Annotated in this window: 45 protein-coding genes and 4 pseudogenes (2 of these 49 running past the window's edge); 27 read left to right on the forward strand and 22 right to left on the reverse strand. The window is 71.0% G+C overall.

Annotation, left to right across the window (positions count from 1 at the left end; genetic code table 11):
- The 3 genes from ABT063_RS02275 to ABT063_RS02285 form a co-directional block, all read left to right on the forward strand.
- Positions 1 to 1,452: the 3' portion of a xylulokinase gene (locus tag ABT063_RS02275; RefSeq protein ID WP_351055149.1), read on the forward strand. Its footprint begins 3 nt before the window's first position; the window shows 1,452 of its 1,455 coding nt (coding positions 4-1,455); the start codon falls outside the window, past its left edge; the stop codon is at positions 1,450 to 1,452.
- A 185-nt stretch (positions 1,453 to 1,637) separates the two neighbouring features.
- Positions 1,638 to 3,371, forward strand: coding sequence for an ABC transporter ATP-binding protein (locus ABT063_RS02280; RefSeq protein WP_351055150.1), 1,734 nt, complete (start codon positions 1,638 to 1,640; stop codon positions 3,369 to 3,371).
- Positions 3,371 to 5,299, forward strand: coding sequence for an ABC transporter ATP-binding protein (locus ABT063_RS02285; RefSeq protein WP_351055151.1), 1,929 nt, complete (start codon positions 3,371 to 3,373; stop codon positions 5,297 to 5,299). The genes ABT063_RS02280 and ABT063_RS02285 overlap by 1 nt, the downstream gene beginning before the upstream one ends.
- Positions 5,300 to 5,519: 220 nt before the next feature.
- Here ABT063_RS02285 and ABT063_RS02290 read toward each other — a convergent pair whose 3' ends face one another.
- The 5 genes from ABT063_RS02290 to ABT063_RS02310 all read right to left on the reverse strand — a co-directional run bounded on the left by ABT063_RS02290 (position 5,520) and on the right by ABT063_RS02310 (position 12,652).
- Positions 5,520 to 6,818 carry an RNA polymerase sigma factor gene (locus ABT063_RS02290; protein ID WP_351055152.1) on the reverse strand — a complete coding sequence of 433 codons (1,299 nt, stop codon included), beginning with the start codon at positions 6,816 to 6,818 and terminating at the stop codon, positions 5,520 to 5,522.
- A 104-nt stretch (positions 6,819 to 6,922) separates the two neighbouring features.
- Positions 6,923 to 8,824 carry a DNA primase gene (gene dnaG / locus ABT063_RS02295; RefSeq protein WP_351055153.1) on the reverse strand — a complete coding sequence of 634 codons (1,902 nt, stop codon included), beginning with the start codon at positions 8,822 to 8,824 and terminating at the stop codon, positions 6,923 to 6,925.
- Between the two features lie 46 nt (positions 8,825 to 8,870).
- Positions 8,871 to 10,136, reverse strand: a complete 1,266-nt coding sequence (locus ABT063_RS02300) for an NAD(P)/FAD-dependent oxidoreductase (protein WP_351055154.1) — start codon at positions 10,134 to 10,136, stop codon at positions 8,871 to 8,873.
- A gap of 135 nt (positions 10,137 to 10,271) precedes the next feature.
- Positions 10,272 to 11,543 carry a deoxyguanosinetriphosphate triphosphohydrolase gene (locus tag ABT063_RS02305; RefSeq protein WP_351055155.1) on the reverse strand — a complete coding sequence of 424 codons (1,272 nt, stop codon included), beginning with the start codon at positions 11,541 to 11,543 and terminating at the stop codon, positions 10,272 to 10,274.
- 143 nt (positions 11,544 to 11,686) lie between these two features.
- A complete protein-coding gene (locus tag ABT063_RS02310; RefSeq protein WP_351055156.1) occupies positions 11,687 to 12,652 on the reverse strand; it encodes a sirohydrochlorin chelatase in 966 nt (321 codons plus the stop codon).
- 212 nt (positions 12,653 to 12,864) lie between these two features.
- On the opposite strand from ABT063_RS02310, the gene ABT063_RS02315 reads away from it, so the two are divergent.
- Together ABT063_RS02315 and ABT063_RS02320 are read left to right on the forward strand one after the other, a co-directional pair.
- Positions 12,865 to 13,566: a SanA/YdcF family protein gene (locus tag ABT063_RS02315; RefSeq protein ID WP_351055158.1), complete on the forward strand. Its 702-nt coding sequence runs from the start codon at positions 12,865 to 12,867 to the stop codon at positions 13,564 to 13,566.
- Positions 13,567 to 13,616: 50 nt separating this feature from the next.
- Positions 13,617 to 13,847: a hypothetical protein gene (locus ABT063_RS02320; RefSeq protein ID WP_351055160.1), complete on the forward strand. Its 231-nt coding sequence runs from the start codon at positions 13,617 to 13,619 to the stop codon at positions 13,845 to 13,847.
- 86 nt (positions 13,848 to 13,933) lie between these two features.
- On the opposite strand, the gene ABT063_RS02325 is transcribed toward ABT063_RS02320, so the two are convergent.
- From ABT063_RS02325 to ABT063_RS02335, 3 genes are read right to left on the reverse strand one after another with little or no spacing between them, the layout of a single operon-like run.
- Positions 13,934 to 14,701 (reverse strand): enoyl-CoA hydratase-related protein, encoded by a 768-nt coding sequence (locus tag ABT063_RS02325; protein ID WP_351055161.1) that lies wholly within the window; start codon positions 14,699 to 14,701, stop codon positions 13,934 to 13,936.
- A gap of 39 nt (positions 14,702 to 14,740) precedes the next feature.
- Entirely contained in the window at positions 14,741 to 16,000 is a 1,260-nt protein-coding gene (locus tag ABT063_RS02330; protein WP_351055162.1) for an FNR domain-containing protein, read from the reverse strand.
- On the reverse strand, positions 15,997 to 17,526 hold the full coding sequence (locus ABT063_RS02335) for an amino acid adenylation domain-containing protein (RefSeq protein ID WP_351055163.1): 1,530 nt from the start codon (positions 17,524 to 17,526) through the stop codon (positions 15,997 to 15,999). The genes ABT063_RS02330 and ABT063_RS02335 overlap by 4 nt, the downstream gene beginning before the upstream one ends.
- A 372-nt stretch (positions 17,527 to 17,898) precedes the next feature.
- On the opposite strand from ABT063_RS02335, the gene ABT063_RS02340 reads away from it, so the two are divergent.
- Positions 17,899 to 20,070, forward strand: a complete 2,172-nt coding sequence (locus ABT063_RS02340) for a molybdopterin oxidoreductase family protein (RefSeq protein WP_351055164.1) — start codon at positions 17,899 to 17,901, stop codon at positions 20,068 to 20,070.
- Positions 20,071 to 20,147: 77 nt separating this feature from the next.
- On the opposite strand, the gene ABT063_RS02345 is transcribed toward ABT063_RS02340, so the two are convergent.
- Positions 20,148 to 20,567, reverse strand: coding sequence for a gamma-glutamylcyclotransferase family protein (locus ABT063_RS02345; protein ID WP_351055165.1), 420 nt, complete (start codon positions 20,565 to 20,567; stop codon positions 20,148 to 20,150).
- 106 nt (positions 20,568 to 20,673) lie between these two features.
- Here ABT063_RS02345 and ABT063_RS02350 point away from each other — a divergent pair, with 106 nt between their 5' ends.
- On the forward strand, positions 20,674 to 22,323 hold the full coding sequence (locus tag ABT063_RS02350; protein ID WP_351055166.1) for a M4 family metallopeptidase: 1,650 nt from the start codon (positions 20,674 to 20,676) through the stop codon (positions 22,321 to 22,323).
- 39 nt (positions 22,324 to 22,362) lie between these two features.
- Here the strand turns inward: ABT063_RS02350 and ABT063_RS02355 are convergent, their stop codons facing one another.
- Positions 22,363 to 23,133 (reverse strand): DeoR/GlpR family DNA-binding transcription regulator, encoded by a 771-nt coding sequence (locus ABT063_RS02355; protein WP_351055167.1) that lies wholly within the window; start codon positions 23,131 to 23,133, stop codon positions 22,363 to 22,365.
- Here ABT063_RS02355 and ABT063_RS02360 point away from each other — a divergent pair.
- From ABT063_RS02360 to ABT063_RS02370, 3 genes are all read left to right on the forward strand, one after another.
- Positions 23,113 to 23,277, forward strand: a complete 165-nt coding sequence (locus ABT063_RS02360; protein ID WP_351055168.1) for a hypothetical protein — start codon at positions 23,113 to 23,115, stop codon at positions 23,275 to 23,277. The genes ABT063_RS02355 and ABT063_RS02360 overlap by 21 nt on opposite strands.
- A gap of 359 nt (positions 23,278 to 23,636) precedes the next feature.
- A complete protein-coding gene (locus ABT063_RS02365; RefSeq protein WP_351055170.1) occupies positions 23,637 to 24,158 on the forward strand; it encodes a hypothetical protein in 522 nt (173 codons plus the stop codon).
- Positions 24,159 to 24,270: 112 nt separating this feature from the next.
- Positions 24,271 to 24,906: a class F sortase gene (locus tag ABT063_RS02370; RefSeq protein WP_351055171.1), complete on the forward strand. Its 636-nt coding sequence runs from the start codon at positions 24,271 to 24,273 to the stop codon at positions 24,904 to 24,906.
- Here the strand turns inward: ABT063_RS02370 and ABT063_RS02375 are convergent.
- Positions 24,841 to 25,251: a winged helix-turn-helix transcriptional regulator gene (locus ABT063_RS02375; RefSeq protein ID WP_351055173.1), complete on the reverse strand. Its 411-nt coding sequence runs from the start codon at positions 25,249 to 25,251 to the stop codon at positions 24,841 to 24,843. The genes ABT063_RS02370 and ABT063_RS02375 overlap by 66 nt on opposite strands.
- 98 nt (positions 25,252 to 25,349) lie before the next feature.
- On the opposite strand from ABT063_RS02375, the gene ABT063_RS02380 reads away from it, so the two are divergent.
- A complete protein-coding gene (locus ABT063_RS02380) occupies positions 25,350 to 26,240 on the forward strand; it encodes an NAD(P)-dependent oxidoreductase (RefSeq protein ID WP_351055174.1) in 891 nt (296 codons plus the stop codon).
- A gap of 61 nt (positions 26,241 to 26,301) precedes the next feature.
- On the opposite strand, the gene cpt is transcribed toward ABT063_RS02380, so the two are convergent.
- Together cpt and ABT063_RS02390 are read right to left on the reverse strand one after the other, a co-directional pair.
- Positions 26,302 to 26,823 (reverse strand): chloramphenicol phosphotransferase CPT, encoded by a 522-nt coding sequence (gene cpt, locus ABT063_RS02385; RefSeq protein WP_351055175.1) that lies wholly within the window; start codon positions 26,821 to 26,823, stop codon positions 26,302 to 26,304.
- Positions 26,824 to 26,866: 43 nt separating this feature from the next.
- Positions 26,867 to 27,649: a sulfite exporter TauE/SafE family protein gene (locus tag ABT063_RS02390; protein ID WP_351055176.1), complete on the reverse strand. Its 783-nt coding sequence runs from the start codon at positions 27,647 to 27,649 to the stop codon at positions 26,867 to 26,869.
- 305 nt (positions 27,650 to 27,954) lie between these two features.
- Between ABT063_RS02390 and ABT063_RS02395 the strand changes: the two genes are divergently transcribed.
- From ABT063_RS02395 to ABT063_RS02410, 4 genes are all read left to right on the forward strand, one after another.
- Positions 27,955 to 29,166, forward strand: a complete 1,212-nt coding sequence (locus ABT063_RS02395) for an NAD(P)/FAD-dependent oxidoreductase (RefSeq protein WP_351055177.1) — start codon at positions 27,955 to 27,957, stop codon at positions 29,164 to 29,166.
- A complete protein-coding gene (gene nirB / locus ABT063_RS02400) occupies positions 29,166 to 31,784 on the forward strand; it encodes a nitrite reductase large subunit NirB (RefSeq protein ID WP_351055178.1) in 2,619 nt (872 codons plus the stop codon). Before ABT063_RS02395 ends, nirB begins: the two co-directional genes overlap by 1 nt.
- Positions 31,781 to 32,131 (forward strand): nitrite reductase small subunit NirD, encoded by a 351-nt coding sequence (nirD, locus tag ABT063_RS02405; protein WP_351055179.1) that lies wholly within the window; start codon positions 31,781 to 31,783, stop codon positions 32,129 to 32,131. Before nirB ends, nirD begins: the two co-directional genes overlap by 4 nt.
- Positions 32,132 to 32,272: 141 nt before the next feature.
- Positions 32,273 to 32,914, forward strand: coding sequence for a LysE family translocator (locus ABT063_RS02410; protein WP_351055180.1), 642 nt, complete (start codon positions 32,273 to 32,275; stop codon positions 32,912 to 32,914).
- A 7-nt stretch (positions 32,915 to 32,921) separates the two neighbouring features.
- Here the strand turns inward: ABT063_RS02410 and ABT063_RS02415 are convergent, their stop codons facing one another.
- Together ABT063_RS02415 and tnpA are read right to left on the reverse strand one after the other, a co-directional pair.
- Positions 32,922 to 33,848, reverse strand: coding sequence for an oxidoreductase (locus tag ABT063_RS02415; protein ID WP_351055181.1), 927 nt, complete (start codon positions 33,846 to 33,848; stop codon positions 32,922 to 32,924).
- Between the two features lie 137 nt (positions 33,849 to 33,985).
- Positions 33,986 to 34,414 (reverse strand): IS200/IS605 family transposase, encoded by a 429-nt coding sequence (tnpA, locus tag ABT063_RS02420; protein ID WP_351055182.1) that lies wholly within the window; start codon positions 34,412 to 34,414, stop codon positions 33,986 to 33,988.
- 29 nt (positions 34,415 to 34,443) lie between these two features.
- Between tnpA and ABT063_RS02425 the strand changes: the two are divergent.
- From ABT063_RS02425 to ABT063_RS02440, 4 genes and pseudogenes are all read left to right on the forward strand, one after another.
- Positions 34,444 to 34,889 (forward strand): annotated as a pseudogene (locus ABT063_RS02425) (RNA-guided endonuclease TnpB family protein); the annotation flags it as partial.
- Positions 34,888 to 35,361, forward strand: a pseudogene (locus ABT063_RS02430) (sensor histidine kinase); the annotation flags it as partial. The pseudogenes ABT063_RS02425 and ABT063_RS02430, both read left to right, overlap by 2 nt.
- A gap of 208 nt (positions 35,362 to 35,569) precedes the next feature.
- Positions 35,570 to 36,730, forward strand: coding sequence for an alkaline phosphatase PhoX (locus ABT063_RS02435; protein WP_351055183.1), 1,161 nt, complete (start codon positions 35,570 to 35,572; stop codon positions 36,728 to 36,730).
- Between the two features lie 96 nt (positions 36,731 to 36,826).
- Positions 36,827 to 37,813 (forward strand): ArsR/SmtB family transcription factor, encoded by a 987-nt coding sequence (locus tag ABT063_RS02440; protein WP_351055184.1) that lies wholly within the window; start codon positions 36,827 to 36,829, stop codon positions 37,811 to 37,813.
- A 92-nt stretch (positions 37,814 to 37,905) separates the two neighbouring features.
- On the opposite strand, the gene ABT063_RS02445 is transcribed toward ABT063_RS02440, so the two are convergent.
- Positions 37,906 to 39,084, reverse strand: a complete 1,179-nt coding sequence (locus tag ABT063_RS02445; RefSeq protein ID WP_351055185.1) for an L-dopachrome tautomerase-related protein — start codon at positions 39,082 to 39,084, stop codon at positions 37,906 to 37,908.
- 239 nt (positions 39,085 to 39,323) lie between these two features.
- On the opposite strand from ABT063_RS02445, the gene ABT063_RS02450 reads away from it, so the two are divergent.
- From ABT063_RS02450 to ABT063_RS02465, 4 genes are all read left to right on the forward strand, one after another.
- Positions 39,324 to 39,656: a MazG-like family protein gene (locus tag ABT063_RS02450; RefSeq protein ID WP_351055186.1), complete on the forward strand. Its 333-nt coding sequence runs from the start codon at positions 39,324 to 39,326 to the stop codon at positions 39,654 to 39,656.
- 1 nt (position 39,657) lies between these two features.
- Positions 39,658 to 40,149 (forward strand): NUDIX hydrolase, encoded by a 492-nt coding sequence (locus ABT063_RS02455; protein ID WP_351055187.1) that lies wholly within the window; start codon positions 39,658 to 39,660, stop codon positions 40,147 to 40,149.
- Between the two features lie 201 nt (positions 40,150 to 40,350).
- The gene (locus tag ABT063_RS02460; RefSeq protein ID WP_351055188.1) at positions 40,351 to 40,782 is read left to right on the forward strand and encodes an excalibur calcium-binding domain-containing protein; all 432 of its coding nucleotides are present in this window, start codon (positions 40,351 to 40,353) and stop codon (positions 40,780 to 40,782) included.
- A gap of 68 nt (positions 40,783 to 40,850) precedes the next feature.
- Positions 40,851 to 41,267 carry a TIGR03668 family PPOX class F420-dependent oxidoreductase gene (locus ABT063_RS02465; RefSeq protein WP_351055189.1) on the forward strand — a complete coding sequence of 139 codons (417 nt, stop codon included), beginning with the start codon at positions 40,851 to 40,853 and terminating at the stop codon, positions 41,265 to 41,267.
- 446 nt (positions 41,268 to 41,713) lie between these two features.
- Here the strand turns inward: ABT063_RS02465 and ppdK are convergent, their stop codons facing one another.
- Both ppdK and ABT063_RS02475 read right to left on the reverse strand, forming a co-directional pair.
- Entirely contained in the window at positions 41,714 to 44,461 is a 2,748-nt protein-coding gene (gene ppdK / locus ABT063_RS02470) for a pyruvate, phosphate dikinase (protein WP_351055190.1), read from the reverse strand.
- A 419-nt stretch (positions 44,462 to 44,880) separates the two neighbouring features.
- Positions 44,881 to 46,083 (reverse strand): ROK family protein, encoded by a 1,203-nt coding sequence (locus ABT063_RS02475; RefSeq protein ID WP_351055191.1) that lies wholly within the window; start codon positions 46,081 to 46,083, stop codon positions 44,881 to 44,883.
- A 119-nt stretch (positions 46,084 to 46,202) separates the two neighbouring features.
- Between ABT063_RS02475 and ABT063_RS02480 the strand changes: the two genes are divergently transcribed.
- The 3 genes from ABT063_RS02480 to ABT063_RS02490 all read left to right on the forward strand — a co-directional run bounded on the left by ABT063_RS02480 (position 46,203) and on the right by ABT063_RS02490 (position 52,420).
- Positions 46,203 to 47,831 carry an MGH1-like glycoside hydrolase domain-containing protein gene (locus ABT063_RS02480; RefSeq protein ID WP_502990733.1) on the forward strand — a complete coding sequence of 543 codons (1,629 nt, stop codon included), beginning with the start codon at positions 46,203 to 46,205 and terminating at the stop codon, positions 47,829 to 47,831.
- The gene (locus tag ABT063_RS02485) at positions 47,828 to 49,765 is read left to right on the forward strand and encodes an amylo-alpha-1,6-glucosidase (protein ID WP_351055192.1); all 1,938 of its coding nucleotides are present in this window, start codon (positions 47,828 to 47,830) and stop codon (positions 49,763 to 49,765) included. Before ABT063_RS02480 ends, ABT063_RS02485 begins: the two co-directional genes overlap by 4 nt.
- A gap of 609 nt (positions 49,766 to 50,374) precedes the next feature.
- Complete coding sequence (locus ABT063_RS02490) at positions 50,375 to 52,420, forward strand: CDP-alcohol phosphatidyltransferase (RefSeq protein WP_351055244.1); 2,046 nt, start codon at positions 50,375 to 50,377, stop codon at positions 52,418 to 52,420.
- Here the strand turns inward: ABT063_RS02490 and dusB are convergent, their stop codons facing one another.
- The gene (dusB, locus tag ABT063_RS02495) at positions 52,421 to 53,554 is read right to left on the reverse strand and encodes a tRNA dihydrouridine synthase DusB (protein WP_351055193.1); all 1,134 of its coding nucleotides are present in this window, start codon (positions 53,552 to 53,554) and stop codon (positions 52,421 to 52,423) included. It lies immediately after the preceding gene.
- A gap of 130 nt (positions 53,555 to 53,684) precedes the next feature.
- On the opposite strand from dusB, the pseudogene ABT063_RS02500 reads away from it, so the two are divergent.
- Positions 53,685 to 53,862: pseudogene (locus tag ABT063_RS02500) on the forward strand (MFS transporter); the annotation flags it as partial.
- 5 nt (positions 53,863 to 53,867) lie between these two features.
- On the opposite strand, the pseudogene ABT063_RS02505 reads toward ABT063_RS02500, so the two are convergent.
- From ABT063_RS02505 to ABT063_RS02515, 3 genes and pseudogenes are all read right to left on the reverse strand, one after another.
- Positions 53,868 to 54,782: pseudogene (locus ABT063_RS02505) on the reverse strand (RNA polymerase sigma-70 factor); the annotation flags it as partial.
- Entirely contained in the window at positions 54,779 to 55,702 is a 924-nt protein-coding gene (locus tag ABT063_RS02510) for an NAD-dependent epimerase/dehydratase family protein (RefSeq protein ID WP_351055245.1), read from the reverse strand. The pseudogene ABT063_RS02505 and the gene ABT063_RS02510, both read right to left, overlap by 4 nt.
- A gap of 91 nt (positions 55,703 to 55,793) precedes the next feature.
- Positions 55,794 to 57,671, reverse strand: the 3' end of a protein-coding gene (locus ABT063_RS02515; RefSeq protein WP_351055195.1) for a cation-translocating P-type ATPase. It continues 2,496 nt past the right edge of the window; the window shows 1,878 of its 4,374 coding nt (coding positions 2,497-4,374); its start codon lies off the right edge, out of view; it ends in the stop codon at positions 55,794 to 55,796.

The following is a 57,671-nucleotide window of genomic DNA, read 5'->3' on the forward strand; positions in this document are numbered from 1 at the left end:
GGGATAGTCGCCGGGCTGGACAGTTCGCCCGATTTCACTCGTATCGTCGTCTGCGATGCGGACACGGGTTCCGTGCTCAGGCAGGGATACGCGCCGCACCCGGTGGAGAACACCGAGGGCGGCGGTCGGCCTGCCGATGTCGATCCACAGGCGTGGCTGCTGTCCCTGGGCGAGGCGGCCGGGGGCGGGCTGCTCGAAGGTGTGCAGGCCATCGGCGTGTCCGCGCAGCAGAACGCCGTGGTGCCGCTGGACGCACAGGGGGGCACCGTACGGCCGGCGATGGTCGGTGGGGACAAGCGGGCGCAGGTCGCGGCGGCCGATCTCGTCGACGCGCTCGGCGGGCGCGAGGCGTGGGCGCAGGCGGTGGGCTGTGTGCCGCAGGCCGCGCAGCCGGTGACCAAGCTGCGCTGGCTCGCCAAGAGCGAGCCAGATGCCGCCCTGCGCACCTCCGTCCTGATGCAGGCGCACGACTGGCTGGTGTGGCAGTTGCTCGGGCGGCCGGTCAGGAGAACCACCGACCGGGGCGGGGCCTCCGGGACCGGGTACTGGTCGGCGGCCACCGGTGCCTACCGGGCCGATCTCGTCGAGCTGGCGCTCGGGCACCAGGCGATGCTGCCCGAGGTGATCGGGCCCTCCGACGCCGCCGGTACGACCCCGGAGGGGCTGCTGATCTCCGCCGGGACGGGCGAGACCATGGCCGCCGCCTTCGGGCTCGGCCTCGGTCTCGGGGACGCGGTGGTCTCCCTGGGAGCTTCCGGATCCGTGATGGCCATTCACCCCGAGGCGCTCGTCGACCAGTCCGGGATGATCACCGCCCTGGCGGACGCGACCGGCATGCATCTGCCGGTCGTCACCACGCTGAACGCCGTACGGACCCTGCGCGGGGCCGCCGAGATGCTCGGGCTGTCCGATCTGGAGAGCCTGTCCGATCTGGCGATGAAGTCGACGCCGGGGTCGCACGGGCTGGTGCTGCTGCCCTATCTGGAGGGTGAGCGGACGCCGAACCTGCCGCACACCGCCGGGACCCTGTCGGGCCTCAGGCGCGAGTCGATGAAGCCGGAGCATCTGGCGCGGGCCGCCTTCGAGGGCATGCTGTGCGGGCTCGCGGACGCGCTCGACGTGCTGCGCGGCCGGGGCGTGGACGTGCGGCGGGTCTTTCTGCTGGGGGCGGCGGCCGAGCTGCCGGCCGTGCAGGCCGCGGCGCCCGCGTTGTTCGGGACCCAGGTCGTCGTACCGCAGCCCGCGGACTACGCGGCGATCGGTGCCGCCCGGCAGGCGGCCTGGGCGCTCGGCGTGTCGCAGGGCACGCTCGACCCGCGCACCCCGCCGGCCTGGCAGGGTGCGGCCGCGCAGGTGCTGGAGCCGGGTGAGGAGCTGGCGGTCGGGCAGGCGGTGCGGCAGCAGTTCGTGTCGGTGCGGGAGCAGACGCATCCGGGGGCGTTCCGGTCATAGCGCCGGGGGCGTTCCGGACGTACCGGAACGTAAGAGTCCGGTAGGAGTCGCATCCATGTCGTCCCCATAAGGCCGTACGAAGCCATGCTGTCGGCTTAATCGGTTGAGGTAACGCGGGTGGAGTGTTCGACGATAGGGGCCAGGGGCAACCATCCGGCCCCGCCATCGACACCGAGAGACACAGCGTGCTCATACGACTCCTGCGAACCTATCTCAGGCCCTACAAGAGACCCATCACCCTGCTCGTGCTGCTGCAGTTCCTGCAGACCTGCGCCACCCTCTACCTGCCCACGCTGAACGCGGACATCATCGACGACGGTGTGGTGAAGGGGGACACCGGCTACATCCTCACCTACGGCGCCCTGATGATCGGTATCTCGCTGGTCCAGGTCGTGTGCAACATCGGTGCGGTGTACTACGGCGCGCAGACCGCCTCGGCGCTCGGCCGGGACGTCCGGGCCGCCGTCTTCGACCGGGTGCAGTCCTTCTCGGCGCGTGAGGTGGGCCAGTTCGGCGCGCCCTCGCTGATCACCCGGACGACGAACGACGTCCAGCAGGTCCAGATGCTGGCCCTGATGACGTTCACGCTGATGGTGTCGGCGCCGATCATGTGCGTGGGCGGCATCGTGCTGGCGCTCGGTCTGGACGTGCCGCTGTCCGGTGTGCTGGTCGCTGTGGTGCCGGTGATGGGCGTCTGCGTGACGCTGATCGTGCGTCGGCTGCGCCCGCTGTTCCGGTCCATGCAGGAGCGCCTGGACACGGTGAACCGGGTGCTGCGCGAGCAGATCACCGGCAACCGGGTGATCCGCGCGTTCGTGCGGGACGAGTACGAGCAGCACCGCTTCCGGAAGGCGAACGCCGATCTGACCGACATGGCGCTGGGCACCGGCCGGCTGCTCGCGCTGATGTTCCCGATGGTCATGACGGTGGTGAACCTGTCGTCGATCGCCGTGGTGTGGTTCGGCGCGCACCGCATCGACAGCGGCGGGATGGAGATCGGCGGCCTGACCGCGTTCCTCGCCTATCTGATGCAGATCGTCATGTCCGTGATGATGGCCACCTTCATGTTCATGATGGTGCCGCGCGCGGAGGTGTGTGCCGAGCGCATCCAGGAGGTTCTGGACACCTCGTCGAGCGTGGTGCCGCCGGCGGCTCCCGTGCGCGAGCTGCGCCGTCGCGGCCGTCTCGAGCTCCGCGGAGCGGGCTTCCGCTATCCGGGGGCCGAGGAGCCGGTGCTGAGGTCGGTCGACCTGGTGGCCCGGCCGGGCGAGACGACCGCCGTGATCGGCTCGACCGGCAGCGGCAAGTCCACGCTGCTCGGGCTGGTGCCGCGGCTGTTCGACGCGACCGACGGCGAGGTGCTCGTCGACGGCGTGGACGTGGCGACCATCGACCCGATCCTGCTGGCGAAGACGGTCGGGATGGTGCCGCAGCGGCCGTACCTGTTCGCGGGCACGGTGGCGACCAACCTGCGCTACGGCAATCCGGACGCCACCGACGAGGAGCTGTGGCACGCGCTGGAAGTGGCGCAGGCCAAGGACTTCGTGGAGCGGCTGGAGGGCGGGCTCGACGCGCCGATCGCGCAGGGCGGCACGAACGTGTCGGGCGGTCAGCGCCAGCGCCTCGCCATCGCCCGCACCCTCGTCCAGCGCCCGGAGATCTACCTCTTCGACGACTCCTTCTCCGCGCTCGACTACGCCACCGACGCGGCCCTGCGTGCGGCGCTCGCCGACGAGACCGCCGAGGCGACCGTCGTCATCGTCGCCCAGCGGGTCGCGACCATCCGGGACGCCGACCGGATCGTCGTCCTCGACGAGGGGCGGGTCGTCGGCACCGGACGGCACCACGAACTGATGGCGGACAACGAGACCTACCGGGAGATCGTGCTCTCCCAGCTGACGGAAGCGGAGGCTGCCTGATGGCGGGGCCTGCAGGGCGGATGATGGCCGGGACCGGCCCCGACCATCACTCGCTGGACTTCAAGGGGTCGGGCAAACGGCTCGTCGCCCAGTTCAGACCCGAGCGGCTGACCATCTACGCGCTGCTGCTGTGCGTGCTCGTGAGCGTCGGCCTGTCGGTCGTAGGGCCGAAGATCCTCGGCAAGGCGACCGACCTGGTCTTCGCGGGGATCATCGGGCGGCAGATGCCGGCCGGGGACACCAAGGAAGAGGTCCTCGCGTCGATGCGCGAGCGCGGCGACGGCTCGATCGCCGACATGCTCCGGAGCACGGACTTCACGCCGGGCAAGGGCATCGACTTCGCCGCCGTGGGGAATGTGCTGCTGCTCGCGCTCGTCGTGTTCATGGTCGCCGGTCTGCTGATGCTGGTGGCCACACGGCTGGTGAACACCGCCGTGAACCGGACCATGTACCGGATGCGCGAGGACGTGCAGACGAAGCTGTCGCGGCTGCCGCTGTCGTACTTCGACAAGCGGCAGCGCGGTGAGGTGCTCAGCCGGGCCACCAACGACATCGACAACATCGGGCAGACGCTCCAGCAGTCGATGGGCCAGCTCATCAACTCGGTGCTCACCATCATCGGCGTGCTCGTGATGATGTTCTGGGTGTCGTGGCTGCTGGCGCTGGTCGCCCTCGTCACCGTGCCGCTGTCGTACGTCGTCGCCACGCGCGTCGGCAAGCGGTCGCAGCCGCACTTCGTGCAGCAGTGGCGCACCACCGGCAAGCTCAACGCCCACGTCGAGGAGATGTACACCGGGCACGCCCTGGTGAAGGTGTTCGGGCGTCAGGAGGAGTCGGCTCAGCAGTTCGCCGAGCAGAACGAGGCGCTGTACGAGGCGGGGTTCAAGGCGCAGTTCAACAGCGGGATCATGCAGCCGCTGATGATGTTCGTGTCCAACCTGACGTACGTGCTGGTCGCGGTCATCGGCGGGCTGCGGGTGGCGGCCGGTGCGCTGTCCATCGGTGATGTGCAGGCCTTCATCCAGTACTCGCGGCAGTTCTCGATGCCGCTGACGCAGGTCGCGTCGATGGCGAACCTCGTGCAGTCGGGTGTCGCCTCGGCCGAGCGGGTCTTCGAACTCCTGGACGCGGAGGAGCAGGAGGCGGATCCGGTGCCGGGCGTGAAGCCCGAGGAGCTGCGCGGGCGGGTGGCGCTGGAGCACGTGTCGTTCCGGTACGACCCCGAGAAGCCGCTGATCGAGGACCTCTCGCTGAAGGTCGAGCCCGGGCAGACGGTGGCCATCGTCGGCCCGACCGGCGCCGGCAAGACCACGCTGGTCAACCTGCTCATGCGGTTCTACGACGTCTCCGGCGGACGCATCACCCTCGACGGCGTCGACATCGCGAAGATGTCCCGGGACGAACTGCGGGCCGGGGTCGGCATGGTGCTCCAGGACACCTGGCTGTTCGGCGGGACGATCGCCGAGAACATCGCGTACGGGGCGTCCAGGGACGTCACCCGGGGCGAGATCGAGGAGGCGGCGCGGGCGGCCCACGCGGACCGGTTCATCCGGACGCTGCCCGACGGCTACGACACCGTGCTCGACGGTGAGGGCAGCGGGGTCAGCGCCGGTGAGAAGCAGCTCATCACCATCGCGCGGGCGTTCCTGTCCGACCCGGTGATCCTGGTGCTGGACGAGGCGACGAGTTCGGTGGACACCCGGACCGAGGTGCTGATCCAGAAGGCGATGGCGAAACTGGCGCATGGGCGTACGTCGTTCGTGATCGCGCATCGGTTGTCCACGATTCGGGACGCGGACACGATTCTGGTGATGGAGAACGGGGCGATCGTCGAGCAGGGGTCGCATGCCGAGCTGCTTGCCGCGGATGGTGCGTATGCGCGGCTGTACAAGGCGCAGTTCGCGCAAGCGGTGGCTGAGGTCGACTGAGTTCGCTGCCCGGCGTGGGGGCTGAGGCCGGGTGGGCGCACTCGCCCGCCCGCGGGGTGGCGCTCTCTTGGGGACGGGCACCACCCCAGCGGCACGACTGCCCGCAGCTACGGCGGCATGCGACCGACGGCAGCTGGACCGACCTGAGGGGCGCGGGGCTGTATCGATTTGTGGCTCCGCCGCGTGGGCGCGACCAGCCCCCACCGGCCCGCAGGCGGCATCAGTCCAGATAGCCCCTTAGCTGATCCGCGAATGCGTGGTCCCTCAGCTTGTTCAGCGTCTTCGACTCGATCTGCCGTATCCGTTCCCGCGTCACGCCGAAGATGCGGCCTATCTCCTCCAGGGTGCGCGGGCGGCCGTCCGCCAGGCCGTAGCGGAGCTGGACGACCTTCCGTTCCCGCTCCCCCAGCGTCGACAGCACCGCCTCCAGGTGCTCCCTGAGCAGCAGGAACGCCGCCGACTCGACCGGGCTGGCCGCGTCGCCGTCCTCGATGAGGTCGCCGAGGGCGACGTCGTCCTCCTCGCCGACCGGGGCGTGCAGGGAGACGGGTTCCTGGGCGAGGCGCAGGACCTCGCTGACGCGCTCGGGCGGCAGGTCGAGGTGGGCGGCTACCTCTTGCGGCGTCGGCTCGTAGCCCCGTTCCTGGAGCATGCGGCGCTGTACCCGCACGACCCGGTTGATGAGTTCGACGACATGGACCGGGACGCGGATGGTGCGGGCCTGGTCGGCGAGGGCGCGGGACATGGCCTGGCGGATCCACCAGGTGGCGTATGTGGAGAACTTGTAGCCGCGGGCGTAGTCGAACTTCTCGACCGCCCTGATCAGGCCCAGGTTCCCCTCCTGGACGAGGTCGAGCATGGTCAGCCCGCGGCCGACGTACCGCTTCGCCACGGACACCACCAGCCGCAGGTTCGCCTCGATCAGGCGGCGCTTGGCCATACGGCCCATGACGACCAGTTTGTCCAGGTCGAGGGCGAGCTGGCTGTCCAGGTCGGGGGCGAGGCGCAGCCGCTCCTCGGCGAACAGGCCGGCCTCGACGCGGCGGGCGAGTTCCACCTCCTCGGCCGCGGTGAGCAGCGGGATGCGGCCGATCTCCCGCAGATACTGGCGGAACAGGTCCGAGGAGGGTCCGCTGGTGTCGGCCTTGGCGCGGGGCGGCTCGGGGACCTCGGCGACCTCCACGGGCTCGGGGGCCTCGGCGCTCTCCAGCGCTTCGGCGGGCGGGCCCTCCGGCTCCGCCTCGGGGTGGTGCACGACACGGCTCTGCGGCGGGACCGCGACGAGAACGTCGGTCTCCGTATCAGGTTCCGCGCCGTCCGTACTGACGTCGGTCTGGGTGAGGGTCTGGGTCTGCACGGGGGCGACCTCCAGGATGATCGCTGCTGAGGTGTGCGGCAGCGGTACTTCGGGGGCGGAGTCGGCGGCCTCGCCGCTGTCCGTCCCGTACGCGATGAGCGGAACCGCGGGGGTGTGGGACCCGCCGGGGACGGATCGGCCGCGCTCCGAGGACTCAGGCACCGGAACCCAGTGTGGAGTACGACACATCGCCGCCACGAGGGGCGTGCGGTGACTTTTTGAGTCCGGTCCGTGACACCGTGGTTACCCTGCCGGACGCGACACGCTCAGAGAGCTGCGGCTCCGTGGTCCCTAAGGGCCCGGTCGTACTGCTGAAGGACCCACAGTTCGTTCTTCGCCGCGGCCAGCTGGGCCGGATCACCGCCCGCTTCCAGGCGCCTCACGGTGCCCTGGATCTCCCGGATGCGGCGCTCGACCGCGCGCCGGCGGACCGTGACGAGCTGGTCGCCCGCGTAGTGCTCGTCGACCGTCTTGCGCATGATCGCCTCGACCGCGAGCTCCGTGACCGTCGCGCGGACGACGTCGTCGGGGGCCGCGTCGCGGACCCGGACCAGGTACTCCTGCGGGTCCTGCGTGCCGTACTCCGCGCCGCCGGCGTCCATGACGGCCTGGCGTACGGCCGCGTAGGGCGGGGCGGTGAACTCGTCGACGCCGTACGCGTCGAAGGCCGGGGACACCAGCTCGGGGCGCTGGAGGGCGAGTTTGAGGAGTTCGCGTTCGGTGGCGTAGACCGGGTTGCGGAGGTTGAGGGCCGGGCCGGACATCGCGGGGCGCGGCGGGGCGTCGTACTGCTGCTGGGAGCCCCGCGCCGGGGCCGGGCCCTTGCCGCCGCGGTCGCGGGCCCAACGGGCCAGCTGGGCGACGCGCTTGACGACGAACTGCGTGTCGAGGATGCCGAGCATGCCCGCGAGCTGGACGGCGACCTCGTGCTGGGCACCGGTGTTCTTGATGCGGGCGACGATGGGGGCGGCCTCGTCCAGCGCCGCCGCCCGTCCCGCCGGGGTGTCCAGGTCGTAGCGACCGACGATCTGGCGGAGCGCGAACTCGAAGAGCGGGGTGCGGGGTTCGACCAGGTCGGCGACCGCTTCGTCGCCCTTCGCCAGGCGCAGCTCGCAGGGGTCCATGTTGTCCGGCGCGATCGCGATGTACGTCTCGGCGGCGAACTTCTGGTCGTCCTCGAAGGCGCGCAGGGCCGCCTTCTGGCCGGCCGCGTCGCCGTCGAAGGTGAAGATGACGCGGGCCGAGCCGTTGTCCATCAGCAGACGGCGGAGGATCTTGATGTGGTCGCCGCCGAAGGCCGTACCGCAGGTGGCGATGGCGGTGGTCACGCCGGCGAGGTGGCAGGCCATCACGTCCGTGTAGCCCTCGACCACGACCGCGCGGCTGGACTTGGCGATGTCCTTCTTCGCGAGGTCGATGCCGTAGAGGACCTGGGACTTGCGGTAGATCGCCGTGTCGGGCGTGTTGAGGTACTTGGGGCCGTTGTCCGCCTCGTACAGCTTGCGGGCGCCGAAGCCGACGACCTCGCCGCCGATGTCGCGGATGGGCCACATCAGGCGGCCGCGGAAGCGGTCGATGGGGCCGCGGCGGCCCTCCTGGGAGAGGCCGGAGAGGACCAGCTCCTTGTCGGTGAAGCCCTTGCCGCGGAGGTAGCGGGTGAGGTGGTCCCAGCCCTGGGGGCTGTAGCCGACCGAGAAGTGCTCCGCGGCGGCCTGGTCGAAGCCGCGCTCGGCGAGGAACTTGCGGCCGGTGTCGGCCTCCGGGCTGCCGGCCAGCTGCTCCATGTACCACTCGGCGGCGATCTTGTGGGCCTCGACCAGGCGGATCCGCTCGCCGCGCTGGTGGGCGGGGTTGTACCCGCCCTCCTCGTAGCGCAGGGTGATGCCGGCCTGGCCGGCGAGGCGCTCGACCGCCTCGGAGAAGGAGAGGTGGTCGACCTTCATCACGAACGTGATGGTGTCGCCGCCCTCCTGGCAGCCGAAGCAGTGGAAGAGCCCCTTGCTCGGGCTGACCTGGAAGGACGGCGACTTCTCGTCGTGGAACGGGCACAGGCCCTTGAGGTTGCCACCGCCCGCGTTGCGCAGCTGGAGGTACTCGGACACCACGGCGTCGATCGGGACCGCGTCCCGTACCGCCTTCACGTCCTCGTCGTTGATCCGTCCTGCCACGCGTGAATTCTACGGTGGTGCTGTGACAGTCGATCGCCTCGTCGGGTCACGAGATCAGACTGTCCAGCGGAACGTGCGGGTTCGCGAGCGCCTCCGTGTTCACCTGAGCCTTGGAGCGAATCAGCTGCTGGATGGGCTCTGTGACGTCCCACACGTTCACGTTCATCCCGGCCAGCACCCGGTGCTCCTTCACCCAGAAGGCGATGAACTCACGCTTCCCCGCGTCCCCCCGGATCACCACTTCGTCGTACGTCCCCGGGGGCGCCCACCCGCTGTACTCCATCCCCATGTCGTACTGGTCGGAGAAGAAATAGGGCACGCGGTCGTAGGTGATGTCCTGCCCGAGCATCGCGCGGGCCGCCGCCGGACCGCCGTTGAGGGCGTTGGCCCAGTGTTCGACGCGCATCCGGGTGTCGAAGAGGGGGTGCGGGAAGGCGGCGACGTCGCCGGCCGCGTAGACGTCCGGGTCGGAGGTGCGCAGGCGCTCGTCGACCACGACCCCGCCGCCGTGTGCGCGGTCGGCGATCTCCAGGCCCGCCGCCTCCGCGAGGGAGACGCGTGGGGCGGCGCCGACCGCCGCCAGGACGTCGTGCGCGGGGTGCTCCTCGCCGTCGTCGGTGCGGGCGGCCAGCACCATGCCGTCCTGGCCGACGATCTCCGTGAGCTTCGCGCCGAAGTGGAAGCGGACGCCGTGCTCGTGGTGCAGCTGGGCGAAGAGGTTGCCGAGCTCGGGGCCGAGGACCCCGTACAGCGGGGTCGGATTGTGCTCGACGACGGTGACCTCGGCGCCGTACTCGCGGGCCGCCGCCGCGACCTCCAGGCCGATCCAGCCGGCGCCCGCGATCACGATGTGGCCGTTGTCCCGGCCGAGGGCGGCCAGGACGCCCTTGAGGCGTTCGGCGTGGGCGAGGCGGCGCAGGTGGTGGACGCCCGCGAGGTCCGTGCCCGGGATGTCCAGGCGGCGGGGCTCGGCGCCGGTCGCGAGCAGCAGTTTGTCGTAGCGGACGACCGTGCCGTCCTCACCGAAGCGGACCGTCTTCGCGGCCCGGTCGATGGCGTCGACGGTCTGGCCGAGGTGCAGCTCGATGTCGTTGCGCGCGTACCAGGCGGGCTCGTGCACGAAGACGCTGTCGCGCTCCTCCTTGCCGAGCAGGTACCCCTTGGAGAGGGGAGGGCGCTCGTACGGGTGGTCGCGTTCGTCGCAGATCAGTATCACGCGGCCGGTGAAGCCCTCCGCTCGGAGCGTCTCGGCCGCCTTCGCGCCGGCGAGACCGCCTCCGACGATGACGAATGTCTGATCCGCGTCGACCACTTGATGCCTCCTCGTAAGGGTGCCGCCACATGCGAGCGTCCCGCACGCAGGGTGATGCGGGAAGAGGGAGTGGCCCGTTCAGGCCACGGAGGGTCACATTCGGGCGTGTCTCGGTTCACTCATGTCTCATCAGCATCACTGGTGCCCCGTCAGACGAGCGTGAAGCGAGCGGGCCGACACGTCGGTGAGGGAGGCGATCTGGTCGACGATCACCCGCTTGCGCGCGCGGTCGTCCGGCGCCCGGTCGAACAGGGCGCGGAACTGCGGGTCGAGGCCGTCGGGAGCCCGGACGGTGAGCGCCTGGGCCAGCTCGGCGACCACGATCCGCTGGTCGGCCCGCAGCCGCTCCTGCTCGGCGCGCTGCATGACGTAACGGTCGGCGACCGCCTTGAGGACCGCGCACTCCAGGCGCGTTTCGTACGGTACGACGAGTTCGGCGCCGTACCTCGTCAGCCGCCCGGTGCCGTACGCCGCGCGCGTGGCGCCCTCGGCGGCGAGGCAGAAGCGGCCGATGAGCTGGCTGGTGGCGTCCTTGAGGCGGGCCTGGGCGACGGCCGTACCGTCGTAGCCGTGCGGCCACCACTCCTGGGCGAGGAGCCGGTCGAGGGCCTCGGCCAGTTCGGCGGGGTCGGTGTCGGCGGCGACGTACCGCCCGATGGCGACCGCGAAGATCGCCCGTCTCTCGGGCTCGGCCTGCAAGCAGTTGGGGTCGATATGGCCGGCGTGCAGGCCGTCCTCGACGTCGTGCACGGAGTACGCCACGTCGTCGGCCCAGTCCATGACCTGGGCCTCGAAGGTGGTGCGGGTGCCGGGGGCGCCCTTGCGGACCCAGTCGAAGACCGGGCGGTCGTCGTCGTAGACGCCGAACTTCGGGGACTTGGGGTCGGTGGGGTGGGCGCCTCGGGGCCAGGGGTACTTGGTGGCGGCGTCCAGGGCGGCGCGGGTGAGGTTGAGGCCGACGGAGCCTTCGGCGGTGAACCGTTTGGGTTCGATGCGTGTGAGGAGCCTCAGCGACTGGGCGTTGCCCTCGAAGCCGCCGCAGTCCTCGGCGAATTCGTTGAGTGCCTGTTCGCCGTTGTGGCCGAAGGGCGGGTGGCCCAGGTCGTGGGAGAGGCAGGCCGCCTCGACCAGGTCGGGGTCGCAGCCGAGGGCTTCACCCAGTTCTCGGCCCACCTGGGCGCACTCCAGGGAGTGGGTGAGGCGGGTGCGGGGGCTGGCGTCCCAGGCCTGGCCCATCGTGCCGGGCGTTACCACTTGGGTTTTGCCGGCGAGTCTTCTGAGGGCGGCGGAGTGCAGGACGCGGGCGCGGTCGCGTTGGAAGGCGGTGCGGCCGGGGCGTTTGTCTGGTTCGCCGGCCCAGCGGGCGACTGACGTCGGGTCGTAGCCGGGGGGTGCGGTGCCTGCCATGTCTTGACAGTAATGCGCCTACGGATCTGCCGGGTTCTGTTGTGGGGCGTGTGCGGGTTGTCCTGGGCTGGTCGCGCCCACGCGGCGGAGCCGCACATCGATACAGCCCCGCGCCCCTGGGCAGCTCTACCTACCCAGCGTTTTTACGCCGAGGCCAGGGCCGGTTCCGTAGTCGTCGCCGTTGCCAAGGACTGGTCGTAGCGGTGGAGGATCAAGCGGACCATCGCGGGGTGGGTGCCGAGCGGGGCCGAGGCTGTCCAGGGAGCCGCCTCTGCGGACTGCGTGGCGAACAAGCCCGGGGCTGTGAAGTAAGAAGCCACGGCTACTCGGTGGCGGCCTCGGGCCGCCAAGGCCCGTACCGCCGTCTCGACCGTGGGTGTCGCGGCTGACGCGTACGCGGGGACTACCGGGACGCCGAGGCGTTCCGACAGCAGGTGGGCGGTGCGGCGGGTGTCTACGGCTGCCTCCGGGTCACGGGAGCCGGCCGCGGCGAGGACGACCGCGGTGGAGCGGCGAGTGGGCTCGTTCATCCGGGTGGGCCAGCCGGCCTCGACCAGACGGGCGTAGAGGGTCTCCACGAGCAGCGGGTGCGGGCCGAGCGGGGCGGCCACGCGGGTGCGGGCCGGAGAGGCGGCCGCCATCTCGGGGATGTCGCGCTTGACGTGGTAGCCGCGGCTGAGCAGCAGCGGTACGAGGACGGCCTCGCCGGTGCCGAGGGAGGCGAGCGTGTCGGGGAGCAGGGGCTCGTTCAGCTCGATGTGGCCGAGGTGCACGGGCAGGCCGGGGCGCAGTTCGCGGACGTGGTCCAGCAGCGTACGGACGGTGCTCAGCGTGCGCGGGTCGCGGCTGCCGTGGGCTACGACGACCAGGGCCTGTGGGGGCACCTCCCGCGCCCTTGAGGCAGCGGGGGAGCGTGCCAGGCGTCGGCCGGCAGGCGCCACCTCCGGCACAGGCCCTGGCGCGGGCGGTTCGGGGCGCCGCCGGCCGTCGATCGAGACGAGGCTGAGCTGGCTGGCGAGCTGGCTGGTGATCCGGTTCATGATGTGCGCCGTACTGTCGAGGGTTGTGGACTCGTCGCGAAGAGCTTCCGACTTGCGCGTCGCCGTCATGGACTGATGGTGGCGGGGGTAGGTTGCCGCCCCATTGCACAGGAATGACGGGTGTTTTCCGGGGGTTCACGGTGAGGTGCAGGGGGTGTGTGAGGTGTCATGACCTGCGGTTTCGTTGCCCGAAGTGAAGCTGGTCACGTGGTCGGCGGCGAACCGGGGGTCCTTACAGGACGTCTCTGACTGTCGAAAGACGACCGGGGAGGGACCGTCCGATGCGACTGCCGATGCCGCGCAGACCTCGTCTGCGCAGACCCCGTCTGCCGCGCACCCGCACCGGGCAGCGACGGCTGGTGCAGGCCGTGATGGCCGGGTGCGTGCTGGCGCTGCTGCCGGCGACCTGGATGTACGTCGTGGCGGGGGACCGGCTGCGGACGACGGCGGACGTGCCGCGCACCGAGGTCGCCGTCGTCTTCGGCGCGGGCCTGTGGGAGGGCGAGCCGTCGCCGTACCTCGCCCACCGCCTGGACGCGGCGGCGAAGCTGTACCGCGAGGACCGGATCGAGGTCGTCCTGGTCACCGGCGACAACAGCCGCGAGGACTATGACGAGCCCGACGCGATGCGCGCGTATCTCACGCGGCACGGCGTGCCCGACGGGCGGATCGTCAGCGACTACGCGGGCTTCGACACCTGGGACTCCTGCGTGCGCGCGAAGAAGATCTTCGGCGTCGACCGGGCGGTCCTGATCAGCCAGGGCTTCCACATCCGGCGCGCGGTCGCGCTGTGTCGGGCGGCGGGTGTCACGTCGTACGGCGTCGGGGTCGATGCCCGGCACGACGCGACCTGGTACTACGGCGGCGTCCGCGAGATCGTCGCGGCGGGGAAGGCCGCCCTGGACGCCGCCTTCCGGCCCGATCCGCGGTTCCTGGGGCCTCAAGAGCCAGGTGTGGAACGGGCGTTGAAGGCGGCCGGGTAGATCATCTTCGATCCGCGTTCGCCACGGCCGCCGCGGCGGTGCTGTTCACGGTGGGAACCGCCACGGCGGCCGAGGCCGCCGTGGCGAAGGAGCCGGGCTGCGCCAAGCTCGTCGGCTCCGGCGCCTGGTGGGCGGACGTCCACAATGCCTGCGGTCACACGATCTCCGCCACCGTCGAAGTCGACGGCTGGGACCCGGACTGTATCCAGATCGGTCCGGGCGCGACCGGGCGCATCGGTCTGGAACCGGGCGACGAGCCGTACTACGCCTACGAGTGCTGACCGGGGAGGTCCCCTGGCCAGGGACCGTCCCTGACCGGGGCGGGAGCGGGGCCCGTGCCCGCTCCCGCCCTCGGCCTGCGTGAGCCTCAGCGTCCGGTGAAGCGCGGCCGGCGCTTCTCCAGGAACGCGGCCATCCCCTCCTTCTGGTCCTGAGTGGCGAACAGGGCGTGGAACACCCGGCGTTCGAAGCGGATGCCGTCGCGCAGGCCGCTCTCCAGGGCGCGGTCGACGCATTCACGGGCGGCCCTGACCGCCGTGCGTCCGTACGAGGCGATGGTCGCGGCCGCTTCCAGGGCCTCCGGCAGGACCCGCTCGTCGGGCACGACCCGCGAGACCAGGCCGGCGGCCTCCGCCTCCCGGGCGTCCATCGTGCGGCCGGTGAGGACCAGGTCCATCGCCTTGGCCCGGCCGACCAGGCGGGTCAGCCGCTGGGTGCCGCCGATCCCCGGAATCACGCCCAGCTTGATCTCCGGTTGCCCGAAGACCGCCGACTCCCCCGCGACGACGAGGTCGCACATCATCGCGAGTTCGCAACCGCCGCCCAGAGCCGGGCCGTTGGCGGCGGCGATCTTCGGGGTGCGCAGGTCGGCGAAGTCCTCCCAGGCGGCGAAGTAGTCCTCCGCGGCCATCTCCACGGCCGTCTTCGCGGACATCTCCTTGATGTCGGCGCCGGCCGCGAAGACCTTCTCCGAGCCGGTGACGACGAAGCAGCCGACCTCGGGGTCCGCGTCCAACGGGCGCAGCGCGTCGAGGAGTTCGGCGAGCAGCTCGCCGCCGAGTGCGTTCAGCACATGCGGGCGGTGCAGACGTACGGTCACCACGCGGTCGTGGCGTTCGAGCTTGAGGTTGTTCATCGGTCGTCTCCCTCATGAGGCTTACGGGGCTTGCGGGGCTTACGAATCCCAGATCGCGCCGTACGCCGGAATCCCGCGCCGCTCCAGCCCGTGCACCACCTGCCAGGTCAGCTTCTTGTTGGAGATGCAGATCACCGCCTCGGCCCCGAAGTCGCGGTACGCCTGATAAGCCAGCCGGACCATGTCGGGCTTGCCGTGCCGGGAGGTGTCCCAGACGAGGGCGTGCGGCTGGACGTCGAGAATCTCGTCGACGAGGGCGTCGCCGTAGGTCGCGCGGGGGTCCCGGGTCGCCCAGACCAGGCGGGAGGGGACCTCGGCGGCCAGCAGGTGCGGCAGGCAGGGGCCGATGCCGCTGCCGGTGGCCACGTAGACGACCTTCTTGAACAGCGTCTCGATGTTGGCGACGCCGGCCGTGGTGATGCCCTTCACCCACACCCGGGACGGCATGTCGTCGATGAAGGAGCCGGTCCAGTCACCGGCCCGGGAGATGGTGAGCCGGAAGCCGGACTCGCCGGGGGACGGGACGTTGGCGAAGGAGTGCCACTCCTTCAGCGGGCTGCGGCTGATCGCCGTGGAGGAACCGGCGAACGGGGTCTCGCCGTAGTTGAAGCGGGCCAGCACCACGTGCCGGGAGGGCCGTTCGACCCGTACGTCGACCTTGCGCAGCCGCAGCCAGGGCAGGGCGACGCTGAAGGTGACGACCGCGAGGACCGACACGGGTACCGGCCCCTGCCCGGACAGCAGGGTGTGTGTCCAGAAGAGGGCCAGGGCACTCCAGCCGCCGAAGCGGTGGATCTTCTCGAAGTGGTCGTGGTGGCGGGAGCGGAAGGGAGGGAGGGCCGTGGCGATGACGACGGCCAGGAGGGCGATCAGGGTCCAACTGACCGCCACCAGAGGCCAGTTGCCGCCCTCTACCGTCACCGCGACCGCCAGCGCCAGGAACCAGCTCGCCCCCGCCAGCGCCCCGCCCACGTGCAGCCCACCGAAGTGGTACACCTTGCCCAGCGTCCAGCGGACCCGCAGCGGCCAACTGGGCGACGGCCAAGTGGCCAGCCGGAAGAGGAAGTTGATGACGTACTGCTGGCGGACGACGACCGCGAGGGCGAGGTTGGCGATCGCGGCGTGCCCCAGTGTCGGCGTCGACAGCGGCCAACCGGCGTACAGGAACGCCAGATTGGCCAGGACCACCAGCCCGGCCAGCCGGTTGTAGTGCATCAGGCGCGGGTGCTTGAGCAGGCGGCGGGGCGCGCTGGTGAGCGGGGGCAGCTCGACTGTCTCCCGGTCGAGTGACGTGGTCATCGGCCCGCCCCCTGAAGAGTCGTCCGCTCCTCGGCCAGCCGCAGCAGCGCCTGTTTGTCGATCTTTCCGCGGTCGGTCTCGGGGAGGAACGCGAGCGGCAGGACCTCGGACGGTACGCAGTAGTACGGCAGGGCCTCCGCCACCGCGCGGCGGGCGGTGTCCGGGTCGACGTCCGCCGGGCAGACGAACGACACGAGATGGCGGGCGTCCCGTTTCAGGGTCACCGCGCGCCGGCAGCCGTCGACCGACTCCAGTACCGAGGAGACGGAGTCGAGTTCGACGCGGAAGCCGCGCACCTTGACCTGGTCGTCGGTGCGGCCGAGGTGTTCGAGCTCGCCGTCGGGGGTCCAGCGGCCCAGGTCGCGGGTGCGGAACATGCGGTGGCCGGGGCCGAGGAAGGGGTCGGGGGCGTAGCGCTCGGCGTTCAGCTCCTCGTTGCCGAGGTAGCCGGCCGAGACGCAGTGGCCGCCCGCCCACATCTCGCCGACCTCGCCGATGGGCAACGGCCGGCGGTCGGCGCCGAGGACGTAGACCGTGTTGTTGGGGGTGGGGCGGCCGATGGTGAGCAGCGGGTCGGCCGGGTCGTGGCGGCGCATCGTGTTGACGATGGTCGTCTCGGTCGGTCCGCAGCAGTTGAAGAAGGCCGCCTGCCGGGCCCAGCGGTCCGCCAGCGGGCGTGGGCAGGGCTCCCCCGCGACGGCGACCGCGCGCACCCGCGGGCAGGCCGCGGGGTCGATGCCGGTCAGCACGGTCGGGGTGGCGATCAGCACGGTGGCCGTACGGGCCGCCGCCGCGATGTCCTTGCCGCGGATGACGAGGGTGCCGCCGTGGGCGAGGCAGCCGAGGATCTCCCAGGCGGCCATGTCGAACGCGATGTTGAGGAGCTGGGCCACGCGGTCGCCGGGGCCGATGCCGAGGTCGCCGGGGGCGGTGAGGAGGATGTTGGCGACGTTGCGGTGGGTGACCTTCACGCCGTTGGGGTGGCCGGTGGTGCCGGAGGTGAACAGGACGTAGCAGCCGTCGTCCGCGCCGATCGCCGGGCGCGGACCGGGTTCGTACGGCAGCGGCTCGTCGAGCGTGATCAGGCGGTGGCCGTCCGGCAGCGGCACGCGGTGGGCGTGTTCGGCGACGGTGAGGACCAGGCGAGTGCGGGCCGTGCGGACCACGTGGGTGAGCTGGGCCGGGGGCGCGAGGCCGATGTCCTGGGGGACGTAGGCGGCGCCCGCCTTCAGGACGCCGAGCAGTCCGACGAGCATCGGGATCGAGCGGCGGACGAAGAGGCCGACGTGATCGCCGGGCCGTACGCCCTCCCTCGCCAGGCGGGCGGCGAGGGCGTCGGCGTGGCGGTCGAGCTCACCGTAGGTGATCGTCGCGCCGAGGTGTTCGGCGGCGATGGTGTGCGGCGCGGTCGCGGCCTGCCGTTCGACGGCGTGGTGGACGAGGGGGTCCGGGACGGGGACGGTCGGGCCGTGGCCGTACAGCCGGAAAAGGTGCTGGTCACGCGGGGTTAAGTGGCGCAGGGGCATGTTGGGGGGACCTCCTGGCTGGCTGTTTCGAGTGACGGTTTGCCGTGTCCGGAATGACCGGAATGAGCGATGGGCATGCCCGGTGTGTCGAATGCCGTGCGGAGTCGTGCAGCGCCTTCGGATCCTTGGGTGAGGCCCGACTGTAGTGCCGGTTCTTCAACCCTCAACGAGGTGAGATCGGACAAGTATGGAACGAAATAAGCCACATGAGCTGCGATTCGCCGCATGGGCAACTTTTGCCCCTCCAGCGGCGACTCAGGGGTGGGCCTTCACGGCCCTCACGGCGGACGGGCGGTGGCGGGGAGGTCGCCGTCCCGTCCGCGTAACAGGGAACCGCCCGGCGCGTAACACGGCCGAAGCACGCTGAGAAGCATGCAGAACTCCGCGACGCCCACGCACTGCCCGTACTGCGCCCTGCAGTGCGGGATGAATCTGACGCCCGTGCCGGACGGGACCGTCGAAGTGAGCGAGCGTGCGGACTTCCCGGTGAACCGGGGGGCGCTGTGCGGCAAGGGCCGTACGGCGCCCGCGGTGCTCTCGTCCCGGGTGCGGCTGACCTCCCCGTTGGTGCGCTCCGAGGGCACGCTCGTGCCCGCCTCCTGGGACGAGGCACTGGACCGGATCGCCGAGGGGCTGTCCCGCACGCGCACGGAACATGGCCCGGACGCGTGCGGGGTCTTCGGCGGGGGCGGCCTGACCAACGAGAAGGCGTACACGCTCGGCAAGTTCGCGCGGGTCGTGCTCGGCACCTCGCAGATCGACTACAACGGGCGTTTTTGCATGTCGTCCGCGGCCGCCGCCGGCATCAAGGCGTTCGGGCTCGACCGCGGTCTGCCCTTCCCGCTGGAGGACATCCCGAAGACGGGCTGCGTGATCCTGGTCGGCTCCAACCTCGCGGAGACCATGCCGCCGTCTTTGAGGTTCTTCAACGAACTGCGGGAGAACGGCGGCACCCTGATCGTCATCGACCCGCGCCGCACCAAGACCGCCGAGCAGGCGGACCTGCACCTGGCACCCCGGCCGGGGACGGATCTCGCGCTCGCACTCGGTCTGCTGCACCTGGTCGTCGCCGAGGGCCGGGTGGACGAGGAGTACGTCCGTGAACGCACGGTCGGCTGGGAGGACGCGCGCGCCGCGGCGATGGCCCACTGGCCCGAGTACGTGGAGCGGATCACGGGCGTCTCCGTCCCACAACTCCGCGAGACGGTACGGCTGTTCTGCGAGCCGGAGGCCGCGATGGTGCTCACCGCCCGCGGACCCGAGCAGCAGTCCAAGGGCACCGACACGGTGGGCGCGTGGATCAACCTGTGCCTGGCGACCGGCCGGGCGGGGCGCCCGCTGTCCGGGTACGGCTGTCTGACCGGGCAGGGCAACGGGCAGGGCGGGCGCGAACACGGCCAGAAGGCCGACCAGTTGCCCGGCTACCGCAAGCTGGACGATCCGGCGGCGCGGCGGCATGTGGCCGAGGTGTGGGGCGTGGACCCCGACTCGCTGCCGGGGCCGGGGCGCAGTGCGTACGAACTGCTGGACGCGTTGGGCGGGGACATCAAGTCGCTGCTGCTGATGGCGTCGAACCCGGTGGTGTCGGCGCCGCGCGCCGCGCACATCGAGGAACGGCTGCGGTCACTGGACTTCCTGGCCGTGTGCGATGTCGTGCTGTCGGAGACCGCGGCCCTCGCGGACGTCGTCCTGCCGGTCACGCAGTGGGCGGAGGAGACGGGCACCACGACCAACCTGGAGGGCCGGGTGTTGCTGCGGCGGCAGGCGATCAGCCCTCCGGAGGGCGTGCGCAGCGACCTGGAGGTCATGCACGAGCTGGCCGCCCGGCTGGGCGTGGAGAAGGGCTTCCCGACCGACGCCGAGGAGGTCTTCGAGGAGCTGCGCCGGGCGAGCGCGGGCGGGCCGGCCGACTACTCCGGCATCACCTATCGCAGGCTGGTGGAGGAGAACGGGGTCTTCTGGCCGTGCCCGGCGGACACGGCGGACACGGCGGACACGGCGGACACGGCGGACGGTGAAGACGCGGCCCTCGATCTCCAGCCGGACGACCCGGCGCGGGACGACACCGCCGACGGCGTCCACCCCGGCACCCCCCGCCTCTTCCTCGACCGTTTCGCCACGGCGGACGGCAGGGCCCGGTTCGTCCCCGTCTCGCACCGGGCGATCGCCGAGGAGCCCGACGACGAGTATCCGGTGCTGCTGACGACCGGCCGGGTGGTGGCGCAGTACCAGTCCGGCGCCCAGACCCGGCGCGTGGACGAGCTGAACGCCGCCGCGCCCGGCCCCTTCGTGGAACTGCACCCCCGGCTGGCGGAGCGGCTGGGCGCGGCCGAGGGCGACCCGGTGGCCGTCGTCTCCCGGCGGGGCCGGGCCGTGGCACCGGCCCGCATCACCACCACGATCCGCCCGGACACCGTCTTCATGCCCTTCCACTGGCCGGGCGAGGGCCGCGCCAACACCCTGACCAACCCGGCACTTGACCCGACCTCACGGATGCCGGAGTTCAAGGCGTGCGCGGTGCGGCTGGAGGCGGTGGAGTCTTAGGTCCACGGCTGCGGGTGGGGCGGTGAAGTCTTAGTACCGCCGGTGCGGATGGCGCGCGTTGAGGGTGCCGGTGCGGCTCACCCCGCCGACCAGTCCCCGCTCTCGATCAGCTTGCCCCGATCGCGCAGCCGGGCGGCGACGGAGGGCGCGGCGACGTACACCCAGGCGCGTACGGCCGTGCCGTCGGCGTCCCTGATGACCTCGCGCTCGACGCGTTCGTAGAGGTTGCGGGGGTCGTTCAAGGCGTACTCCTCCAGGCGGTCGAGGCCGGCGAGGAGGTCCTCGTACGCCTCCGGTCGCGCGGTGACGAGTTCCCCTCGCACTGTCCCGCCCGGTTCCTCCACGGCGTACGGATATCCGGGTCCGTCGTACAGCACCGCGTCGGTGAGTCGCGCCGGTTCCTCGGACCGTGTGCGGCCGCGCAGGAAGAGGTCGTGGTTGACCTCGCCGGTGCGGAGGGTGCCGTAGACGAAGAAGGGGAGTCGCGTCGCTCTCACAGAAACGATTCTCACCTCTCACACTCCTTCGCATTCCCGCCATGGACATGGCAGGTCAAGGGCCCCTTAACTCTTGGTCAAGATCAGGCCCTTCCCGAGGAGACCGATGAGCCGGATACGGCTGCATGCCCGAGGTTCCCGCCGTCTCGCCGCCGCCGGAGCGGCCGCCACCACCGCCACCCTGCTGGCCGCCGCACTCTCCCCCGCCGCCGAGGCGGCCGACCGCCCGACCCGGGCCACCGCGATCGAGAACGCGGCGTCGGCACTCGTGGACCGGGCCGCGGCCCTGGGCCTCACCGCCGGGCAGGACACGACCGTCCGGGACGTGGTCGTGGACGCGGACGGCACCCAGCACGTCCGCTACGACCGCACGTACCGCCAACTCCCCGTCCTGGGCGGTGACTTCGTGGTCCACCTCGCTCCCGACGGCTCGTACCGCGGCGCCCAACGGGCGACGCGGAGCGTGATATCCCTGTCGAGCGTGACGCCCGCCCTGTCCCTGCGGCAGGCCTCCGACCTAGCGGTGAATGCCCTGCGCGCCGCGCACCTCGGCGAGACGCTGAGGAAGGTGACGGCCAAGCCCCGTCTGGTCGTCGACGCCCTGCACGGGGCCCCGAAGCTGGCATGGCAGACGGACGCCGTGGCGCAGGACTCCCTCGGCAACCCGGTCGCGCGGACGACGCTGACCGACGCCCGCACGGGCGCCCGGATCGACGCCTGGGACAGTGTCGAGTCCGTGTCGGGCGACGGCGAGTCGCTGTACAGCGGCAAGGTCCCACTGAACACGACGCTGTCGGGATCGACGTACCAACTCAAGGACCCGACGCGCGGAAACACGTACACCGGCGACGCGGCGAACCAGACCGACCTGTGCGTCCTGGCGATTTGCCTCAGCCGGGCCCCGTCGACGGTCTTCACGGACGCGGACAACCACTGGGGCACGGGTACGACGTCCGACCGGGCGACGGCGGCGGTGGACGCCCAGTACGGCACGGACGTGACGTGGGACTACTACAAGAACGTCCACGGCCGCAACGGCATCGCGGGCGACGGCAAGGGCTCGTACAGCCGCGTGCACTACGGCACCCGGTACAACAACGCCTTCTGGGACGACACCTGCTTCTGCATGACGTACGGCGACGGTGACGGGACTCAGCTCGGCCCTCTGGTGTCGTTGGACATCGCCGGCCATGAGATGACCCACGGTGTGACGTCGAAGACGGCGGCGCTGACGTACTCGGGCGAGTCGGGCGGCCTGAACGAGGCCACATCGGACATCTTCGGCGCCCTGGTGGAGTTCCACGCTGGGAACTCCTCGGACGCCGGCGACTACCTGATCGGCGAGAAGGTCGTCCGCTCCGGCTTCGGCCGGGAGGCCCTGCGCTACATGGACAAGCCGTCGAAGGACGGCGTGTCGGTGGACTGCTGGAGCCCGACGGTGAGGACCCTCGACGTGCACTACTCGTCGGGGGTCGGGAACCACTTCGCGTACTTGCTGGCGGAGGGGAGCGGCGCGAAGTCGGTCAACGGCGTGAGCTACAACTCGCCGACGTGCGACGGGTCTTCGGTGACGGGGATCGGCCGGGACAAGCTGGGCAAGATCTGGTACCGGGCGCTGACGGTCTACATGACGTCGTCCACGGATTACGCGGGGGCGCGTACGGCGACGCTGAACGCGGCGCGGGATCTGTACGGGGCGGGGAGTGCGGAGTACGGGGCTGTGGGGGCGGCTTGGAGCGCGGTGGGCGTGGAGTGATCCGGCGTCGGGGCGCACGCCCCGACGGTCGGCCGGCCGTCAGCTGCCGACTGGGGCCGGAGCGGTGTGGATCACCGTCACGCCCGCCTCGTCCAGGGCCATGCAGGTCGCGTCGTCTGCCGATGCGTCGGTGATGAGCACATCCAGTTCCTCGGGACCGCAGATCTTCACCATGCCGGTTCCGGGGAACTTGCTCTTGTCCGCCAGAAGCACCACCTTGTCGCCGGCGGCGATCATGGCTCGTCTGGCGGGCACCTCGACGACTGTGGTGTCCATGACCTGACCGCCGGGGCGGAGGCCGCAGGCGCCCAGGAAGAGCCAGTCGGCGTGCAGTTGACGGAGGGCGTCCTGGGTCATGAAGCCGTCCGTCATGCGTGACGCGCGGATGACTATGCCGCCGAGCAGCACGAGATCGATGTCTTCGTCCTCGCCGAGTTCCTCGTACACCGCGAGGTTGTTGGTGATCACCGTGAGGCGCCGCCCGTGCAGGTGGCGTGCGAGCTGGTGGACGGTCGTGCCGCTGTCGAGGATGACCGACTGACCGTCCTCGATCATCGTGGCCGCCCGGGCGGCCATCGCGTCCTTCTCGGCCACCTGAGCCCCGGCGGCCTCGCTGAAGGGTGCGGGATCATCCTCGATGACCGCGCCGCCGTGGACCCGGGTGAGTAGCCCGTCCTCTTCCATTTTGAGAAGGTCACGGCGGATGGTGGCCGCGCTGACATCCAGTTGCTCGGAGAGGTCGGCCACGGTGGCGGTGCCGCCGGAACGCAGGGCCCGCAGGATGAGTTGGTGTCGTCGTTCAGCCAGCACGGCGGAACACTGCACGTCACCGGAAAGTCCGCCCTGTGCTTCGGCATCATGGCGGATCACTACTACCGCGGCGGGAAGAACCCGGTGCTGGCCGCGGTGGGGCGTAGGGCGGTGGGGGAAGTTCTGGCCGAGTACGCCTCCTGAGCGGCTTACGTGTTAGGGATTGGCAGATCTGTTCCACCGGCACGGCCACGTGACCTGGGGTTTTCCCTCCGCGGGGTGGAACAGATCTGCCAATTACCGATTGTCGACAATTCGGGCGGCGGGTCAGGTGGTCACCCGTTCACAGTCGTGCTCCGCATCCTTCGGGTTCTTTTCCTCGTGCGCCTGCCTCGCGTCGGTGACCTGCTGGAATGTCGGCCGGAGCCCTTCGACCGGGTCCGACCTGACACCCATTCACCTCATTTCTGACATTTCTTCAGGAAGCGGTCTCGGCCCGCTGCCACTTACCTCGAAAGGGCATCCCTCACCGGCAGAACACAGAAGAGCTCGAAGGAGCACCGATGCGACGTACCGCCCGCCTGCTCACCGGTACCGCGTTCGCCGTCGCCGTCGCGGGCCTCGGCGCCGCGCCCGCGTACGGTGGAAGCACCGGCAGTCTGGACGTCTCCCCCTCCTCGGTCGTGCCGGGTGAGCTGGTCACCGTGAACACGGGCGCCTGCGGGGACGGCGGTTCGGCGGCAGGGGACGCCGGCGCGGTGGGTGCCGGTTCCTTCCCGCTGGCGCCCAGTGCGCGCGAGGGCCAGGCGATCGGGCAGTTCCGGGTGCCGCCGAGCGCGCAGCCGGGGACGTACGAGATCGTCGCGGTCTGCGCGGAGGACGGCCGGCGGGTCACGGGTGACCTGGTCGTCACGCTGACGTCGGTGCGCGGGCAGGTGCATCCCCGGGGAAGTGTGAAGACGGGGGTCGGCGGCGCACTGGGCCCCGATCCCGCGCGGACCGCGGCCGGCGTGGCGGCTCTCGCCGTCGCCGCCGCGGGCGGTACCTGGCTCCTGCATCGCCGGGCGAGAGGCGACGGGATCTGACGGACACCCTCCGCTGTCCGTCCGCCGGTACCGCACGTGCCCTCCCCCTCCGGGTCCGACGCCCCTCGCGGCCCGGAGGGGGAAGGGCTCAGTCAGGAGAGGGGTTGTCGCCGTGCGCAGACTGGGAAACGCCGCGATAGCGGCCGTCACCGCGGTCGCCCTCTGCTCGGGCGCGTGGCTGTTGCGCAGCGGCGCGGCGACGCATGCCCCGCCGCAGCCGTCCGCGGCGGAAGCCCATACGAAAGCCCCCGCAGAGGCACACGCCGAGCCGTCCGCGGCGCCCGCCCTGCCGCCCTCCCCGCCCGACCGGATCCGCATCCCCTCCATCCGCGTGAACGCCCCCCTGATGGGCCTCGGCCTCACGCCGACCGGCAGCCTGGAGGTCCCGCCGGCCGCGAAGAAGAACCTCGCCGGCTGGTACGAGGCCGGCACCACACCCGGCGAGAGGGGGACCGCGATCGTCGCCGGTCACGTCGACAACGCCGACGGCCCCGCCGTCTTCTACGACCTCGGCGCCCTGAAGAAGGGCGCCGCCATCGAGGTGGACCGGCGCGACGGAGCTGTCGCGGTGTTCGCCGTGGACGCGGTCGAGGTGTACGCCGCGAAGGACTTCCCCGACGAGAAGGTGTACGGGGCGGCCGCGCGGCCCGAGCTGCGGGTGATCACATGCGGTGGGGACTATTCACGGAGCACCGGCTATCAGGGGAACGTCGTCGTCTTCGCGCATCTGACGGGCAGCGGCAGCTGAGCCGTGCGGCTCCGGTGCACCGCCCAGGACGTTCGCCTTGCCCCACGCGCCGAGTGGGACCAGCGCCTCGTTGAGGGCGGCGCCGCGGGGCGTCAGCGAGTACTCGACGCGCGGTGGTACCTCGTCGTACGCCTCCCGGTGCACGATGCCGGCCGCCTCCAGCTCCCGCAGCTGCGCCGCGAGCACCTTCTCCGTCACGCCCTGCAGGCCCCGGCGCAGCTCGCCGAAGCGGCACGGGCGCACGGACAGCTCCCAGAGGATGACCACCTTCCATTTGCCGCCGATCACGTCCATCGCCGCGTCGACCCCGCAGACGTACGATCCCGGCCGCCGTGCGTTCGCCATGCCGCCCCCTCCTCCTGCCTGGACTCTTTCCCGGCGGTAACCACCCACTCCGAAGTACGTACTTGAGCAGGCCGTTCCCTTCGTCGAGCCTAACTTCCATGACTGACAAGGCACTTGCTTCCACCGCGCCCGTCACCCTCCTCGGCACCGGAGCCATGGGCACCGCCCTCGCCCGCGCCTGGCTCGCCGCCGGGCATCCCGTCACCGTCTGGAACCGCACCCCCGCCCGTGCCGAGGCCCTGGCCGCCGAGGGCGCGACCGTCGCCGCGAGCGCCGCCGAGGCGGTGGCCGCGAACCGGCTCGTGGTCGTCTGTCTGCTCGACGACGCCTCGGTCGGCGAGGCCCTCGACGGGGCCGACCTGACCGGGCGGGACCTGGTGAACATCACCACCGGCACCCCCGCCCAGGGGCGTTCACGGGCCGCGTGGGCCGAGGCGCGCGGGGCCCGTTTCCTGGACGGCGGGATCATGGCCGTACCGCCGATGATCGGGGCGCCCGACTCCGGGGCGTACGTCTTCTACAGCGGTTCCGCCGCGCTCTTCGAGGAGCACCGGGACACGCTCGCCGTGCCGGCCGGGACCACGTACGTCGGTGCGGACCCGGGGTTCGCCGCGCTGCACGACGTGGCGCTGCTGAGCGCGATGAGCGGGATGTTCGCGGGCATCGCGCACGCCTTCGCGCTGATCCGCCGGGAGGACATCGCACCGAAGGACTTCGCGCCACTGCTCGTGTCCTGGCTCACCGCGATGGCGTCCTCCGCGCACAAGGCCGCCGACCAGCTGGAGAGCGGCGACTACGGCAAGGACGTCGTCTCCAACCTGGCGATGCAGGTCGCGGGCAACGCCACGCTGCTGCGGACGGCCGAGGAGCAGGGCGTGAGCGCGGAGCTGCTGACGCCGTACATGGACCTGATGGAGCGGCGGCTCGCTCTGGGGAACGGGCAGGAGGACACGACGGGAGTGATCGAGCTCCTCCTGCGGAAGCCCTAGGGCCCTTTTCTGATGGATCTCCGCAGACGACGCTGCGGAGATCCATCAGAAGGGCCCTAGCTCAGCTCACGTGTGCGGCGATGGTCCGCGCGCACTGCAGTGACTCCGAGCGGGTGGTGTCCACCTCCACGTCGTAGACCACGCCCCGGTGGACCAGCTCCGCCTGCTTCTCGGCCATCCCCCGCACCCGGTCGCCGCGGGCGATCTCCCGGCCCGCGGCCACCTCGGCCTCGCACCGGACGCCGACCCAGAGCACGTCCAGTCCGTCGAGGACCTTGCGCCACCGTTCCTGGGTGGCCGCCGCGCCGAGGAAGACGTCGTCGATGATCACCCGGGCGCCGGCGTGGGCCATCGCGGCGATACCCGTCGCCCACGCCGCTTCCAGGGCCATGAACTCGTCGCCGACGCTCACCCCGCCGTCCGGGGCGATCTCGATCCCGGTGCCCGCACCGGGCATCGCCTCGAGCAGCGAGTCGACCCCGAAGGCCAGCCAGGGCTCCGGCAGCACCTCCTGCAGACACCGCACGATCCCGGACTTGCCCGAGCTGGAGCCGCCGTTGAGCACGATCACCTGAGTTGTCACGCGGGTCACAGTAGGGGGCTGCGCGAAGTAGCCCCACTTGTTTTCAGGCCAGCCACTGCTCATACGCCAGGTTCGCCACCAGCGCGAACACCACCGTCAGCAGCACGATCCGGACGAAACCGCTGCCCTGCTTCAGGGCGGTGTGCGCGCCCAGTGTGCCGCCCGCGAGGTTGAAGACGGCCATGAGGGCGGCCAGTTGCCACAGGACCGTGCCCTGCCAGGCGAAGGTGGCGAGGGCGCCGGCGTTGGTGCAGCAGTTGACGATCTTGGCGGTGGCGGAGGCGGTGACCAGGTCGAGGTGGAGGACCGCGGTGAGGGCGAGCACGAGGAACGTACCGGTGCCGGGGCCGATCAAGCCGTCGTAGAAGCCGATGCCGAGGCCCGCCAGGCCGATCGCGGCCAGGACCTGGCGGCGGGTGGCCGGGCCGGTCGCGGGGGCGGTGCCGAAGGCGGGGCGCAGAATCACGAAGGCGGCCACGCCGAGCAGCACCACCATGATCACCGGCTTGAGGACCTCCGTGCTCATCCCGGCCGCGAAGAAGGCCCCGGCCGAGGATCCGGCGAGGGCCGCGAGACCGATGCGTACGGCGGTGCCGACGTCGACCGGGGCCTTGCGGGCGTACGTCACGGCCGCGCCCGTCGTGCCGACGATGGCGACGGCCTTGTTGGTGCCGAGCGCGTACGCGGCCGGGGTGCTCGACGGCAGGCCGAGCAGCAGGACCGGCAGCAGCAGGAGCCCGCCTCCGCCGACCACGGCGTCGATCCAGCCGGCCGCCAGGGCCGCGAAACAGAGGACGACGACCACGGTCAGCGATATGTCGGGCATGACCGGGACCCTATGGAGGGGATAGGTGCCCCATCCATCGAGATGAGGATCTTCTGAGGTTCCGTCTCGAAGCGGCCCCCCTCCCCGTGAGCTGGAGAAACCCGGCCTCGCGCCGCCCCCGGTCGTAGACGATGGTGGCTGCACGGAACCCGGAGATTCGGCCGCCCCCGGCGCCTCCTCACAGCGCGCCCCCGCCGCGCTCCCCGAACCCTCACACCCGCCCCCGGCCCTCGCTGAGGGCAGCGTTCCCCGCGGGAAACAGACGTGATGCGGTCGGGTAACACCGGCATCGCACGCTCCTGAACATGACCTCGAATACGCGTGTGGTGGTGATCGGCGCCGGCCTCGCGGGCGTCCGTCTCGCCCGGCGGCTCGGTGAGCTCGGCGTGCCCGCGCTGGTGATCGGCGAGGAGGAGCACCGGCCGTACAACAGGGTGCTGCTCGCCGAGGTGCTGGCCGGACGCTACAGCCCCGACGTGATCGCCCTCCCGGCGCCCGCGGAGCTGACCCGTGCCCGGGTCACCGGCATCGACCGGGCCGGGCGGAGCGTCGAGTGCGCGGACGGCTCGAAGATCGCATACGACACGCTGGTCCTGGCCACCGGCTCCAACCCGGTGCTCCCGCCGCTGCGCGGCCTGTTCACCCCCGACCACGTGCTGCCCGAGGGCGTGCACGCGTTCCGCACCATGGACGACTGCCTGGGCCTGTCCAAGGCGGTACGGCCGGGCGTGCGGGCGGTGGTGATCGGCGGCGGGCTCCTCGGGGTGTCCGCGGCCCGCGCGCTCGCCCTGCGCGGCGCGCAGGTCGTCCTCGCCCAGCAGTCCGAGCGGCTCATGGAGCGCCAGCTCGACCCGGCGGCCTCCAAGCTGGTCCGCCGGCACCTCACCGACCTCGGTGTCGAGATCCACACCGAGTGCCGGGTGCGCGACGTGCGCTGCGTCGGCGGCGCGGTCCGCTCGGTGGAGATGGCCGACGGTTACGCCCTCGACGCCGACCTCGTGGTCCTGGCGTGCGGGGTGCACCCGCGTGTGGGTCTCGCCCAGATCGCCGGCCTCGACGTCCGCAAGGGCGTCGTCGTCGACGACGAACTGCGCACCTCCGACCCGCACATCCGGGCGATCGGCGACTGCGCCCAGCACGACGGCACGGTGTACGGGCTCGCGACCCCGGCGCTCGAACAGGCGGATGCCCTGGCCGAGTCGCTGGCGGGCGACGCCGACGCCCGGTACACCGGCACCCGTTCGCTGACCCGCCTCACCCTCACCGGGCAGTCCGCCTTCGACCTCGCCGCGTTCGGTGAGACGGAGGCCCTCCCCGGCGACGACGTGGTCCAGCTCGCCGACGCCACGCGCGGCACCTACCGCAAGGTCGTCGTCCGCGACGACCGCCTGGTCGGCGGGGTCCTCGTCGGCGAACTCGGCACCGTCGGCGCGCTCGCCCGCGCCTGGGAGGGAGCAGAGCCGCTCCCCGACGACGGCCCTCTGCTCCACCTGCTCACCAATGATGGAGGCTCCTGATGATGGCCACCCTGGGGGCGAACCCCACGATCGTGCTCGTCGGCCATGGCATGGTCGGCCAGCGCTTCCTCGAAGCGCTCGCCGAGCGCGGCCTGACCGCCACGCACCGCGTGGTCGTGCTGTGCGAGGAGCCGCGTCCGGCGTACGACCGCGTAGCGCTCACCTCGTACTTCTCGGGCAAGACGCCCGAGGACCTCTCGATGACGGACATGGAGTTCATCGAGAAGGAGGGCATCGAGCTGTACGTCGGTGACCCGGCGGAGACGATCGACCGCGAGACGAAGAAGGTCACGGCCAGGTCCGGTCAGGTCTTCGACTACGACATCCTCGTCCTGGCCACCGGCTCCTACCCGTTCGTGCCGCCGGTCCCCAACAAGGACGCGAAGGGCTGCTTCGTCTACCGCACGATCGATGACCTCCTCGCCATCGAGGAGTACGCCAAGACCCGCACGACCGGTGCCGTGGTGGGCGGCGGTCTGCTCGGCCTGGAGGCCGCGGGTGCGCTCAAGGGCCTCGGACTCACCAGCCACATCGTGGAGTTCGCGCCGCGCCTGATGCCGGTGCAGGTCGACGAGGGCGGCGGCGCCGCGCTGCTGCGCACCATCGAGGAGATGGGCCTCAGCGTCCACACGGGCGTCGGCACGCAGGAAATCGTGGTCGACTCCGAGGGCGCCGTCACCGGCATGAAGCTGTCCGACGGCTCCGAACTCGCCACCGACATCGTGGTGTTCTCCGCCGGTGTCCGCCCCCGCGACCAGCTGGCCCGCGACTGCGGTCTGACGGTCGGCGAGCGCGGCGGCATCTCGGTCGACGAGCAGTGCCGTACGGTCTCCGACCCGCACGTGTTCGCGATCGGCGAGTGCGCGCTGGCCGCGGACGGCCGGGTGTACGGCCTGGTGGCCCCGGGTTACGAGCAGGCCGAGACGGCCGCCGCCACCATCGCCGCCGACGAGGAGGCCGCCTTCACCGGCGCCGACCTGTCCACCAAGCTGAAGCTGCTCGGCGTGGACGTGGCGTCCTTCGGCGACGCGCACGGTGCCACCGAGGACTGCCTCGACGTCGTCTACTCCGACTCCCGCGCGGGCCTGTACAAGAAGCTGGTCATCGGCCGCGACGGCACGCTGCTCGGCGGCATCCTGGTCGGCGACGCGGAGGCGTACGGCACGCTGCGCGCCTTCACCGGCTCGGTCCCGCCGGTCTCGCCGGAGTCGCTGGTCCTGCCCGCCGGCGCCGGCGCCCCGACCCAGCTCGGCCCGACCGCGCTGCCGGACGACGCGATCATCTGCTCCTGCAACAACGTCACCAAGGGAACGATCCGCGGCGCGGTCACCGACCACCAGTGCACGACCGTGCCCGAGGTGAAGAAGTGCACCAAGGCCGGTACGACCTGCGGCAGTTGCGTCAAGGTCCTCGGCCAGCTCGTCAACGCCGAGCTGGAGGCGAGCGGCGTCGAGGTCGACAAGGGCCTGTGCGGCTGCTTCTCGCAGACCCGCGAGGAGCTGTACGAGATCGTCCTCGCCCTGCGCATCAACACCTACCAGGACCTGCTGGACCGCTACGGCCGCGAGGGCGCCCGGGGCGGCGACGGCTGCGAGATCTGCAAGCCGGCCGTCGGCTCGATCATCGCCTCCCTCGCCCCGACGATCGGCGTGAGCGGTTACGTCCTGGAGGGCGAGCAGGCGTCCCTGCAGGACAGCAACGACCACTTCCTGGCCAACCTGCAGAAGAACGGCTCGTACTCGATCGTGCCGCGCATCCCGGGCGGCGAGATCACCCCCGAGAAGCTGATCGTGATCGGCGAAGTGGCCCGCGACTTCGGTCTCTACACGAAGATCACCGGCGGCCAGCGGATCGACATGTTCGGCGCCCGCGTCGAGCAGCTCCCCCTCATCTGGGCACGGTTGGTGGACGCGGGCTTCGAGTCCGGCCACGCGTACGGCAAGGCGCTGCGCACGGTGAAGTCCTGCGTGGGACAGACCTGGTGCCGCTACGGCGTCCAGGACTCGGTCCGCATGGCGATCGACCTGGAGCTGCGCTACCGGGGCCTGAGGTCGCCGCACAAGCTCAAGTCGGCGGTCTCCGGCTGTCAGCGCGAGTGCGCGGAGGCCCAGTCGAAGGACTTCGGCGTGATCGCCACCGCCAACGGCTGGAACCTGTACGTCGGCGGCAACGGCGGCGCCACCCCGCGCCACGCGGACCTGCTGGCCCAGGACCTGAGCGACGCGGAACTGATCCGCCTGATCGACCGCTTCCTGATGTTCTACATCCGCACCGCCGACCGCCTGGAGCGCACCTCGACCTGGCTGGAGCGGATCCCGGGCGGCCTGGACCACGTACGGGACGTGGTGGTGGAGGACTCCCTCGGCATCTGCGAGGAGCTGGAGTCCCTGATGGCCGCGCACGTCGCCAACTACCGCGACGAGTGGGCGGAGACCATCAACGACCCCGAGAAGCTGTCCCGGTTCGTCTCCTTCGTGAACGCGCCCGACACCCCCGACCCGGTGGTCGGCTTCGTCCCCGAGCGCGACCAGATCAAGCCCGACCTGCCGCTGCTGTCCATCGGCATGCGGCCCGCCGACAACCCGGCAGACGTCCTGGAAGGAAGTGCCCAGCGATGACCCTGGCACCCGAGACGACCGACCTGAAGATCCAACTGCGCCTCGACGAAGAGTGGTTCACGGTCTGCGACCTGAGTGCGCTGCTGCCGGGCCGCGGGGTGGCGGCCCTGCTGCCCGACGGCCGCCAGGTCGCCCTCTTCCGCGACCGCGCCGGCAAGCTGTACGCCATCTGCAACCGCGACCCGTTCAGCGGCGCGGCGGTCCTCTCCCGCGGCCTGACCGGCAACCACCAGGGGCGGCCGTTCGTCGCCTCGCCCCTGCTGAAGCAGCGCTTCGACCTGGAGACCGGGCAGTGCCTGGACGACGAGACGGTGAGTGTGGCGACGTACGAGATCCGCACCTCGTAAGAGCCTTTGCCGACGCCGCGCCGCGGTCAGCTCTCGAGCTGTTCCGGCAGCGCGGCGTCGGCCTGAAGAGCGGTCGGGTGGCGGGCGACGGCCTGGGAATTCGCTGGCAGGGCGGAAGTCACCCGTGCTTGCATGGGAGGCATGGTGCCTGCCGACCGTCTGCTCGCCTTCGCAGCCATGTCGTTCCTGCTGATCGTGGTCCCCGGTCCCAGTGTGCTGTTCGTGATCGGCCGGGCGCTCGCCCAGGGGCGTCGTGCCGCCCTGACCACGGTGGTGGGGAACACGGTCGGCGCGTACGTGCTCATCGTGGCCGTGGCGCTCGGCGTCGGGTCGGTCGTGGAACGCTCGGTCCTGGTCTTCACCGCGCTCAAGCTGGCCGGCGCGGCCTACCTGGTGTACCTCGGCGTCAAGGCGTGGCGCGAACGCGGTGCGCTGCGCGCCGCGTTCGCCGAGGACGCGGCGGCCGTGCAGGGGGGCGTGCGCACGTTCTGGGAGGGGTTCGCCGTCGGGGTGAGCAACCCCAAGACCATCGTGTTCTTCGCCGCCGTACTGCCGCAGTTCGTCGACCGCGGGCAGGGGCATGTCGCGGCGCAGATGCTGGTGCTCGGGCTGGTCTTCAACCTCATCGCGGTGGCGTCCGACAGCGTGTGGGGACTGGTGGCGGCGACCGCGCGGAACTGGTTCGCGCGCTCGCCGCAGCGCCTCTCGCTGGTCGGCGGGGCCGGCGGGGTCACCATGATCGGGCTGGGCGTGACGGTGGCCGTGAGCGGCCGCAAGGACTGACCGGCGCTCACACCTCCAGTGCGTCGTACGTCACCCCGGTGAGCTGTTCGGAGGCGTCCCAAAGCCGTTCGCCCGCCCGGTCGTTGAAGGTCCACGGCGCCCTCCAGGACGGCGCGGGCGACCCGCGCCAGCCGACGAAGGAGGGCCCGGTGAAGGAGTCGGGGCGTACGTCGGGCGCGGTGGCGGCGTAGAGGGTGGGCAGCGCACCGGCGTCCGCCGACTGGGCGAAGAACCGGTTGCCGATCCGCATGAACCGCTCGCTGAGCTTGCGGTCGGCCATCCGGGGCCCGGCCGTCTGCAGGTTGGTGGCGGCGTACCCCGGGTGCGCCGCCGCCGCGACCAGGTCCGATCCGTGCGCCGCCAGCCTGCGGGCCAGCTCGTGCGTGAACAGCAGGTTGGCGGTCTTGGAGCGGGCGTAGGCGGTCCAACGCCGATAGCGGCGTGCGCTGTTGAGGTCGTTGATGTCGATGTTGGACATCGAGTGCATCGTGCTGGAGACGGTCACGACGCGCGCACCGGGCGTGGCCAGCAGCTTGGGCAGCAGCAGCCCGGTGAGCGCGAAGTGCCCGAGGTGGTTGACGCCGAACTGCGTCTCGAACCCGTCGGCGGTCGTCCCGTACGGCAACGCCATGACGCCCGCGTTGTTGACGAGCAGGTCGAGCCGCTCTCCTGAGAGGCTGGCCGCGAACCGCCGTACGGAGCCCAGGTCGCCGAGGTCCAGCAACGCCAGGTCGACCTCGGCACCCGGGACCTCGGCGACCATCCGGTCCCTCGCCTCCGCGCCTCGCGCCTCACTCCGGCACGCGAGGACCACGCGGGCGCGCCTGCGCGCCAGTTCCCGCGCGGTGACGTACCCGATGCCGCTGTTGGCTCCGGTGACGACGGCGACGCGGCCGCTCTGGTCGGGGATGTCCTTCTCACTCCAGCCGGACATGGCCGGACTCCCTCCGGTTGCGGGTCGGATTCAGCTTGGTTCTTGCGAGGAACCCCGGGCATTCATGCCCGGGAGGAATCGCATCCTTGGCAGGGTGGCGCGGAGTGCCGCCGTGTCGTGGCGTCGGAGCTGCTGGCTTATCCGGGACGCTTCTGGTTCTCGATGTACTCCTTGATGACCTTGAGAGGTGCGCCGCCTGCGGAGGCGGCGAAATAGGACGGGGACCAGAAGTGGTCGCCCCACAGGTAGCGGCGGACGTGCTCGGGGAACTCTTGGCGCAGGCGGCGCGCCGAGACGCCCTTGAGGGAGCCGACCAGCCGGGACAGGGCGACCTTGGGCGGGTAGCGGACCAGTAGGTGCACGTGGTCCCGCTCGCCGTTGAACTCGCGCAGTTCGGCGCCGAAGTCCGCGCACACGTCCCGCATGATCTCCTCGCAGCGCGTGAGGATCTCGTCAGTGAACGGACCGCGCCGGTACTTCGGAGTGAAGACCAAATGCGCGTGCAGCGAGTAGACAACGCTACGACCTCTGCGTATATCAGGGTTTGGTTCCCATCTCGGTGACACAGACCAATGCTACGCGCCAGCCTGGCGGGGTGAAACTGGTGGTGCAGGTCAAGCTGGTGCCGACGCCGGAGCAGGCGGCGGCACTCGAGGCGACCCTGCACGCTTGCAATTTCGAACTGCGTAAACACACCTACAACGCGGTGAAGTCCCGGTGGGGGCTGGGGGCGCAGGCCGCCCAGCATGTGATCAAGAAGACCTGTGACGCATATGGGTGTTGAAGGCGAACCTGAGGGCCGGAAACCTGGGCAGGCCCGACTCGCGGCGTTACCGCAAGGCCACCGAGAAGCCGGTGTGCTTCCGGCCTGAGGGCGCGCAGCCGTATGACGACCGGATGCTGTCCTGGCAGATCCCGGATCGCACGGTGTCGATCTGGACCACCAGCGGGAGGGTCAAGAACGTGGCGTTCGTGACCTCGCCCGAGCAGTTGGCCACCCTCGCCCTGTACCGCAAGGGCGAGTCCGATCTGCTCCAGCGCCCTCGTCCTCTTCGCCGGCAGCGTGGGCCCGGTCCTGGCACTCCCCGGATCCATCGAGCAGATCCTGGACAACCTGCTCTCGAACGCCCTGCGCGCCTGCCCGCCCGCCACCACGGTCACCATCGAACTGCGCCTCCATGCCCCACCCCGCCGCGCGCTGCGCGACGCCCGCCCCTGCCGGGTCGACCTCCACGTCACCGACGAGGGCCCGGGCATGACACCGGACCAACGCGCCCGCGCCTTCGACCGCTTCTGGCGCGCCCCCGGCGCTCCCAAGGGCGGTACGGGCCTCGGGCTGGCGCTGGTCCAACGCCTGGCGCACGCGAGCGGCGGCGAGGCGAGCCTGCGCGCCGCGGCCACGGGCGGGCTGGACGCGGTGGTCCGCCTGCCCTCGGCCGAGCCGCCCACGCCAGGCCACCCGGTGGGCAGACCGGGCGCGCGGCGGCGGGAGGCTCCGGCACTCCCGGCCTGAGGGCCCCGAACGCACCGAACGCACCGAACGGGCCAACAGGCCGAACAGGCCGAATGCGCCGGCTCCCGCGCCCGTCACAACCTGTCCATGACCCGTCAACCCCGCGTCCCCGAAGGGGATGACCCAGCGCCCCTAGGGTCCCTGACCGCACCCCCCAACCCCGTCGCCGACCGGCGGCGGGGCGGTCACGGCAACTCTTGGAGCAAGAGTGGAACGTCGTACCCTCCTGCGTGCGGCCGTCCTCGGCGGCTCAACAGCCGTCCTCGGCGGAACCCTGTGGCGCGGCGCCGCGTACGCCGCACCGGCCCAGCCCGGTGCGAGCCCGTACGGGCCGCTCGGCGCACCCGACGCCAACGGCATCCGACTCCCCAGCGGTTTCACCAGCCGCGTGATCGCCCGTTCCGGCCAGCGGGTCTCCGGCACGTCGTACACCTGGCACAACGCCCCCGACGGCGGCGCGTGCTACACCGACGGCACCGGCTGGATCTACGTGTCGAACTCGGAGATCAACCCGAGCGGCGGCGCGAGCGCCGTGAAGTTCTCGTCGACGGGCGCGATCACGTCGGCGTACCGCGTCCTGTCCAACACCCGGCAGAACTGCGCGGGCGGCAAGACCCCGTGGAACACCTGGCTGTCCTGCGAGGAGGTGTCCCTCGGCTACGTCTACGAGACGGACCCGTGGGGCGTGAACGCGGCCGTGCGCCGGGACGCGATGGGCCGCTTCAAGCACGAGGCGGCAGCCGCGGACCCGGTGCGGAAGGTGATCTACCTGACCGAGGACGAGTCGAACGGCCGCTTCTACCGCTTCGTACCGACGACCTGGGGCAACCTGTCCTCCGGCACCCTTCAGGTCATGGTCGCGGGCTCCGCCGCATCCGGCTCCTTCACCTGGGCGAACGTGCCCGACCCGGACGGCTCCCCCACCACCACGCGCACCCAGGTCTCCGGCTCGAAGTCCTTCAACGGCGGGGAGGGCTGCCACTACGCCGATGACACGGTCTGGTTCACCACGAAGGGCGACAACCGCGTCTGGCAGCTCAACCTGACCAACAACACCTACGAGTTGGCCTACGACGACTCCCTCGTCACCTCCGGCACGGCCCCCCTCACCGGCGTCGACAACATCACCGGCTCCTCCTCCGGCGACCTCTTCGTGGCGGAGGACGGCGGCAACATGGAGATCTGCGTGATCACCCCGGCCGACGTGATCGCCCCCTTCCTCCGCGTCGACAACCAGTCGGGCTCGGAGATCACGGGCCCGGCGTTCTCCCCGGACGGCACGCGGCTGTACTTCTCGAGCCAGCGGGGGACGAGCGGGAGTTCGTCGGGTGGCATCACCTATGAGGTGAAGGGGCCGTTCCGGTCGTAGCCGTGAGGCCGGGACCGTCTTCCGGACGGTCCCGGCTTCTGGGAGGGTCCAAGGGTGGCTTTCAGGATCCATTTCACGAGAGACGATCTTCTTCGGGTGACCCTGGCACAGCAGCCCGAGCCGCTGCACGAGACGATCGCGAGCCTGCGTGTCCTCCAGCAACGGCGGCCGGGCGTCGGCTTGGGGCCGTGGCGCCGCTGGGCGCAGGCCCGTGTCCCCCGCTCCGCGGGCCTCCTGCGGGAGCTGGTGCGACCGCACGGAGCCGCCCCCGATTTCCTGGCCCCGCTCAGCACGGACTTCGAGGCGGGTCTGGACACGCTGCTGCACACGCCGAGGTCGTTTCTGCGCACCGACCTGGAAGCCGTCACCCGCTTCAACGGCAGGCCGCTGCCCGCCTGGACGGACGCGCTGGCCGACGGCTGCCCCCGAGTCCTGCGGACCGTGGGCGACGCCATGCGCGACTGGCACCGGGCGGCTGTCGCGCCGCTACGGCAGCATCTCCACGCCGGCTTCGCGGCGACCCGCTCCTCCGCCACACGCCACCTGCTGACGGGGGGACTGGACGCCATGCTGTCCCACCTGCATCCCACCATCTCGTGGTGGCCCCCGGTCCTGGAACTCACCTGTCCTGACCACGACCTGGACATTCCACTCCGGGGCCGCGGTGTCCGCCTGGTCCCCTCCTTCTTCTGCGGCCGAGAACCCATGATCCAGCCGGTTCCCGGCCTTCCCCTTGTCGTGGTCTACCCCGTCACCCACGACACCGTCTGGAGCCCCGAACCCGGCCCCGAACCCCGCCTCGAACCCGAGACCCGCCGCCGCAGCCTGGCCGCACTCCTGGGGAACAGCCGGGCCACCGTGCTGTACGCCGTCGCCGCCGGGCACAGCACCACCACCGACCTCGCCGGACGCACCGGCGTCTCACCGGCCACCGTCTCGCACCACACCACGGTGCTGCGCGAAGCGGGCCTGATCATCACCCACCGCACCGGCAACAGCGCCCACCACCTGCTCACCCCGTTGGGGTCCCGGTTCCTGGACGGGGACCCGCCGCCGGACCAGGGCCTGCCCGGCGGACCATGAATGCACGTGCGCGGGGGCACCCCCGTGTCCCCCGCGCACGTGCGCCTATGTGGCACCGCTGCTTTGCCGCGACCTGATCCGCCGGACAGGCCCTACCGGAGTCGCACCGGGCCCGCGTCGATCGGAAGGCGGACCAGCAGGTAGGGCCTGCGGCGCAGGTCGCGCCCCTCGTGGAAGTCTCCGTGGCGGTTGAGCTGGTTGACGGTGGCGTACAGGTGGCGGTCCGAGGCGACGCAGAGGGTGTCGGCCCAGACCAGGTCGGGCCCGTGGGCGAGGGTGTCGTACGTGCCGTCCGGGTTCCTGCGCCAGATTGCGTTGTGTTCCAGGGCGCCGCCGTAGACGCGTCCCTTGTCGTCGCTTTCCAGGCCGTCGGCCATCGGCTGGTACCCCAGGTCCTCGACCGTCCGGGCCACCTCGGCGTCGGAGGCGTCGGGGTCGGCGAGGGCGTCGACCGACACGCTGTGCAGGCGGCGGCCGGACAGCGGGCAGTAGTAGAGACGCTCGCCGTCCGCGCCGATGGCGATGCCGTCGGAGCCGACCTCGTAGTACGCGGGCTCACCGTCCGGTGGGCGGACCATGAGCGGTTCGCCCTCGATGACGGGGAGGAACTTCTTGTCGGGAAGCACCGAGGGGTGGTTCGCCAGCCGTCGCCAGGAGCGGCCCGTGGCCAGGTCGACGACGATGATGCCGTTCGGGGCGTCCGAGTCGGTGATGAACGCCATGCCCTCCGCCCCGCGCCGCAGGTCGAAGCGCACGTCGTTGGGGAAGCTGCCGGGCAGCACCACCTCCGGAGGGAAGAGGATCTTCCGGATGATCCGGTCGGTGCGCAGGTCTACCGCCACGAGCTTGGGGCCGCCGTAGGAGGACGGCACGGACAACGGGCGGCCCGTGTCGAGGATCCACAGCCGGTCGGCGGGGTCGACGACGACGCTCTGCACCGACTGGAAGTGTCCCGCCGGATCGGACGCGTCCTCACGGTTGACCTCGGCGTCGGGGTACGCGACAGGCCTGCCGCCCCGTAATTCGGCGACGGTGAAGGGGACGTCGTCGCCCCAGCGGGGGAAGTTGACGAAGGTACGGCCCCGGCGGGAGACCGTGACGCCGGTGGGTATCGCGCCCCAGAAGCGGGCGACGACCTCGTAGCCCTTGCCGTGTGCCGCCGCCCCGCCCGCCGGAGGTGGGGCGGCGGCGTATGCGTGCCCGCCGATCCGGGTGGCGGCCAGGGAGGTGGTGACCGCGGTGATGAACGTACGTCGCTGGAGTCGCCTCATGCGCCCTGATGGTTCCAAGGCGCACGGCGTCGGACCAATGTCCTTCGACGTCGCTCGAACAGCGCTGGTGGTGAGGATGCCTCATGACCGAACCTCGTGCAGCGGAGGGTCCAGCAGACGGATCGTCACCGGCAGGCCGTCCATCTCGTGACCGCACCAGTGACCATCCGCACGAGCGCCCGTTCCTCCGGGTGGGCGACTTCGCCCTTCCCCGCCCACTCGACGGAAGGAACACCCTCGTGGACACGACCGCGTGGAAGACCACGGCCGAACTCGCCGCCTTCTTCGACCAGGCCACTGCGGATCTGCCCGCCGCACAACAGCGCCTGCTCCAAGTGCTCAAGATCGGGGAGGAGTTCGGCGAGGCCGCCCAGGCCTTCATCGGGGCGACGGGCACGAACCCGCGGAAGGGAACGAGCCACACCTGGGACGATGTGACGGCCGAGGTCTGCGACGTGATCGTCACCTCGATGGTGACGCTGCACCGACTCGGCGTTCCTGACCCCGCGGCCGTGTTCATCGAGCACCTGAAGCAGGCCGCGGCCCGCACCTTCGCCGCCCGGGAGGCCTGAGGTGGAGCGAGTACTGCCCCGCGAGGAGTGGGTCAAGACCCTTCCGCAGGCCATCGTCGGGTCCTGCGTGTTGCTGCTCGACGACGAGGACCGGATTCTGCTGCTCCGCTACGCCGAGGGCCAGCCGAGCGCCGGAACCTGGGGGCTGCCCGGCGGAATGCTCGACCACGGCGAAGACCCGCTCAGCGCCGCGCAACGCGAACTGCGCGAGGAGACCGGGATCGTCCTCGACCACCCTCCTCGCTTCCTCGGCTACGACCACCGTGCCGACGTGAAGGGAACGGGCCCGGTGATCGACTTCTTCTTCTACGGCGGCACCCTCGCAGCCGGTCAGCGCATCAGTCGCAGCCCGGAACACGACAAGGACGGCCTCTTCACCCTGAACGAGCTGCACACCGCGCCCCTCACGTCCCACCCACCGACACTCACCGCCCTGCACACCGCCGCCCGCTCCGGAACCGTCGTATGCCTGCGCGAAGGACAGCCCCGGTGACTGCGGCGACGCGGCACGCGGGCCGACGCCCTGCACGTACGGAGAGCCACCGTCCGGTCACGTCACGTTCGCATCACGGGTCCGCCAATCCGCAGCAGCACCGAAAGCCCCTCAGTACGTTCATCACCTCAAATCCGGCCGATCGCCTCATCGTGATCACGGTTACGGATCTGCATATGAACCGACTCTGGGGGGCTCTCCGTGCACCTGTTCCGCAAATCCGCCGCCGCGGCCGTCGCCGCGCTCGCACTGGCCGGCCTGCCGGCCACCGCCGAGGCCCATGACGGCACTCACCCGTTCGAGAACTGCACCGAGGCGTACGAGAACGGGTACTCCAACATCGCCGAGGGCGACGAGCACTACGGTGACCACCTCGACCGCGACGGGGACGGCGTGGGCTGCGACAACCCGCCCGCCGGCTTCGTTCCGGCCGAGGACGAGGACGGCAGCGCCGGAAGCGGCGAGGCCACGGAATCCGAAGCCTCCGGAGCTTCCGGCCGGCAGGACGACACCGACCTGGCCGCGACAGGAGGCGACGACACCACGCCGTACCTGGCGGCCGGCGGCACGGCCGTACTGCTCGCCGGCGGCGGTCTGCTCCTGGCCGCACGTAGACGTCGCACGTCCCGCTGACGACGGATCGCCCGGCGCCCTCACCACGGGGAACCGGGCGTCCTCAGCCCCTCACTACGGTGGGACGCATGAGGCTCTCGCCCTTCGCCGCCCAGCAACGTTTCGCCGCAACGCCCGTCGCCAGGCTGGCGACAGCCGACGCCCACGGGGTGCCCCACGCGGTGCCCGTCACTTTCGTCGTCCAGGACGACGTCCTGTACTTCGCGGTCGACCACAAGCCCAAGAGCACGTGGGACCTGCGCCGGTTGCGCAACATCCGGGAGAACCCCGCGGTGACGGTGCTGGTGGACCACTACGCCGAGGACTGGTCCACGCTGTGGTGGGCCCGCGCCGACGGTCGCGGGGAGGTGCTGGAGGACGGACGGGAACGACACCGCGCGGTGGAGTTGCTGTGCGGCAAGTACGCGCAGTACAAGGGCTCCCCTCCCGAGGGTCCCGTGGTCGCCGTTCGGGTCGAGCGGTGGAGCGGCTGGGCCTTCACGTAGCGCCGCACCCGAGCCGGCAGGCACCGCAGAGACACTGAGCGCACACGTCGCCGAGGCCGATAAGGACGCCCCGCGTATCGCCGGTCTACGCTGGCCCTCGTGATCGCCAAGCTGCAGTGTGTGGTGCTGGACTGTGCTGATGTCCTTGAACTCGCCCGGATCCCGCTCGGCCGCAGCAGTTTCATCTCGACCTTGGGGTCGCGGATCTCAGGCAATCCCGGGAAGAGGTTCTCCAGCTCCCCTTCTGTCTGGTCCGCGACTGACAGGGCGCGGCCTGGTGCAGGCTCGTCGGCGGCGACCATTCCGGGCCTGGGCCCCGCAAAAGCAAGAGGGCGGCACCCCCGCACAAGGGTGCCGCCCTCTCTTCGTGATCCGGAATCGCCGCCCCGTCGGTGAGGGTCGGGGACAAAGGCGGCGTCTCCGGCGTTCAGTGGAGGCTGTCAGGCCTACCGGTGGTCACTCCCCGTCGACTGCGAGGCCGCCCGCCCCGCCTCCAGTCGCGCCACCGGAATCCGGAACGGCGAGCAGGAGACGTAGTCCAGTCCCACCTCGTGGAAGAAGTGGACCGACTCCGGGTCGCCGCCGTGTTCGCCGCAGACCCCGAGTTTCAGGTCGGGGCGGGTGGCGCGGCCGGCTTCGGCGGCGAGCTTCACCAGGGAGCCCACGCCGTCCTTGTCGATCGTCTCGAACGGGGAGACGCCGAAGATGCCCTTCTCCAGGTAGGCCGTGAAGAACGAGGCCTCCACGTCGTCCCGGCTGAAGCCCCACACCGTCTGCGTCAGGTCGTTCGTGCCGAAGCTGAAGAACTCCGCCGCCTCCGCGATCTGGCCCGCCGTCAGTGCGGCCCGCGGCAGTTCGATCATCGTGCCGATCGCCAGCTTCAGTGCCGTGCCCGTCGCCGCCTCGACCTCCGCGACGACCTGGTCGGCCTCCTCGCGGACGATCTCCAGCTCCTGGACCGTGCCGACCAGCGGGATCATGATCTCGGCGCGCGGGTCGCCCTTGGCGTTCTTGCGCTCGGCCGCGGCCTCGGCGATCGCCCGTACCTGCATCGTGAACAGGCCGGGGATGACCAGGCCGAGGCGTACGCCGCGCAGACCCAGCATCGGGTTCTGCTCGTGCAGGCGGTGCACCGCCTGCAGGAGACGGAGTTCGTTCTCGTGCGGCTCCTGGCGGGACTCCGCCAGGGCGACCCGGACCGAGAGCTCTGTGATGTCGGGCAGGAACTCGTGCAGCGGCGGGTCGAGGAGACGGATCGTCACCGGCAGGCCGTCCATCGCCGAGAACAGCTCCACGAAGTCCTGCTTCTGGAGCGGGAGCAGCTCCTTCAGCGACTCCTCGCGCTCGGCCTCCGTGTCGGCCAGGATGAGGCGCTCGACCAGCTCACGACGGTCACCGAGGAACATGTGCTCCGTGCGGCACAGTCCGATGCCCTGCGCGCCGAAACGACGGGCGCGCAGCGCGTCCTCGGCGTTGTCCGCGTTGGCGCGCACCCGCAGGCGACGCTTGCGGTCGGCGAACGCCATGATCCGGTGTACGGCCTCGACCAGTTCGTCGGCGTCCTGGGCGCCCGCGTGCATCCGGCCCTCGAAGTACTCCACGACCGGGGACGGGACCACGGGCACCTCACCGAGGTACACCTTGCCGCTCGACCCGTCGATGGAGATCAGGTCGCCCTCCTCCACCACATGCCCGCCCGGCACCGTCATCCGGCGCCGCTTGGTGTCGACCTCGAGCTCCTCGGCACCGCACACACAGGTCTTGCCCATGCCGCGCGCCACCACGGCGGCGTGCGAGGTCTTGCCACCCCGGCTCGTCAGGATGCCCTCCGCCGCGATCATGCCGTCCAGGTCGTCCGGGTTCGTCTCGCGGCGGACCAGGATCACCTTCTCGCCCGAACGCGACCACTTCACCGCCGTGTACGAGTCGAAGACCGCCTTGCCGACCGCCGCACCCGGCGACGCCGCGATGCCCCGGCCGACCGTCTGGACCTTCGTGTCCTCGTCGAAGCGCGGGAACATCAGCTGGGCCAGCTGAGCGCCCGACACCCGCTGGAGGGCCTCGGCCTCGTCGATGAGCCCCTGGTCGACCAGCTGCGTCGCGATGCGGAAGGCCGCCCCTGCCGTCCGCTTGCCGACGCGCGTCTGGAGCATCCACAGCTGCCCGCGCTCGATCGTGAACTCGATGTCGCAGAGGTCCTTGTAGTGGTTCTCCAGGGTCTCCATGATCTGCATCAGCTGGTCGTACGACTTCTTGTCGATCGTCTCCAGCTCCGCCAGCGGGACGGTGTTGCGGATGCCCGCGACCACGTCCTCGCCCTGGGCGTTCTGCAGGTAGTCGCCGTACACGCCCTGGTGGCCGGAGGCGGGGTCACGCGTGAACGCGACACCCGTGCCCGAGTCCGGACCCAGGTTGCCGAACACCATCGAGCAGACGTTGACCGCCGTGCCGAGGTCGTGCGGGATGCGCTCCTGGCGGCGGTAGAGCTTGGCCCGGTCGCCGTTCCAGGAGTCGAAGACCGCCTTGATGGCGAGGTCCATCTGCTCGCGCGGGTCCTGCGGGAAGTCCCGGCCGGCCTCGCTCTTGACGATCTTCTTGAAGCGGGTGACCAGCTTCTTCAGATCCGCGGCCTCCAGCTCGGTGTCGACCGTGACCTTCTTGGCGTCCTTGGCCTTCTCCAGGGCGTCCTCGAAGAGGTCGCCGTCGACGCCGAGGACCGTCCTGCCGAACATCTGGATGAGGCGCCGGTAGGAGTCCCAGGCGAAGCGCTCGTCGCCGGCCTGCTTGGCCAGGCCCTGGACCGACTTGTCCGACAGACCGATGTTCAGGACGGTGTCCATCATGCCCGGCATGGAGAACTTCGCGCCGGAGCGGACCGAGACCAGCAGCGGGTCGTCGGGCTGGCCGAGCTTCTTGCCCATGCGCTGCTCCAGGGCGTCGAGGTGCGCACTCACCTCGTCACGCAGTGCCGCCGGCTCGTCGCCACTGTCCAGGTAGACCTTGCAGGCCTCGGTGGTGATCGTGAAGCCCGGAGGCACCGGAAGGCCCAGGTTGGTCATCTCGGCGAGGTTCGCGCCCTTGCCACCGAGGAGGTCCTTGAGGTCCTTGTTGCCCTCGGTGAAGTCGTAAACGAACTTCACGCCCTCAACGCTCGCCGCCTGCTCAGCTACGTGGGGATCTTTGTTTTCCGACACGGGTCTCGACTCCTCGAGGACGCGGTGGCTGCCCTGACGGCGAGGAACATACCCAGATCGAAGGCACCTGGGTACGTCCACTTGCGCGTCATACGCCTGTAACCACTCGTCCGCCAGCGGATCGAAAGTCAAGGCTCGGCAAGCAATCAACCGCTTATGTTTTCACTTCCTGAACGAATCAACCCCCGTAGACACTCTATTTCGCTCAGATGAGCGGGTCCGGGTACGTTTGATTTCGCTCGATGAACGATCAAAGCATGGCACTGAGTGCCACCCTTTGGAGAAGTGCATTCGCTCAAGATCCGCTCATCTGAGCGCAACCCTTATCAAGGGTGGCGAGAATCACGCTGCCACAGGCGCCGGGATTTCACCATGCGGACGGTCGGCCGGAACGGAAACACCGACGACACGGAAAGGGCTCACACGCCCAGCGCCAGCAACCGCTCCTCCACCCGATCCGGCGCGTACAGGTACTCCACGACCAACGCCCCGGCCCCCACCAGCCCGGCCCGCTCCCCGAGCCGCGACGTGACGACGTCCAGGTGAGCGGTGGAACGCGGCAGCGCCCGCTGGTACAGCAGCTCCCGTACGCCCGTCAGGAAGGGGGTTCCGGCCAAATCCCCCGCGATCATCAGAACACCGGGGTTCAGCAGCGTGACGACCGTCGCCAGGACGTCCCCGACCAGCCGCCCCGCCTCACGCGCCAACGCCGCCGCCCCCGGATGCCCGGACGCGAGCAGGTCCCGCACATCCGATCCGGACGCCGCCGGCACCCCGGTCTCCGCCAGCTTCCGGGCCACGGCGCCCCCGCTCGCGACGGCGGCCAGACAGCCGTACGAACCGCATCGGCACAGCGCCTCGGCGCCCTCCGGGACCCGGATGTGGCCGAGGTCGCCGGCGCCGCCGTCGATGCCCCGGTAGATCGAGCCGTGCACCACGACCCCCGCGCCGATCCCCGTCGACACCTTGACCAGCACGAACGCCGAGCAGTCGGCATACGCCGTGCGCTGTTCGCCGTACGCCATGAGGTTGGCGTCGTTGTCGACGAGGACCGGCACCGCGCCCGCGCCCGTGTGCTCGGTGAAGGCCCTGGCCAGGCGGCCCCGTATGTCGTAGCCGTCCCAGCCGGGCATGATCGGCGGCTGGACGACCCGGCCGGTGTCGTTGTCGACGGGGCCGGGCACCGCGAGGCCGATGCCGCAGACCTCGTCCGCGCGGTGGCCCGCCTTCTCCAGGAGTTCGGCGAACCAGTGGCCGAGTTCGCCGAGTACGGCGTCGGGGCCGTCCTCGATCACCAGCGTGCCGCCGTGCTCGGCCAGGATCTCGCCGGTCAGGGACAGGACGGCCGCGCGGGCGTGCCGGGTGTCGAGGTCGGCGGCGAGAACGACGGCGTGGGCGTCGTCGAACTCGAGGGTGATGGAGGGGCGGCCACCGAGGGGCGAGTCGACCGGGCCGCCGGCGCCCTCGCGCAGCCAGCCGGCGCGGAAGAGGCGGTCCAGGCGTTGGCCGACGGTGGCGCGGGACAGTCCGGTGACCTGTTGCAGGGCGCCACGGGTCGTGGCACGGCCACTGCGCACCAGTTCCAGCAGATCTCCGGCCCGAGCCTGACCCCGTCCCGTCATGCACACCCCCTTGTGTTTCTCAAGCTTGCATTACATATTGAGTTTTGCGTGTTAAATAGACGTAACTCTACGATAGCCACTGCCGAACTGGTCGGCCGGACGTCTTCGGGGAGCCCTGAGTGGATCGCGCAACGCAGCTCGCCGCCCGCGACAGCGGGCACTTGGATCCCGTACGCACCATTTCCTCACCACCCTCTTCCGGCCATGGTGAGGTAACGGGCTCCGCGGGCATTGCATACGATCCAGCCGCCCCGACACATTCGCTGCACGTGAGGGCGGCGCAGGTGCTGGAGGGCAACTGGAGGGGCGCCTCCACGGTCCCCTCGCGGGGCCTGTATCCGCACCAGTGGTCCTGGGACTCGGCGTTCATCGCGATCGGCCTGCGCCACCTGTCGCCGTTACGGGCACAGACGGAGCTGGAGACGCTGCTGGACGCCCAGTGGGGCGACGGGCGGATCCCGCACATCGTCTTCAACCCCTCCGTCCCCCTCGACGCGTACTTCCCGAGCCCCGACTTCTGGCGCTCCTCGACCGCGGGGCGCGCTGCGGGCGCCCCGCGCACCGTACAGACCTCCGGGATCGTGCAGCCACCGGTGCACGCGCTGGCGGCCTGGCTGGTGCACCGCGCCGATCCGGGGCTGTCGCGGGCGCGCGGCTTCCTCGCCCGGGTGTATCCGCGGCTGGCGGCCTGGCACCGGTATCTGCTGCACCGGCGGGACCTGGGCGGGGGCGGCCTCGCGTCCGTCGTGCATCCCTGGGAACAGGGTATGGACAACAGTCCCTGCTGGGACGCCCCGCTGAGCCGGATCACGCCCGCCCCTGCCCGCTCCTTCCGGCGCGCCGACCTCGACCACGGGGCGGCGGAGGACCGGCCGACGGATCTGGACTACGGGCGGTATGTGCGGCTGGCGACGGACTACCGGGACGGCGGGTATGCCGACGGGGCAGACCAAGGGGCGTCCCGCAGGGCCTCGGTTGAGGGTGGTGGTGGGAGGCGGGCGGGCGAGTTCGCGGTGGAGGACCCCGCCTTCAATGCCCTGCTCATCGCGTCCGAGCTCGCGCTGGCCCGGATCGCGCAGGAGCTGGGAGCGACCGGTACGGCCCGGCAGGCGCGCGCGGAGCGGCTGACGGCGGCGCTGATCGAGCGGTTGTGGGATCCGGCGGAGGGGATGTTCTTCTGCCGGGACGTGCGGGGCGGGGTGCGGGCCGAGGGGCAGGCCGAGGCGCGGGCCGAGGGGCCGCGTGGGGAGCTGATTCCCGAGCGCGGTGTCTCCGGTCTCGTGCCGCTCCTTCTGCCCGGCCTCCCGCGCGAGGTCGCCGCCGCGCTCGTCCGTACGGCGTGCGGCCCGCACTTCGGGCTGGGGACCACGACCCGCCTCGTCCCGTCGTACGACCTCCTCGGCGAGGCCTTCGACCCGCACCGCTACTGGCGGGGACCGGCCTGGTTCAACACGAGCTGGCTGCTGGAACGCGGACTCAGGGTGCAGGGCGAGCGGGAACGCGCCGACGCGCTGCGGGATGCGGTGCTCACCGTCGCCGACTCGTCCGGATTCGCGGAGTACGTCGACCCGTACACCGGCGAGGCCTGCGGGGCGGCCGACTTCAGCTGGACCGCCGCGCTGGCGCTCGACCTGCTGCACAGCGACACATCAGGCACGGAAGTCACGAAAGTCACAGAAGTCACAGAAGTCACCGCAGTCAAGGAAGTCACGAACGTCTCGGCGATCAAGGGAGGGGACCGGGGATGACGGACCGGCATCATCTGCTCGTGTACGGCGGGACGTTCGCCGCCGTGGGCGACGGCGGGGACATCAGCGGCGTACGGGGCGGCACTTCCCCGGACGGGTTATTCGTACGTGACGCCCGGCACCTGAGCCGGTGGCAGCTCACCGTCGACGGCGCCGTGCCCGAGGCGCTGTCGCCGGTCGCCGACGGGGACACCGCGCGTTGCGTGCTCGTGCCGCGCGGCGGCCGCACCGAGCCGCCCGCGTACACGCTCTTCCGTGAACAGGCCGTCGGCGACGGCTCGTTCGTCGAGTCGCTGCGCGTGACCAGCAACCGTCCGGTGCCGACCGCGGTCCGCCTCGCGGTCACCGCCGACGCCGACTTCACCGACCAGTTCGAGCTGCGCTCCGACCACCGCACGTACGCGAAAATAGGAGCCACTCGCTCCCGCCAGGTCCTCGACGACGGTGTGGAGTTCACGTACCAGCGCGGCGAGTGGCGCTCTTGTACGACCGTAAAGGCCGACCCCGCTCCCGACGGTGTGGAGGAGACCGGTACCGGTGCGCGTCGCCTCGTCTGGACGCTGGAACTGGAGCCGCACGGGACGGCGGAGCTGACGTTGCGGGTGATGGCGCGCCCGCACGGCGACAAGCGGGCCCTGCGGGTGCCCCGCTCCCCCGCCGCCGTCAACGAGCAGCTCCTTTCCCTGGAGGGCGAGTTCGTGGAGGGCGTGGCCTTCCCGACCGGCTGGCCGGAGCTGGCCGCGGCCTGTGCGCGCGGCCTCGCCGACCTGGCCTCGCTCCAGGTGCCGGCGACCGGGCCGGACGGCGAGGAACTACGGGTACCGGCCGCCGGGGCACCGTGGTTCCTGACCCTGCTGGGCCGGGACGCCCTGCTCACCTCGCTGTTCGCGCTCCCCTACCGGCCGCGGCTGGCCGCCGCCACGCTCCCCGCGCTCGCCGCGACGCAGGCGACGGAGACCGGCGTCGACGCGGTCGCCCAGCCGGGCAAGATCGTGCACGAGGTACGGCACGGTGAACTGGCGCACTTCGGGCAGGTGCCGTACGGGCGGTATTACGGCTCGGTGGACGCGACGCCGCTGTTCCTGGTCCTGCTCGGGGCATACGTGGAGCACACCGGGGACGCCGACCTGGCCCGCCGCCTGGAACCGCACGCCCGCGCGGCGATCGGCTGGATGCTGGACCACGGCGGGCTGACCTCGCGCGGCTACCTGGTCTACCGCGCCGACCAGGGCGGCCTCGCCAACCAGAACTGGAAGGACTCCCCCGGCGCCATCTGCTCGGCCGACGGCACACGCCCGACCGGGCCGGTGATGGCGGCGGGGGCGCAGGGGTACGCGTACGACGCGCTGCGCCGCACGGCATGGTTGGCGCGCACGGCGTGGGACGACCAGACGTACGCGGCCCTGCTGGAACAGGCGGCCGGCGATCTGCGCGACCGCTTCCAGCGGGACTTCTGGATGCCGGAGCACTCCTTCCCCGCGCTCGCGCTGGACGGGGAGGGCCGCCAGGTGGACGCGCTGGCCTCCGACGCCGGGCATCTGCTGTGGTCGGGGCTGCTGGACAAGGAGTACGGCGAGTCGGTCGGCCGGCGGTTGCTGGAACCGGACTTCTTCTCCGGGTGGGGCGTCCGCACGCTGGCGTCCGGGCAACCGGCGTACCACCCCCTGTCGTACCACCGCGGTTCGGTGTGGCCGCACGACAACGCGCTGATCACGCTGGGGCTGGCCCGTTACGGCCTGCACGACGAGGCCCGTTCGGTCGCACACGCGCTGGTCGACGCGGCGACGGCGACCGGCCATCGGCTGCCGGAGGTCCTCGCGGGGTACGGCCGGGACAGCCACGCGGAGCCGGTGCCGTACCCGCACGCGTGCGTACGGGAGTCCCGCTCGGCGTCGGCTCCGTTGGCGCTGCTGACGGCGGTCGGGGGTGCGTAGCGGGGTGATCGGCGAGGCGTTTGCCGGGTGTTTGCCGAGGAGTGGGCAAAGGGGCTGAACACCGGACCGAGGCGAACCGTACGGGACTATGGCGGATCCGATTCCCCCCACGTCGGATCCGCCGCTCCACCGGGCTTCGTACGGAAGGACCTTCGGGTGCCTGTCTTCACGCGCTTCCATCGGCCGACGGACACGACCGACGACACTACGTCTGTCACAACGCCGACCGAGGAGCCAACAGAGGTGCCGACCGAAGCCGTACCGGAGGAAAGGGCCGAACGGGGGGTGCCTGCCGAGGGAACCGAGCCGGGGGCGTCCGCCGGGCAAACCGAGCCCGAGGCCCCCGACAGGCAAACCGAGCCCGAAGCTCCCGCCGGACAAACCGAACCGGGCACGCCCACCGGGGAAGGCAAGCCCGAGGCCCCCGCCGGGCAAGCAGGGCCGGAGGCCCGCGCCGAGGAGCAGGCTGGGTCACCGGCGCCGGCCGAGGATCCGGCGGGGCCCGAAGCACCGGCCGCCGAAACGGCTGTCCCCGAGCCACTGGACGGTGACCTGGCCAAGCCGCAGCCGTTTGCTGAGGGAACGGCCGAGCCGGAGGCACCCGCCACGATCAGCCCTCAGTCCCAGACATCGGCCGACGACCGGGATGAGCCGGCATCGCCGACCGCTGACGCGGCCGCGCCGAAAGCCTCCACCGAAACCGAAACCGAAACCGAGACCAGGCCGGAGACTCCGGCGGCCGAGCCTCAGACACCGGCCGAGGACACGGCCGGGCCCGGGACTCCCGCCGGACACCAGGCCGATCCCAAACCCCCCGCCCGCCCAGAGGCCCCCGCCGAAGACCAGGCCCAACCGGAGCCGTCCGCCCCGGCAGATGCGGCGGCCCAACCATCCGCAACCGCCCAACCACCCGCACCCGCACCCGCACCCGCACCCGCACCCGCCGAAGACAACGCCCCCTCTCACTCCACCCCCACCAGATCCCGCCTCGCCCACTGGCGCTCCTGGCGGAGCCGGTACCCCGTTGCCGCCCGCGCCCTCTACTGGACGACCACCGCCGTGGCCGTCGTCCTCGTCTTCGGGGCGTTGTTGCTGCCGAACACCCTTGTCGCGCTGCAGTCCAACCGGTTCACGCGGTTGCCGGCGGAGGCGATCGTGGGGGCTGCCGTGCTGCTCGCGTTGCCGCGGCGGGCGCGGCTCGCGGTGGCGGCGTTGTTCGGGGTGGTGCTCGGGGCGTTGACCGTGGTGAACGTGCTCGACATGGGGTTCACCGAGTATCTCGGCCGGGGCTTCAATCTTGTCCTCGACTGGGGGTTGTTGGACGACGCCCAGTCGTATGTCGAGGATTCCATGGGCCGGGCGATGGCCGTCGGCGCCACCATCGGCGCGGGCCTCCTCATCGTCCTGCTGCTCGGCGTCATGGCTCTGGCGACCGTCCGGCTCAGCAATCTGCTCGTTCGCAACACCCAGGCCTCCACCCGCGCCACCCTCATCGCCGGCACCGTCTGGATCACCTGCTCCACCCTCGGCCTGCAGTTCAACGGCATGCCGATCGCCTCCAACCGCGCCGCCGGCGCGCTGGAGGCCCAGGCCCGGCGGGTGAAGGACACCCTCCGGGACGAGGCCGCCTTCGCGAAGGAGGCCAAGGCCGACACCTTCGGGAACACCCCCGCCGACCAGCTCGTGCCCGACCTGCGCGGCAAGGACGTGCTCTTCACCTTCATCGAGAGCTACGGCCGCAGCGCGATCGAGGACCCGGACATCGCACCCGGCGTCAACCAGACCCTCGACACGAGCAACGAGGCCCTGGAGAAGGCCGGTTTCCACGCCAAGAGCGGCTGGCTGACGTCGGCGACGTTCGGCGGCAGCAGCTGGCTCGGCCACTCCACCACCATGTCCGGCCTGTGGATCGACAACCAGCAGCGCTACCGCACGGTCACGGCCGGCGACCACCTCACCCTCACCAAGGCCTTCCAGAAGACCGGCGCCTGGGACACGGTCGGCGTCATGCCGGGTGTGCAGAAGGGCTGGCCGGAGGTGAAGTGGTACGGCCTCGACAAGCTCTACGACGCCTTCGACCTGGGCTACCGGGGGCCGAAGTTCAGCTGGTCGACCATGCCGGACCAGTACGCGCTGGAGGCCTTCCAGCGCCAGGTGCACGGCAAGAAGCGCGACAAGCCCCTGATGGCGGAGGTCATCCTGACGTCCAGTCACCAGCCCTGGGCACCGATCCCGAAGATGGTCGGCTGGGACCAGCTCGGCGACGGCTCGATCTTCGGCCCCATCGCGAAGGCCGGCCTCAACTCCTCGGAGGTCCTCACCGACTCCGACCTCTCCAAGCAGGAGTACGGCAAGTCCATCAGCTACTCCGTCACCAGCCTCACCCAGTGGATGGAGCGCTACGGCACCGACGACACCGTCCTCGTCTTCCTCGGCGACCACCAGCCCATCACCCGGGTCAGCGGCAACAACGCCAGCCGTGACGTGCCCGTCTCGATCGTCGCCAAGGACCCCAAGATCCTCGACAAGGTCGCGAGCTGGAACTGGACGGACGGCATCAAGCCCGCCACCGACGCCCCGGTGTGGAAGATGAGTTCGTTCCGCGACCGGTTCCTGACGGCGTACGGATCCACTCCGCACCCCACCAAGGACTGATCAGCCCCCGGACGTGTCCAGCTCCGCGTCCTCGCCCACGCCCACGCAGTCGTACGGGTCCTTCAGCCAGCCGTCCGGCAGCACCACCCGGTTGTTGCCGGACGTACGGCCGCGGGGCCCGTCGGCGCCGGCGGGCCAGGGCTGGTCGAGGTCCAACTCGTCCAGGCCGGCGCGGAGTTCCTCCAGGGACGACGTGATCGCCAGCCGCTTGCGCATCTCCGAGCCGACCGCGAAGCCCTTCAGGTACCAGGCCACGTGCTTGCGGAAGTCGATGACCCCGCGCGACTCGTCGCCGATCCACTCGCCGAGCAGGGTGGCGTGACGGACCATGACATCGGCGACCTCGCGCAACGACGGCTCACGGAAGTCCTGGTGGCGCCCTTCGAACGCCGCCACGAGATCCGCGAACAGCCACGGCCGTCCCAGGCACCCGCGCCCGACGACCACCCCGTCGCACCCGGTCTCCCGCACCATCCGCAGCGCGTCCTGAGCCGACCAGATGTCCCCGTTGCCGAGCACCGGGATCTCCGGCACGTGCTCCTTCAGCCGGGCGATGGCGTCCCAGTCGGCCGTGCCGCCGTAGTGCTGGGCGGCGGTGCGGCCGTGCAGGGCGACGGCCGTCACGCCCTCCTCGACGGCGATCCGCCCGGCGTCCAGGTACGTGATGTGGTCGTCGTCGATGCCCTTGCGCATCTTCATCGTGACCGGCAGGTCCCCGGCCCCGCTGACCGCCTCCCGCAGGATCGCCCGCAGCAGGTTCCGCTTGTACGGCAGCGCGGAGCCGCCGCCCTTCCGCGTCACCTTCGGGACCGGGCAGCCGAAGTTCAGGTCGATGTGGTCGGCCAGGTCCTCCTCCGCGATCATGCGGACGGCTTTGCCGACGGTCGCCGGGTCGACGCCGTACAGCTGGATCGAGCGCGGCTTCTCGGTCGCGTCGAAATGGATCAGCTGCATGGTCTTCTCGTTGCGCTCGACCAGCGCCCGGGTGGTGATCATCTCGCTCACGAACAGGCCCTTGCCCCCGCTGAACTCCCTGCACAGGGTGCGGAAGGGCGCGTTGGTGATCCCGGCCATGGGGGCCAGGACGACGGGCGGCTGGACGGGGTGCGGACCGATCTGCAGGGGCGTGGACATTCCTCCATTGTGCCGCGTGATGAGTCCGCCGAAATCGTTAGTTAGCCGCACTATCAATATCGGCGTACGATGGTCCCCATGCCCGAGCTCAGCCCCGCCGACGCGTGCTGGTGCTCGCGATCTGCTGCATGACCGGATCGGCCGCAAGCGGGTCTTCATGGCGGGCCTGGTCGTCTTCACGATCGGCTCGGCGCTGTGCTCCGTCGCCGCGAACCTGGATGCGCTGGTCGCCTTCCGGATGGTGCAGGCGGTGGGCGGCTCGATGCTCAACCCGGTCGCCATGTCGATCACCACCAACACTCCGGTCGGTCCGTGGCCTGAGAGCCCGCTTCACCTCGCGGCTGAGCGCCCAGGCGTCCGCCACCGGACCCACGTGCCCGAGCTTGTCGGGGTTGCTCACCGAGCGGATCGTCTGGATCCGCCCGTCGAGTACGTCGAGTGTCAGGGTGTTGAGCACCTTGTTGTCCCGGTCACGGAGGATCGCGCCCGGCTGGCCGTTCACCTCGCGTGGCTCGAACTCCACTCCGACGCTGACGACCGAGGGGAAGACCGAGGCCAGCAGCCGGGCCACCTTCTCGGCGCCGATGATGTCCCTGGCCAGCTGCGGGACCTTGCCGCCGCCGTCCCCGACCAGCTGGACGTCGGCGGCGAGCAGTTCCCGCAGGCCCTCGACGTCGCCTTCCCGGAGCGCGTCGAAGAAGCGCGCCGCCAGTTCCTCCCGCTCCCGGCGGTCCGTCTCGAACCGAGGGCGCCCCGCGTCCATGTGGCGGCGCGCCCGTACCGCGAGCTGGCGGCACGCCGCCTCCGACCTGCCCACCGCCGAGGCGACCTCGGGGAAGCCGAACCCGAACACCTCGCGCAGCACGAAGACCGCCCGTTCGAGCGGGCTGAGGCGCTCGAGCAGCAACAGGGCCGCCATCGACAACGAGTCGGCGAGCTCCGCCGAGCGCTCCGGGTCCTCGTAGGGGTCGGTGAGCAGCGGCTCGGGGAGCCACTGGCCGACGTACTCCTCCCGCCGGACGCGGGCCGACCGCAGGACGTCGATCGAGATCCGGGTGACCACGGCCGAGAGGAACGCCTTGGTCGACGTGGGTTGTGTCGGGGAAGCCGCGTAGCGCAGCCAGGTCTCCTGGACCGCGTCCTCCGCCTCGCTCACGCTGCCGAGGATCCGGTAGGCGATCGCGAACAGCAGCGGCCGTAGCTCCTCGAAGTCCTCGGTGCGGGTCACGCGAGCTCCTCCTTGAAGCCCTGGCGCCACGAGGGATAACGCAGCTCCCAGCCGAGCTCCCGCCTGGCCCTGGCGTTGGAGAAGCCGCGGCCCTCGGTCATCAGGGTCACCGCGAACTCCCCGGCCAGCAGCTTGGCCAGCCACCTGGGAACCCGCATCGGCCGCTTCGCCCCCGCGCACGCGGCCAGATACGGCAGCCACTCGCGGACCTGGGCGGGCTCGTCGTCGACGATGTTGAACACACCCCTCGCCTGCTTCTCCACGACCAGTACGGTGGCGCTCGCCGCGTCGTCGAGGTGCACCCACGAGTTCCAGCCGGTGCCTTCCCCGACGAGCGGGAACTTCCGCTTGCGCACGAACCCGACCACGTCGTCACTGGCGCCCGGCCCGTAGAACCCTCCGTATCGCAGGACCGTGCCGCCGGCCTTGGGCACCACGTCCTGGATGTGCATGACACCCACGGAGAGCCTGCGCGCCATCGTCCCCGTGCCCGGGTCGATCGGGTCCTCCTCGGTCAGCAGCCCTACGCCGGGCGCGTAGCTCTGCGCGAAGCTCTGCACGACGACGTGGGGTACGCCGGTCGCCTGGGCGGCGGCCAGCAGGTGGTCCGTGCCCTCGATACGCAGCCGGTTGGTGGTGGCGAAGAACCGGTCCGGGTGCCGCATGTCGGGCTTGCCGGAGATCGCGGTCATCTCATGCACGATCGCGTCCGGCCGGGCGGCCGCCACCGCCTCACCGACCGACATCGCGTCCAGCCCGTCCATCACGACGGCCTCCGCGCCCAGCTGCTCCAGCAGGCCCGTCTTGGCCGCGCTCCTCGTCGTAGCCGTCACCTGGTGGCCTCTGGCCACGAGCTGCGGCACCAGCCGCCTCCCGACGGTCCCGGTCCCGCCTGCCACGAAAACCCGCACAACCCTCACCTCACTGATTCCGAAATTGCCTCTCATCCCAGAGACGAGACAGCACCGGCCTTCTGTGACATGGGGATGAGGAAGAGAACAGTCGAGAGAATCAAGCGGCCAAGGTCGGCCAGCGTTTGAGCACGGCCTCCTCCACGTAGGGCAGCGCCCGCTGCCCCGCCAGCGCCAGCGTGATCGCCGCCGCCACCCCCGCCCAGGCGATCGGGCCCAGCGGCGTGCAGCCGACCAGTTGGCTCGCGCCCGGTGTCTCCACCAGGGCGACCAGCGCGGCCGCCGAGCCCAGGGACGTGAAGCGGACCAGGGGGCTGTCGCGGCGGTCGGCCAGGGTCTGGGCGAGTTGGGTGCCCACCACCGCGCACAGGGCCATGGTCGTCGAGCGGCGGGCCGTGCCGGGTGTGAAGCGGCCGAACAGCCAGGCGGCGGTCGCGCCGAGGCACGTGGTCAGGGCGCGGTGCCGGATCTGGCGGATCAGGGGGGCGCCCAGGACGGACGTACCGAGAGGCTCGTCCGCCTCCGTGTGGGTGGATTCCGGTCCCTCCTCCTCGTGCTGTTCCGGCGTCACCGCCACCGCCATCGCCGGGAACAGGTCCGTGAACAGGTTCACCAGCAGCATCTGGCGGGTGGACAGCGGCGCGGAGCCCGACAGCAGGGTGCCGACGATGCCGAAGCTCACCTCGCCCGCGTTGCCGCCGATCAGGATGGCGATGGCGTCGGCGACGCTGTGCCACAGGGCGCGGCCTTCGTGGACCGCCTCGATGAGCACCGACAGGTCGTCGCCGGTGACGACGAGGTCGGCCGCGTTGCGCGCCGCGGCCGAGCCGCGGGCGCTGATGCCGACGCCGACGTCGGCGGCGCGGATGGCCGCGGCGTCGTTGGCGCCGTCGCCGACCATGCCGACCACCCGGCCGGCGTCCCTGAGGGACTCGACGACCTGGAGCTTCTGCTCGGGCGCGACCCGGGCCACGACGTCGGCGTCCCGCAGCATCCGGGCGCGGGCCGACCGGTCGGCGGCGGCGAGTTCGTCGCCGGTGACCACGCCGGCGTCCTCCGGCCAGCCCAGGTCGGCGGCGATGGCACGGGCGGTCTGCGGGTGGTCGCCGGTCAGCACGACCGGCCGTACGCCCGCCTCGCGCAGCCCGCGCACCAGTGCGGGGGACGTCTCGCGGGCCACGTCGGCCAGGGCCAGCAGTCCGGTGAACTCCAGCTCCCGCAAAGGCTCTTCGAGTACGTCCGTCGCCGCGTCGTCCTCCTTCAGCGGGCGCCTGGCCACGGCCAGGACACGGAGTCCGTCCCGGGCCAGCGACTGGGCGGCGTCGGAGATGTGGGGCGGGAGGTCGGCGCAGGTCGGCAGGACCGTCTCCGGGGCGCCCTTGACGACCAGGACCGGTGAGCCGTCCCCGGCCCGCCCGACGGCGGCGGCGTAGCCGCGGGCGGCCTCGAAGGGCAGACCCTCGGTCTGGATCCACTCCGGGTCGGGTCCGGCGGCGTCCAGGACGGCCTCGTCGGTGGCGTGGGCCGGGCGGCCGTCACCGTCGCCGTTCAGGCGGGGGCAGGCGCGGGCCGCGACCCGCAGCGGGCCGGCCGCGTCGGGCGTGTCGAGGGTGTGGACGGCGCCGTCGGCGTCGGCCACCCGCACCAGGCGCAGCCGGTTCTCGGTGAGGGTGCCGGTCTTGTCGAAGCAGATGGTGTCCATGCGGCCCAGCGCCTCCAGCGTGCGCGGGGTGCGCACGAGCAGGCCGCGGCTGCTGAGCCGGCGGGCAGCGGCCAGCTGCGCCACCGTGGCCACCAGCGGCAGCCCTTCGGGTACGGCGGCCACCGCGACCGCCACTCCGCCGCTCACCGCCTGCCGGATGGGCGTACCGCGCAGCAGCGACAGGCCGGTCACCGCGGCGCCGCCCGCCATGGTCAACGGCAGTGCTTCGCGGGTGAGTTCCTGGAGCCGGGCCTGCACTCCGGCGGCCGGCGGGAC

It is taken from the genome of Streptomyces sp. NPDC002838, from assembly GCF_040295365.1.
GTDB lineage: Bacteria > Actinomycetota > Actinomycetes > Streptomycetales > Streptomycetaceae > Streptomyces.

Coding starts and splice junctions, on each gene's coding strand:
- nirD (WP_351055179.1), top strand. CDS start 31,781: ATGACCCTGGCACCCGAGACGACCGACCTGAAGATCCAACTGCGCCTC.
- ABT063_RS02375 (WP_351055173.1), bottom strand. CDS start 25,251: ATGGCGAACGCACGGCGGCCGGGATCGTACGTCTGCGGGGTCGACGCG.
- ABT063_RS02380 (WP_351055174.1), top strand. CDS start 25,350: ATGACTGACAAGGCACTTGCTTCCACCGCGCCCGTCACCCTCCTCGGC.
- ABT063_RS02305 (WP_351055155.1), bottom strand. CDS start 11,543: ATGGCAGGCACCGCACCCCCCGGCTACGACCCGACGTCAGTCGCCCGC.
- ABT063_RS02325 (WP_351055161.1), bottom strand. CDS start 14,701: ATGAACAACCTCAAGCTCGAACGCCACGACCGCGTGGTGACCGTACGT.
- ABT063_RS02390 (WP_351055176.1), bottom strand. CDS start 27,649: ATGCCCGACATATCGCTGACCGTGGTCGTCGTCCTCTGTTTCGCGGCC.
- dusB (WP_351055193.1), bottom strand. CDS start 53,554: ATGTCCACGCCCCTGCAGATCGGTCCGCACCCCGTCCAGCCGCCCGTC.
- ABT063_RS02310 (WP_351055156.1), bottom strand. CDS start 12,652: ATGACGGCGACGCGCAAGTCGGAAGCTCTTCGCGACGAGTCCACAACC.
- ABT063_RS02330 (WP_351055162.1), bottom strand. CDS start 16,000: ATGACCACGTCACTCGACCGGGAGACAGTCGAGCTGCCCCCGCTCACC.
- ABT063_RS02410 (WP_351055180.1), top strand. CDS start 32,273: ATGGTGCCTGCCGACCGTCTGCTCGCCTTCGCAGCCATGTCGTTCCTG.
- ABT063_RS02445 (WP_351055185.1), bottom strand. CDS start 39,084: ATGAGGCGACTCCAGCGACGTACGTTCATCACCGCGGTCACCACCTCC.
- ABT063_RS02315 (WP_351055158.1), top strand. CDS start 12,865: ATGCGACTGCCGATGCCGCGCAGACCTCGTCTGCGCAGACCCCGTCTG.
- nirB (WP_351055178.1), top strand. CDS start 29,166: ATGATGGCCACCCTGGGGGCGAACCCCACGATCGTGCTCGTCGGCCAT.
- ABT063_RS02465 (WP_351055189.1), top strand. CDS start 40,851: ATGAGGCTCTCGCCCTTCGCCGCCCAGCAACGTTTCGCCGCAACGCCC.
- ABT063_RS02350 (WP_351055166.1), top strand. CDS start 20,674: ATGAGCCGGATACGGCTGCATGCCCGAGGTTCCCGCCGTCTCGCCGCC.
- ABT063_RS02285 (WP_351055151.1), top strand. CDS start 3,371: ATGGCGGGGCCTGCAGGGCGGATGATGGCCGGGACCGGCCCCGACCAT.
- ABT063_RS02335 (WP_351055163.1), bottom strand. CDS start 17,526: ATGCCCCTGCGCCACTTAACCCCGCGTGACCAGCACCTTTTCCGGCTG.
- ABT063_RS02365 (WP_351055170.1), top strand. CDS start 23,637: ATGCGACGTACCGCCCGCCTGCTCACCGGTACCGCGTTCGCCGTCGCC.
- ABT063_RS02475 (WP_351055191.1), bottom strand. CDS start 46,083: ATGACGGGACGGGGTCAGGCTCGGGCCGGAGATCTGCTGGAACTGGTG.
- ABT063_RS02340 (WP_351055164.1), top strand. CDS start 17,899: ATGCAGAACTCCGCGACGCCCACGCACTGCCCGTACTGCGCCCTGCAG.
- ABT063_RS02485 (WP_351055192.1), top strand. CDS start 47,828: ATGACGGACCGGCATCATCTGCTCGTGTACGGCGGGACGTTCGCCGCC.
- ABT063_RS02415 (WP_351055181.1), bottom strand. CDS start 33,848: ATGTCCGGCTGGAGTGAGAAGGACATCCCCGACCAGAGCGGCCGCGTC.
- ABT063_RS02395 (WP_351055177.1), top strand. CDS start 27,955: ATGACCTCGAATACGCGTGTGGTGGTGATCGGCGCCGGCCTCGCGGGC.